Genomic DNA, 57,671 nt, shown 5'->3' with positions numbered 1-57,671 from the left:
CTGGCAGATAGCTCACCCTCGGCGGTAGTCGCCGGTTTCATCGCCATGCTCACCGGCTACACCAGTTCGCTGGTGCTGATGTTCCAGGCCGGCCAGGCGGCGGGCCTGACCAGCGCGCAGATCTCGTCGTGGATCTGGGCGCTGTCGATCGGCATGGCGGTGTGCAGCATCGGCCTGTCGCTGCGCTACCGCACGCCGATCACGGTGGCCTGGTCGACCCCCGGCGCGGCGCTGCTGATCACCAGCCTCGGTGGCGTGAGCTACGGCGAGGCCATCGGCGCCTACATCACCTGCGCCGTGCTGGTGCTGATCTGCGGGCTCACCGGCAGCTTCGAACGGCTGGTCAAGCGCATTCCTGCGTCGCTGGCCTCCGCCCTGCTGGCGGGCATCCTGTTCAAGATCGGCAGCGAGATCTTCGTCGCCGCCCAACACCGTACCGTGCTGGTGCTGGGGATGTTCTTCAGTTACCTGCTGGTCAAGCGCCTGTCGCCGCGCTACTGCGTGCTGGCCGCGCTGCTGGTGGGCACCGCGCTGTCCGGCGCGCTGGGCCTGCTGGACTTCAGCGGCTTCCAGCTCGAGGTAGCAACTCCGGTGTGGACTACGCCCAGCTTCTCGCTGGCGGCGACCATCAGCATCGGCATCCCGTTGTTCGTGGTGGCGATGACCTCGCAGAACATGCCGGGGGTCGCCGTGCTGCGCGCCGACGGCTACCAGGTGCCGGCCTCGCCGCTGATCTCGGCCACCGGCTTCGCGTCGCTGCTGCTGGCGCCGTTCGGTTCGCACGGGGTCAACCTGGCGGCCATCAGCGCGGCCATCTGCACCGGGCCGCACGCCCATGAGGACCCGCGCAAGCGCTACACCGCTGCGGTGTGGTGCGGGATCTTCTACGGTATCGCCGGTACCTTCGGCGCCACCTTGGCGGCGCTGTTCGGCGCCCTGCCCAAGGAGCTGGTGCTGTCGATCGCCGCGCTGGCGCTGTTCGGGTCGATCATGAATGGCCTGAGCGTGGCCATGGGCGAGGCTCGCGAGCGTGAAGCGGCACTGATCACCTTCATGGTGACGGCATCGGGGTTCACCCTGTTCTCGATCGGGTCGGCGTTCTGGGGGATTGTGGCGGGGGTGCTGACCTTGCTCATCCTCAGCCCGCGCAAGGGCTGACAACGCTATCGCGGGGCAAGCCCGCTCCCACGCGCCAAACACAGCATGCGTGGGAGCGGGCTTGCCCCGCGATGGGGTCGCCACAGGCAATCAAAGGCGGAAATGCCCCACCATCCCCTTCAGGTCATCCCCCAGCCGCGCCAGCTCGACGCTTGATCGGGCATTGTCCTCCATCGCCAGCGCGGCCTGATCGGCACTGCCACGGATCTGCGTGACACTGCGGCTGATCTCCTCGGCCACCGAGCTTTGCTGCTCGGCCGCCGCGGCGATCTGCTGGTTCATCTGCTGGATCAACGACACCGCCGCGGCAATGCTGCCCAGCGCACTTTCGGTCTGCAGCGCATCGGCCACCGCCAGGCGCACCAGCTCGGTACTGCCACGGATCTGCGTCACCGACTGCTGGGCATTGCCACGCAGGCTGGCCACCAGGCGCTCGATCTCTTCAGTGGACTGACGGGTACGCCGCGCCAGGGCGCGCACTTCATCGGCCACCACGGCGAAACCACGCCCCTGCTCACCGGCGCGAGCGGCCTCGATGGCGGCATTGAGCGCCAGCAGGTTGGTCTGCTCGGCGACACTCTTGATCACCTCCAGTACGTCGCCGATGGTATGGATCTCGGCACTCAGGCTGTCGATCCCGCAGCTGGCGGTCTCGGCGGCGGCGGCGAGCTGCTCGATGCGCTGCATGCTCTGGCGCACCACCTGCTGGCCGGACTCGACCTTGTCGTCGGCGGCCTGGGCCGCTTCGGCCGCCTGCTCGGCGTTGCGCGCCACATCATGCACGGTGGCGGTCATCTGCTGCATGGCGGTGGCCACCTGCTCGGTCTCGTCCTTCTGGCTGCCGACTTCGCGGTTGGTCTGCTCGGTCACGGCAGACAACGCCTGGGCGCTGCCGGCCAACTGCTCGATGCCCTGCTGCAGGCCGCTGACCACACCGGACAAGCCCTCGGCCATCTGCTGCATGGCCTGCAACAACTGCCCGACCTCGTCCCTGCGCGGCGCCTCGGCCTCGATGGCCAGCTCACCGGCGGCGATGCGCCGGGCACGGATGATCACCCGCTTGAGCGGCGCGACCACCGCACGGGTGATCAGCCAGGCCGCCAGCACCCCGACCAGCAGCGCCAGCGCGGTAGCGGCGGCGATGGCCACGGCATTGCGCGCAAGCTCAGCCTGCATCGCCTGTTCCTGCGCGCTGTAGGCCTGGTCGACCCGCGCCGTGACCTGCTCGGCGCGGGCCTGCAACTGGGCCTTGATGCCTTGTTCCTGAGCCAGCAGGTCGGTGTATTCATTGAGCTTGTCGGAGAAGCTGGCGATATGCCCGGCCACCTCGCCCAACACGCTCTGGTAACCGGCATCGCTCACCGCGCCCTTGAGCTGCTCGACCAGGCTGGCCGCCTCCACCGTCTGGGCAATGCGCCCCTGGCCCACCTCGCCGCCCTTGCGGCTCTGCTCCAGGCGCACCCGAGCCTCATCCATGGCCTGCAGCATCAACCGTGACACCTGCGCCACCTGGCCGGCCTGTTCGAGAAACTCGCCGCCCTGCTGGCCTTGCGACTGCTTGAGGGTGTAGGTGCCGTCATCGGCCAGGCCGGCCTGCAGCACATCGAGGTTGTTGGCCACGCTGGACACCGACCAGCTGGCCATGTCCAGCGCCAGTTCCTTGCCCTGTACCGCCTGGACGAAATGGTCGAACGCCTGGCCGTAGGCGCCGAGCTCACCTTCGGTCGAGGCCAGCCCTGGCAGGCCACGGGCGCGCTCGAGCAGGCCCTGCAGGCCAGCGCGCAGCGTATCGGCCTCGGTGATATCGGAGCGCAGGGCGAACGCCTGTTCGTGCTGGCGCAGGCGCAGCAGGTCGGTATTGAACTGGGCCATCTGGCGCAAGCCGTCGAAGCGCTGGCCTACGCTGAACAGCGCGTATACGCCGATGGCCGCCACCAGCAGCGTCAGCAGCAGCACCAACGCGAAGCCCAGGCCGAGCTTGCGGGCCATGCCCAGGTTGGCCAGAACACCGTGCTTGGTCACCGCCATCACCGATTCCCCTCTGCCTTGTCGGGCTTTTCCCAGAGGCAAGAGTGACAATCGCGGTGGCCCCCTCACAAGAGCCTGGCGTCAGAATGGTGTCATTTAGCTATGAGCGTGTCGCTTTCAGGCCGCTGGAGGTCGCCCCGCGTGTCGGAGGAACGCCTGAGCGCGGACGTCCTGCCCGTAGGCGACATTGATGCGTAACCAGGCACAAGCCCGCCCCTGGGGGTCGAAGGCGCTGCCGGGCGTGAGCAGCACCGCATGCTCCAGGGCAAGGCGCTCCAGCTCGGTGAAGTCGCGCCCGGGCGAGCGGGCCCAGACGAACATGCCGCCACAGGGTTCGCACAACACCTCCCAGCCCCACGCCTCCAGCTGCCCGAGGAGCCTGGCCATGTGCTGCCCCAGGCGCACGCGCAGGCGCTGGATGCTCTTGCGGTAGCTGCCGTTGGCAAGCATCTGGCCGATCACCTGCTCGGCGAAGCGGCAGGTGCCGATGCCGCTGACCATCTTCAACTCGGCCAGGCGGGCGATCAGCGCAGGTTCCGCGACCACGTAGCCCACCCGCAGCGAACTGCTGAGGGTTTTCGAGAAGCTGCCCAGGTAGATCACCCGCTGCTCGCTGTCGAGGGTGGCCAGGCGGGTGGCCGGGCCTTCCTGGAAGTCGGCGTAGAGGTCGTCCTCGATGATCCGCAGGTCATGCTCGCGGGCCAGCTCCAGCAGGCGATAGGCGACCTTGGGGGTCAGGCTGGTGCCGGTGGGGTTCTGGTACAGGCTGTTGGTGAACAGGCAGCGTGGCCGGTGCTCGACCAGCAGCCGCTCGAGTTCGGCAACGTCCGGCCCCGTGGGCGTGCGTGGCACTTCGAGCATCCGCACGCCGTGCTGGCGCAGCAGGTTGAACAGGTTGTAGTAGCCGGGGCGCTCCACCAGCACCGTGTCGCCCGGCACCAGCAGGGTGCGTACCAGCAGGTCGAGGGCATGGCTGATGCCCTGGGTGGTGAGGATGCGCTCGGGTTCGGCGCTGATGTCGAGCCGCGCCAGGCCCTTGTGCAGTTGCAGGCGCAGGCTGGCCAAGCCCAGCGGCGGGCAGTAGTCGAACAGCGCCTCGGGCTCGCCGCGGCTGACCTGGCGCACGGCCTGCGCCAGCTCCGCCTCGGCGCGCCAGGCCACCGGCAGCCAGCCGCAGCCGAGCTTGAGCAGCGCCTCATGGCCTTCGCCGAACAAGCGCCAGCTGCCATCGATGGCCTCACCCCAGGCGCTGCCGGCATCCACCTGCAGCCCCGGCTTGCGTTCGGCAACGAAAAACCCGGCACCGTGCCGCGCCACCAGCCAGCCGCTGGCCACCAGGCGGTCGTAGGCCTCGATCACGCAGGACGCGCTCACCGCCTGGGCCTTGGCCAGGGTGCGGATCGACGGCAGGCGGGCGCCGGGGCGCAGGCGTTGCTGTTCGATCCAGGCTTGCAACTGTTCGGTCAGTTGCTGGACCAGGGGCGTTGGCTGCAGGCGATCCAGATTCAGGTGCATGGTAAGTGTTCGCTGATTTCAGGCGAACAGTTAATCACAAATGCCTGGGGAGTGTGCCTTGTTGGGCAACCCCATAGTCTCGATGCTGCCGACAGACACTTCCCCCTTTGACGGATGCCCCCATGCCCTCCCGCTATGCCCTGGCCTTCGCGTTGTGCCTGATCACCCTTGCGGTGAACCTGCAGGCACCGCTGTACATCACCTACGCCGAACTCGCCGGCCGTGGCGCCGCGGCCACCGCCGTGGCCTTTTCCGGCTATGTGCTCGGCGTGCTGCCGGTGCTGCTGGCCCTTGGCGGGCTGGCCGACCGGGTCGGGCGACGCCCGCTGATCATCGCCGCCCTGGCCCTGTCGATGCTCGCCACGCTGATCATGCTGCTGTTCCCAAGCCTGGAGGCTCTGGGGGTCGCGCGCATGCTGCTGGGGCTGGGTACCGGGCTGGCATCGGCCACGGCCACCGCGTACATGGGTGAACTGATGGCGGGCAGCGACAGCGGCCGCGCCGCCGGTTGGGTCACGGCCAGCACCTCGCTGGGCTTCGGCCTGGGCGCGGCGCTGACCAGCCTGTGCCTGCTGCGCGGGCCCACCCTGGCACCGGCAAGCTTTCATCTGCAACTGTTGCTCGCGGGCATCGCCATGCTGTTGGTGTGGCGCCTGCCCGAGCCACGCCCGGCGCAGCACAGCAGCATGCTGCGGCTGCCCTGCTACCCCGCCGGCAGCCTGGCCTACGGCCTGGCGATCCTGCTCGCGTGGGCCTGTGTCGGCCTGGTGATCGCCTTGCTGCCGGGGATCCTGCGTCAACATGGCCTGAGTGCCTGGTCGGGGTTCTCGACCTTTTGCGTGATCAGTTGCGGGCTGTTGTTCCAGCCCATGGCCCGCCGCCTGCCAAGCGCCCAGGCCACACTGCTCGGGCTGCTGATTCTGCCCTGCAGCTATGGGTTGCTGGCCTGGGGCGCCGACAGCGGTCAGTTGGCCGGCGTGCTGCTGGGCGCGATTGCCGCCAGCAGTGCCTGCTACGGATTTATCTACTTGGGTGGCTTGGCCGCGGTAAACCAGCTCGCCGGCAGCGAGATGACCCGGGCCAGTGCCGGGTTCTTCCTGCTGGCGTACCTGGGGTTCAGCATGCCGGTGATTTTTACCGGCTTGCTCAGCGACAGGCTGGGGTCGCGCCTGGCGCTGAGCGTATTCGGCACGGTGTTGCTGCTGGGATGTGCGGCGGTGGCGTGGCGGTTGTGGATAACCTTGCCGGCCCGTTCGCGGGTAAACCCGCTCCCACAGGAATCGCGCAGCTGTTTGAATGGCGAGCAAGATAATTGATCCCACCCGCCCAGCGCTGGCCGGACAATCAGATCGCCAGTGCACCGCCATCGACGGTCAGGCTGTGCCCGGTGGTGAACGCGGCGCCATCGCTGCACAGGTACAGCACCGCGCTGGCGATCTCCTCGACCTTGCCGATGCGCCCAACGGGATGCATCGCCGCGGCGAACTCGGCCTTGCGCGGGTCGGCCTCATAGGCGCGGCGGAACATGTCGGTGTCGATCACCGCCGGGCACACCGCGTTCACCCGGATGCCCTTCTTCGCATACTCGATCGCCGCCGACTTGGTCAGGCCGATCACCGCATGCTTGGACGCGGCATAGATGCTCATCTTCGGCGCCGCCGACAGGCCCGCCACCGAGGCGGTATTGACGATCGCGCCACCGCCCTGGGCCAGCAGCAGCGGCAACTGGTACTTCATGCACAGCCACACGCCCTTGACGTTGACGCCCATGATGGCGTCGAACTCGGCCTCGCTGCCCTCGGCCAGGCGGCCCTTCTCGATTTCGATACCGGCATTGTTGAAGGCGTAGTCCAGCCGGCCATAAGCCTGCACGGTCTTCTCGTGCAACTGGCGCACATCGCTGTCGCGGGTCACGTCGCAGGCAACGAACAGGGCCTCGCCACCCGCCTCGCGGATCAGCGCCACGGTGGCTTCACCGCCGGCCGCGTCGAGGTCGGCCACCACCACTTTCAGCCCTTGGCCGGCGAACGCCTGGGCCGTTGCCCGGCCGATACCCGCTGCGCCACCGGTGACCAGGGCTACCTGGCCGGAGAACGTCATGCTCATCACTGGCTCCTGCATGGAAAATTGAGTCGAGGCTGAGTCTAGTCAGCCCTCCTGCCGACTGGGCAGCATCATCAGGGGCACGGTTGGACTACTATCGTTTGCGGTGATTTTGCGTGACGCAGTACATAATCGCAGCCGATCATCAGCCCTCTTTTACCCTGTTCAGGAGAATCCGCCATGCCCCAGACCAACCGCCGTTTCCTGCTGGCAAAGCGTCCGGTCGGCGCCGTGCGCCGCGACGACTTTACCTTCGAGCAGGTGCCGGCTGACGAACCCGGCGCGGGCCAGATCCAGGTGAAGAACCTGTACTTGTCCCTCGACCCGGCCATGCGCGGCTGGATGAATGAAGGCAAGTCGTATATCCCGCCAGTCGGCCTGGGCCAGGTGATGCGTGCCCTCGGCGTGGGCGAAGTGGTTGCCTCGCAGCACCCGGACTACAAGCCCGGTGACCACGTCAGCGGCGCCTTGGGCGTGCAGGACTACTTCACCGGCGAACCCCAGGGCCTGCACAAGATCGACCCGCGGCTGGCCCCCCTGCCCCGTTACCTCTCTGCCCTGGGCATGACCGGCATGACCGCCTACTTCGCCCTGCTCGACGTCGGCCAACCCAAGGACGGCGACACCGTGGTGATCTCCGGTGCGGCAGGCGCGGTGGGCAGCATTGCCGGGCAGATCGCCAAGCTCAAAGGCTGCCGCGTGGTCGGCATCGCCGGCGGCGCGCAGAAATGCCAGTACCTGCTGGACGAGCTGGGCTTCGACGGCGTCATCGACTACAAGGCCGAGGACGTGCTGGCGGGCCTGAAGCGTGAATGCCCCAAGGGCGTGGACGTCTACTTCGACAACGTCGGCGGCGATATTCTCGACGCGGTGCTGTCGCGCCTGAACTTCAAGGCACGGGTGGTGATCTGCGGCGCCATCAGCCAGTACAACAACAAGGAAGCGGTCAAAGGCCCGGCCAACTACCTGGCGCTGCTGGTCAACCGTGCGCGCATGGAAGGCTTCGTGGTAATGGACTACGTCAAGGAGTACGGCAAGGCCGCACAGGAGATGGCCGGCTGGCTGGCCAGCGGCAAGGTGAAAAGCAAGGAGGATGTGGTCGAGGGGCTGGAAACCTTCCCAGAGACGCTGCTCAAGCTGTTCAGCGGGGAGAACTTCGGCAAGCTGGTATTGAAGGTCTGAAACCCCGGGGCTGCAAGGCAGCCCCGGCAGGCTCGAATCAGCCGCGGATTTCGGCGACCACAGCGGCCAGCGCCTGCGCCGGATCCGCCGCCTGGCTGATCGGGCGACCGATCACCAGGTAGTCGGAACCTGCATCCAGCGCCTGGCGCGGGGTCAGGATCCGGCGCTGATCGTCCTGGGCACTGCCCGCCGGGCGGATACCCGGGGTGACCAGTTGCAGCGACGGGTGCGCGGCCTTCAGCGCCGGTGCCTCCAGCGCGGAGCACACCAGGCCGTCCATCCCGGCCTTCTCGGCCAGTGCCGCCAGGCGCAATACCTGCTCTTGCGGTTCGATATCCAGGCCAATGCCTGCCAGGTCCTCACGCTCCATGCTGGTCAGCACGGTCACGCCGATCAGCAGTGGCTGCGGGCCGCTGCGCTTGGCCAGTTCCTCACGGCAGGCCGACATCATGCGCAGGCCACCGGAGCAGTGTACGTTGACCATCCACACGCCCATTTCGGCTGCAGCCTTGACCGCCATCGCCGTGGTGTTGGGGATGTCGTGGAACTTGAGGTCGAGGAACACTTCGAAACCCTTGCTGCACAGGGTCTCGACAATCCCCGAAGCGCTGCTGGTGAACAGTTCCTTGCCGACCTTGACCCGGCACAGCGCCGGATCGAGCTGGTCAGCCAGCTTCAGGGCGGCGTCACGGGTAGGGAAATCCAGGGCGACGATCAGGGGCGTCTGGCAGGCGGACATGGGCGAGGTCTCTTGGCAAGTCGTAAACGGCGCGCATTGTAAACGAAGTGGCATGGCCTTTGGAGGCCGCGGGTCATGAGAATTGGCCTGGCAGTGGGCCACTCCTATAATTGAACCATCGCACACGGCAATGGTTCGAATGCCATGCAGGTGCTGTCATCTTCAGTTTGCAGGAGAACACCGATGCCTTGGTATGCCTGGTTGATACTCATCGTTGCCCTTGGCTCGATCGTTGGCGGGCTGATGATGCTGCGGGATACGGCGAAAAAACTGCCGTTGACCGAGGAGCAGTTGAAGAAAGTTCACGAGCGCAACGCCGAGGCGGATGCCAAGGATGCGCAAGACCGCTGAACAAGCATTGCCGTCATGAAGAGCCGACCTGCCGGGTGCCGATCGGCTCCAGCCAGCTTTACTCGACCATCAGCTTGTCACGATTGCGCTCCAGCAACGCTTTGCCTATGCCCTTTATCTCGAGCAGTTCATCCACGGAGGTGAACGGCCCGTTGGCCTCACGGTAGGCGACGATGGCCTGAGCCTTGGCCTGACCGATGCCGTTCAGCGCTTTTTGCAGGGTTTGCGCATCGGCCGTGTTCAGATCTACCCGGCTGTTTGCCTGCTCGGCCGACATCACTGCCGGCACCGGCTCGGCAGGCATGCTGTTGGGGGCAGCGCTGAGCGAAAAGGACAGGCAAGTGAAAAGCGGGAGCAGCAGATACGACAGGACAGTGTTACGCATGGGAAGTCACTCCTTGAGGCAGATTGAAAGGCAACGTTTCCTTGGTTGCCCTGCTACGGTAGATGGCCGTGCCGCCCACGGCAAACCGCTCAAGGTGCGAGTATTTTTCGAGATAATTCAAAGCGTTGAAGCAAAGAAAAGCCCGGCATCAAGCCGGGCTTTTTCTTAAGGTTCCAGCCGACGCTGCTGGTAGATCCAGTCGACGATCTCGCCGTCGGGTGCATAACCGCTCACCGTTTCCCGTAGCAGTTGGCGCACTTGGGCATAGTCATCGACGCTCACTGCGGCCAGCAGTTGGTCAAGACGCCCCTTGAGCACCTCCCAGGCCAGATGATCTTCATTGGCGCTCATGATCATCGGGTGCTCGGTGGCTTCCACGTTGTCACCGATCAGCAACTCCTCGTAGAGTTTTTCACCCGGTCGCAACCCGGTGAACTCGATGGCGATGTCGCCGGTGGGGTTGCGCTCGTTGCGCACGCTCAGCCCGGACAGGTGCACCATCTTCTCGGCCAGTTCGGCAATCCTTACAGGCTCGCCCATGTCCAGCACGAACACGTCGCCGCCCTGCCCCATCGAGCCTGCCTGGATCACCAACTGCGCAGCCTCGGGGATGGTCATGAAGTAGCGGGTGATCTTCGGGTGCGTCACCGTAAGCGGGCCACCGGCCTTGATCTGCTGGCGGAACAGCGGAATGACCGAGCCGGACGAACCCAGCACATTGCCGAAGCGCACCATGGTGAAGCGCGTGGCATTGATACGCGAGATCTTGTGCCCATCGCCCCAGAGTACTGCCGAGCTCTCTCGGCTCAAGCCCTGCAAGATCATCTCGGCCAGGCGCTTGCTGCTGCCCATCACATTGGTCGGGCGCACCGCCTTGTCGGTAGAGATGAGCACGAAGTTGGAAACACCCGCCTGCAACGCCGACTGCGCCGCATGCAAGGTACCTATCACATTGTTCAGCACGCCTTCGGCAATGTTGTGTTCGACCATCGGCACATGCTTGTAGGCCGCCGCGTGATACACGGTCTCGACATGCCAGGTCTGCATGATGTGCAACAGCTTGCCCTGGTCACGCACCGAGCCGAGGATCGGCAGCAGGCGCACGCGCAGCGACTCGCGCCGGCAACGCTGTTCCAGCTCGGCAAGGATGCTGTAGAGGTTGAACTCGCTGTGTTCGAACAGCAGCAAGGTCGTGGGGCCCAGCTCCAGGATTTGTCGACACAGCTCCGAACCGATCGAGCCGCCCGCCCCCGTCACCATGACCACCTTGCCGGTAATGCAGCGCTGCAGCAGCCCTTCCTGCGGCGGTACGGCATCACGCCCCAGCAAGTCGGCAATGTCGACTTCCTGAATGTCATCGACCTTGACCCGACCACTGGCCAAGTCCATCAGCCCCGGCACACTGCGCACGTGCAGGGGGAAATCTTCCAGGTAAGTGAGGATCTCCCGGCGCCGCGCGCGGCTCGCCGAAGGGATGGCCATGAGCACTTCCTGAGCGCCGGTCACTTCGATCATGCGCTGGATGTTGCGAGACTTGTACACATGCAGGCCGGAGATCACGCGCTCGGCGATGTCCGGGTCGTCATCGATGAAGGCCACCGGGCGCATCGTGCGGCCCATGCGCAACGCCGCTACGAGCTGATTGCCCGCGGCACCGGCACCGTAGACGGCCACGCGCGGCAGGCCATCATCACGATTGGCGAAGGGCACGTGCTGCACCGTGCTGAACCAGTCGGCGAGGAAGTACTGGCGCATCAACAGGCGCAGGCCACCCAGCATGATCAGGCTCAACCACCAGTAGTTGAACACGATCGAACGCGGCACCAGCGTGGCGTGGTTGCTGTACCAGTAGACCACCAGCGCCAACGCCAGCGCAGAAAGACCGACAGCCTTGAAGATGACCATCAGCGCATCGTTGCCGAAGTAACGCAGCACCGCCCGGTACATGCCGAAGCGGATGAAGATCGGTATGGCGATCAACGGCGCGGCCAAGAACAGCCAGGTATGGTCGGCCATCGCACCGCTGGCTTCTTCGAAGCCCAGGCGCACGATGAACGACATCCACAGCGCAAGCCACACCAACAGCAGGTCTACCGCAACCTGCAAGGCACGCTTGTACCGACGTGGCAGGCCCAGCAGGCCTGCTCTCAAGTTATCCATCATCAGAGTTGGTCCCGCCTCCGCTTCCCGCGGATGTGAGGTCAGTAATACGGTCTTGCCCCGCTATCGGCCCAGGCCGACAGCGGGGTATCGTGCCGCCACCCGTGCTGCACGGGCGGCGTGCAGTGAAGCACTTACCGACTGGCTTGTTGCACAACGTCCTGCAGGGTACTGCAGGTCTTATTCATCTCGTCTTCGGTCAATGTCGGATGAACCAGGAACATCAGGCTGGTTTCACCGAGCTCCCTGGCAACCGGCAAGCCCGGCTCCGGGCGCCAGCCCGTACCGTCGAAGGCTTTTTCCAGGTAGACCTCGGAGCAGGAGCCGGAAAACGCCGGAACGCCTCGCGCCACGATCTCGCCCAGGATGCGATCGCGGTCCCAGCCTTCCTTCAGGGCCGATGGTTCGACGAACACATAGCACTTGTAGGCGGCATGGAGGATACCCTCCGGCATTGCCGGCACACGCAGCGCAGGCAAGCGGGCGGCCACGTCCCAGAGCTGCTGGGCATTGGCCAGGCGCCGGGCGTGCCAGTCGGCCATGCGCCGCAACTGGATACGGCCGATCACCGCCTGCACTTCGAGCATCCGCCAGTTGGTCCCGAAACCCTCATGCAACCAGCGGAAGCCCGGGGCATGCTGACGCTCGTAAACCGCTTCCCAACTTTTGCCGTGGTCCTTGAACGACCACATCCGCGACCACAGTTCGCGGTCATTGGTGGTGACCATGCCGCCTTCACCACCGGTGGTCATGATCTTGTCCTGGCAGAACGACCAGGCGCCCACATGACCAATCGAACCCACCGGCCGGCCTTTGTAGCGGGCACCATGGGCCTGGGCGCAGTCCTCGATCACCTTGAGGCCATGCTTGGCAGCCAGCGCCATGATCGGGTCCATGTCGCAGGGCCAGCCCGCCAGGTGCACACAAATCACTGCCTTGGTTCGCGGCGTCAGCACCGCCTCGATTGTCGCTGCGGTAATGTTCTGCGAGTCCCGGTCCACTTCGGCGAACACCGGGACCGCACCGGCATTGACGATCGAGGAGACCGAGGCCAGGAAGGTGCGCGGGGTCACTACCACTTCATCTCCGGCACCGATGTCCAGCGCCTTGAGCGCTACATCTAGTGCAACCGTACCGTTAGCGAGGGCAACGGCATGATCGGTGCCGGCCCATGCGGCAAATTCCTTTTCGAACTCGCGGCATTCCTGCCCGGTCCAGTAGTTGACCTTGTTGGAGAGGATGACCGCGCGCACGGCGTCGGCTTCTTCTTCGCTAAAGGAAGGCCATGGGGAGAAAGGAGTATTCAACACAATAGAGGCTCTTCAGTATTTGGTCGAAATGGAGGGGCAGCATGCCAATGCCACCGGATCGAATCTTGTTGTCTTCAGCCAGGCTGAAAAGGCAGAAGGCCCATGATACGTCGACAAGCAGCAGTCTTTGACCTACAGGCAGCAAGGCAAGAACGGCGAGCTAAGGCTAAGTGGCCTTCTTTTGGGGAACTGCCTGCGCAGGCACACCAACGACGGTCAACCGGTCCTGGATATCAGCCACCACTGCCGCGCCCGCGCCGACAGTCACCTGGGATCCGATCCGGACAAGTTGGCGAACACTAGCACCGATGCCCACCCAGCTCAAATTCCCAACCTTGACGCCACCGGCCAGGCGAGCCCCCGGGCTGATGTGCACCGCCGTACCCAACTCACAGTCATGGTCAACACTGCAGCCGGTATTGAGAATGGCACCCAGCCCTATTCGGGCATCGGCGTTGACGACGGCACCGGCGAACACCACCGAACCGCGCTCGATCAGGGCGTGGCGACTGACCGTGGCGGCCGGGTGCACCAGGCTGCACAGGCGGGCGCCGGCGTCTTCGAGCTCGCGCAGCTTGTTGTAACGGACAGGGTTATTGCCAATGGCCACCGCCACACCGTCGTACTCATGCAGGCGTTCGCGCAGCGCCGCTGTGTCACCGACCACCTGCCAGGCACCATTGGCCTTGAGCCCGGGCCAGGCATCATCGAAGAAGTCGATGGTCTGCCAACCACAGCATTCGGCCGTATCGGCCACGACCTTGCCATGACCACTGGCGCCGAGGATCGCCAGCTTGCTCACGATCGGTTCCCGGTAAACTTGGACATGGTGGCTTCGCCCGCAGCGCTGATGCCGTCGCGCACCACCACCTTCTTCAAGGTAAGGAAGATGATCTTGAAATCGAGCCAGATCGAGCGATTGTCCACGTACCAGACATCCAGCTTGAACTTGTCCTCCCAGCTCAGGGCGTTACGGCCATTGACCTGGGCCCAACCGCTGACCCCCGGGCGAACCTCGTGGCGACGGTACTGCTCGGGGCTGTAAAGCGGCAGGTACTCCATCAGCAACGGGCGCGGCCCGACCAGGCTCATGTCGCCCTTGAGCACATTCCACAGTTCAGGCAGTTCGTCCAGGCTGCTGGCGCGCAAAAAGCTGCCGAAGGCAGTCATGCGCTGCGAGTCCGGCAAGGGGTTGCCATCGGCATCGAAGGCATCGCGCATGGTGCGGAACTTCACCATCTTGAAGGGCTTGCCCCCAAGCCCAGGGCGCACCTGGGAAAAGATCACCGGTGAGCCGAGCTTGCGCCGAATGCACCAGGCGACGATCACGATCACCGGTGACAGCACGATCAAGCCAAACAACGACAATACGAAATCAACCAGCCGCTTCACTTGGCGTCACCTTGAAACAGTATCTGCAGATAGTCGTTGGCCAACTTGGTATAGCTACGGTTCTGCAGCAGCCATTCGCGCCCTCGCGCGCCCATCGCCGAACGCTCCTGCTCGCTCTTGGCCTTCATTTCGAGCACGGCGCCGACCACCGCATCGACATTGTTGGCAGGCACGAACACGCCGCAGCCCGACTCGTCGATCATCGACGGATAGCCGTTGTACGACGCCACCACCGGCTTGGCCGCCAGCATGTAGTCGATGACCTTGTTCAACGACTGGCCGTAATCCCACACCTTGGAATCGTGGACCGAGAAGTACAGCAGGTCGCCTTTGGCCAGCACCGACTGCACCATGTTGCGCGGCACCTTGGGCGCGAATACCAGGTTGGGCAGGCTTCCATACTGCTGCTGGTAGCTTTGCTTCAACGCACCGTCGCCAACGATGACGAACTCGACATCGGCATGCTCGCGCATGGCTTGCGCTGCGGCGAAGAACACGTCCAAGGCATTGGTGATGCCGATGGTGCCGGCATGCACCACCTTAAACTTGTCACTTGAGAGGTAGCTCTCGGCATACTCCGGCGGCAGTTCGGCGACATCGCTCAGGTGTTCCTGGCTCACGCCCATCGGCACGCAGAATACCGGCCGGTCGCGGCCAAGCTCATTGCGCACATGGGCGGCGAGGTTGGGCATGGTACCGACGATGGCATCGGACTTTCGGTAAGCGAGCCGCTCCAGCCACGACAACCCCCTGACGAACAGGTTGCCGTTGCTGAAACCACCCTCTTCGACGATGGTCAGTGGCCAGATATCGCGCACCTCGAATACCAGGCGGCACTTGTACTTGAGCTTGAGCAGCAGGCCGTTGACGATGGTCAGCAACGACAGGCTGGAAATGATCACCACATCAGGGCGTTCCAGCTCGCGCTTGTTCAGCCAGAACAGGTTCCACTCGAAGTGGAACCAGCTGAGGATCCTGCGCGCGGACTTGGCCACCGAATACTTCATGGTTTTCAGCCAGACAAGCTTGACCCCGTCGGTAACCTCTACCGTAACCCGGTCGTGCAGCACCGGAAGGTCCACCAGGTTGTTGGAATCCGAGCTGACGACGACGACCTGATAACCGGCCCGCCTCATCTCATCCACCAGGAACCAGCCCCGTCCTCCGGGGCTGGTGGCGGTCTTGGGTGAAAAGTACTTGGTGACGTACCAGATCGTCTTGTTCATCGCGTCGGCCAGCCCGTCAGTCTTTGTACAGACGCGGGATGGCGTTGACGATCTTGATCACTTCGGTGAAGTCCATGCCCAGCGCGTCGAGGTACCAACGGATGTTCTGGTAACGCGGACGGTTCTCTTCACGCACCAGCTCCAGCGCGCGCTCACGGGTGATCTCGCCTTCGCGCACCTGGTTGCTGCGGAAGGTATCGTGCTCGGAGAAGCCGGCAACGAGGTAATAGATGTAGTTGTACAGGCCTGCGGTACCGTCACCGATCCGCCAGGTGGTGCTGGTGTCGACTGCCACTTCCCAACCGTAGTCGTTGATCAGCGTGTCATCGATGGCCTTCTCGTCCCAGCGCCAGTAATCGAAGATGTGGTAGTAGTCTTTCTTCTCGGTGAAGCTGCGGTAGTACTCGCCCGACAGGGTGTCCCACAGCGAGCTGTTGAAATAGCCTGGGCTTTTCAACATGGCCTTGAAGCGCAGGCTCTGGTACTCCATCTGCTTGCGCCAGCCGTGCATATACACACGCTTCTCTTCGAATGCCGGTGGCACGCCGAGGAAGCCGGCCTTGAAGTGGGTGACTTCCAGCGGGTTTACGCCCCACAGGTTCAGGCTCACGCCGGTCTGCTGCTTGACCGTCTCGATATGGCGGAAGAAGTGCTTGTCGCCCGCCGTCAGGATGCTGATCATCCCCAGGTGCGGCGCCTTCAGCCAGGCCTTGAGGTTGACGGCGATGTTCCTGCGCTTCTGGGCGATGTCATCGGCGACGATGATGTTTTCCACACCCAACTCGGCGCTCATGCGGCTGATGTTGCGCCGACCGAGGTCGGTCACCATGCCCCAGTCGTAGGTGTAGGTGACCGGGTTCATCTTCAGTTCTTTGACGATCAGGTGCAGCCCGTAGCAGCTGTCACGCCCACCGGAGAACGGCACGATGCAGTCGGTGACGCCGGCACGGCGGTAGCCTTCCACCAGGTTGAACAGCTCTTCCTTGGGCTTGGGCACATTGCGCGGGCTGTAGTTGTGGCAATAGTTGCACACGCCGTCTGCGTCGAAGTCGATGAACGGCATGGTTTCCGGAAGAATGCAGCGGGTGCAGCGACGCAGGTTCGGCTGCGGGTAGAGCAGCTGCTTTTCTTCGGAGGTGATGAACTGGAACGGCGGAATCAGGTTGTGAACGCGCTGGTTGTTGTCGGCAACGCTGATGTCGGTGGCCGCCGGCAGGTCCAGAATGATCGCTTCCTGCCTGACTTGCTTGATATCGGTGCAACCGATCTGGCTGAGCGGGAACATCTCCGAGGAGAAGCTGACGCCATCCTTGGCGGTGCCGACGTACAGGCTGCCATTGTTGGAGAACAGCAACGCCTTGCCCAGGCGCGGAATGACGATGGCGCAGGCAATCACGCCGACGCACAGGCCGAGTACCTTTTGCGCCAGGCCGTCGAGGTTGTCACCCGACTCTTCCAGGTGCTGCTCGGTGATGGCCGCGATCACTTCGCTGTCGATCTCGAGGGCACGGGCCGGTTTGAGGTGATTCCAGACTTCGGCATCGTTGACGATGATCCCGTTGTGGATCACGCAGACGCCGCCGCGCACGACCGGCTGGTTGTCGGAAAGCCCGTTGGTGATCAGGCGGCTGTGGCCAAAGACGAACGCCGAATCGAAAGGTTTGACCTCCGAGATCAGCTTCTTGATGTCGTAGTCCGCGCGTTTGACCTGGTAGCCCGAACGATCCGCATAGATCAGGCCACTGGAGTCACGCCCACGCTGCCTGGCATGCAGGGCCAGCGTCATCAAGCTTTCTTTGTTAACTTTTTCCCTGGCGATGAAGCCAAAAATTCCACACATATCACAGCCCGTATCAATTGGTTATCCCGCTGCCGACACAGCGGGTTGTAGTCTGGGCGTAACAGCCAGCCCGATAATAGGGCCACTGCATACCGCCAATTCCTTTGCCTCACGGCGCCAGCCCTTCCCCAAACCGGCACAGATCCGCCAGGGCATCGCTCGCAAATTGCGTGCCCAACAGGAATCTCAGTGTTTAGTCGCCGACAGGCCTTGCTGGTAAAGCGCCACCAACTTCTGCTCCTGCGCCTGCCAACTCAACGGCGTCAGGTTGGCGAACTGGAACGTCGAAGGCGAGCGTTCCAACCTCAGAATGGCGTCACGGATGTCATCGGCGTGCAGTTTACAGCATTCGCCCACGCCGTACTGCGTAAGCAGAGCGCGAATATCAGGAAAATCGGACGCAAGCACCGGCACACCGGCGAAGCAATACTCGAACAGTTTGTTCGGCAAGCAGTAGTAGTCGCTGAGCGAAACATCCTGCACCAGGCACAGCCCGAAGTCTGCGGACTGGGCGATGGGCACCACCTGCGAATGCGGCACGGCGTCGTGTACATGGATGTTTGGATGCTCTGCGGCCAGGCGTTTGAGATCCTGACTCAACTCGCCATAGCCAAGAAACACCACGTGCGAGGAAACCTGCGGGTCCTTGAAGGCCTCGGTGAGCAGGTCGATACCCCGGCCGTGGCCAAGGATACCGACATAGATGAACACCTTGCTCTCGGCTGGGATGGCGAACTTTTTGCGCAGATAGTCCTCATCCTGATGCTGCCCTTCATGGAACAGTGGGGAGTTGAGGATGACCGTGGACGGCTTCGGCCCGATGTTCTCCTGATACCACCGCTCGATCGACGGGCTGACCACAATAAGCGCATCGACGAAGCGCCACAGAAGCTTTTCCACCCGCAGCGTCAACGCACCCTGAAGCCGGGTCAGGCCGTTGCGGTCGGACTCCAGCTCATGGGCGTCGTAGACCAGCTTCGCGCCGGTCAGCCACTTGACGATGCAACCCAGTGGCAGCACCAGGGTGTCGTGGCAGTGGATGACATCCGGGCGCTCGCGAACGGCGCGCGGCAGCATCCTGCCGACCAGTTCGAACAGGGTCACGACATGCCGCAAGGTGCGGGGCAGGAAGGTCAGCTTGCGCGAGCGCAGGTTAAGTGCCGTGATATTGGCTTTGAATGAAACCGCAGTCTTCTGCGCGCCTTCATCCAGCACGACACCGATGCCGCTGGCGGTATAGCCAGCCGCTACCAACGCGCCCATTTCCTTGAGGATTCGAGAATCGAATTCGATGTCCGTATGCGTCAAATGCAGAGTTTTCATGCGTTATCAGGTATCAACGTTCTAGCTTATGGGTCTGTTTTAGGATCGGCACATCACGGGGTGCCGGCGATACGCCTGGGCACGCAGCTTAACGCCACGAACATGCAGGCCAGGCATATCGGCAAGGAGAAAACGGTATCGCCGGAGATCAGTGAGTAAGGCAGCGCAATCAAGAACAATGCGATTGGCACTGACTGCCGCTGGCGTAAAACAAGCCAGAATGGCCAAATATAAAATGCAAGGGCGACGAGCGCGAAAACAACGCCCCCGATGATCCACTCTGAGATCACCGGCATATGCGGATAGTGGAACATGTCACAAGGCGAAAACGCACACGAGAATACCTGATGGTAGCCCCAGCCTTGTGGCAGCCAACTCACCATGGAGAGGCCGAGGCTCCAGAACTTGATGCGCGAACCGGTGCCCCCTGTACCATCCCCCATGGTGCTCAACATCACCCCAGGTGTCGAGCGATTTATCGACACCCCATTCAGGCTGACCGCGTCGCCGATGGACAATACCGTGTAGGGCAAGTCCCCATGCTGGAATCTTGCAAACGAGACAGGGTCTGACACGGCATAGATAAGCAGGGCAGAAAAAATGGCGACAATCACTGATTTGACGACCGCCGAGCGCCCTTGAACCATTACCCAAATAATCGGCAAGAACACCATGAGCACAATGAATCGGCGAGAGCTCGATAGTGCGCCTGCCGCAATCAGGAAGGGTAAAGCCCACCACAAACGCATCTTGATGCAACCCAGGGCCGCCGCCAACCAAAACAACCCCAGGTTATTGTAATTGATGCATAGCGCTGAACCGGCCGGGTAGGAGGCACAGCTCTCAAGCATGAAACCAAGCAGATAGCCTCGGTGGAGCAAGGCCGCTTTCACCAAGCCGATCAACGCGCTCACCAACGCCAGAGGAATCAGTGCCGAGAAAAACCCAGAGAGCGTGTCTTCATCAGCCAGCACGTAGATAAATAGCAGAAATGAGGCGATTAGCAGGTCCTTGACAACCTGGCCAGCAAACATCGTGTGGCTGAATACCAGGGCAACTGCGTGAAGCATCAGCAGCAACACCATTGGCAAAATCGCCAGCGGGGGTTTCTTGACCTTTTCACCGCGAATGAGCGACAGCACGATCAACAAAAACAGTGGCACCGTCAAAAGGGCGGCCCATCGCCAGGAAAAAAACTCGGCGTAAAAGGGGGCAGCCATCGCGACCCCACCCAGAAAGCCTTTCCCTAGGAGCATGTTCCGCTGAGAGAACGCACTGAATTTGTTGATCGCACTGGTCATTTAGCGATTTACCTGTTTGGCATGACTGGACGCGCCCATCACCAAGGCCCAGGGGCTATTGGATATTTCCCAAGGTGCTGTAGCTCTGTAGTAACGCTGCAAAACCGGAATCTGAATTTGCGGTGCTTTTCCTACCGCCAGTAACGAGCGAGCGGCAAATGGGAAAACGTCGCCAAACTTGACGGTTTCCACGGCACTGTTCACTAGCTTTTCTTTATTCAACCCTGGAATAAAGTCGATGGCCGACATGACCGACATGAAGTCGATTGAACGGAAAGAGATCCATGCCAGACCGTGGTCCCCAGGATAGGACGGTGTATGGCACGAGCGATTGTCAGCCTCGGTCCAGCCGTCATAAGCGTGGCCGTACCAATAATTCCATTTGTCCACCGGTGGAAAGCCTCCGTCCACCCCCAGTCGCTCCATGAAGAACGTAATGATGTCCCGTTGATCACGCAGCTCTGGAGAATCGACAGGCTGACCCTTGACCCGCGCCGAGTTGAACAATCCATATGCCCACTCGTTCTGGTGGTTAAAGGGGACTGGCAAACCATCAAAGTAGAAGGCACTGCACTTCGGCCAGCGCAGGTGCGCGGTACCCGGCTTCATCCACTGCGGTTCCTCGCCCTCATGCGCCAACTGATCGATATGCCCTTCGAGGTTGGAAACCATGTGACGCAGTTTTTCGGCGTTACGCAGCCGTGGTGCATTCGGCAGCTCTTCCGCGTAGCGGTCGAATAGCAGCAGCAGGCGACTGGTCTGCACGGCAAAAAGCGCAGCAGATCGATCATGAGTAAAGCCCTTGGTCTTGAACCCATCCGGCCTGTCAAGCAAGTCATCCAGCGCAGTCACTTCGATCACGACCCGACGCAGAAGATCACCGGCTACGTCGCCGAAGATGGCCTTGGCCTGCTCATGAGTATCGGTGAGCAACAGCAGGTCCATTAGGCCATTCAGGTAATAAATCTGCGACCACGGTATGCGCCCTTCAGTATTGTCCACACCAAATTCAAGCACGCCGCTTTGTTGACCATTGCGCAAATCCTGCAGGAACACCTGGGCAATTTCGCTCGCCGTGTTGGCGCGGCTGACAGCCACCTTCCCTTCTGCCTGACGATACTCCAACCGCCAAGGAACACCTGCCGACATGTCAACCGGATCAAGCACCTGAGTGTTCAACATACCTGATAGGTAAGGGCTACTCATCCCGATGCGGGCACGACACAGCACTGCCGGCCCCGTCGGGGTGAACAGTGCTTCAATGACCGTTTCGCAGTCATTCAAACGCTGGCCTTCAACTTTGCCGTCACGGATCTTTGCGTACAAAGCACCGGCGATCAGGTCAAACCCGTGCTGCGCATCACCTGAGAAAAATACCGGTGGTTCCATCTCATAGGTTGATCCGGCCGGTGGATAGAAGCTTGGCAACTCAACCCGCAATCCGTCAGGTTCACCCGCCCGCGCAACGTCCATCAAATAGTTCTTGCGCTGTTTGTTGTCGTACACCACCCAATACAATTTGCCTGCCCCTGAGGCGGACGCACGAAATATTGGATAGTCCACGCCATCCAGCACGATCTCCTGCTGCCCGAGCAGCCGGCCATCGCGCGCATAGGTCAAGCTGAACAGGTGGCCGTTAAAGATCTTCCTGAACGCAACGTGATAGTTACCGTCGATCATTTTGACATCGACTGGCACCCCCTGAAATGGAAAGGCTATCTCCACACCTGGGCCAATAAGCTTTGAATGGTACGTTGCGTCGATATACAGATCACCGACCCGATTTTCCCCACCCAATGATGTAAATGGGAAAATGCCGTAACCGTCGACCGCGGCGGGTTTCAAGCGAACAGCACTGCGCTGATGGTAGTTGCCAACCTGCCAGGGCGAAACATCGCTCAGCGCCAACTCGGGGCGAACAGCTGCAGCGTGCTGTTTTTTTGCCTTGATATGATGCCCAATCATCACCACCGACACAGTGGCGATGAGAGCCAACGATACCGCAAGGACCTTATTGCGCATTTTCACTGAACCCACACGCCTTCAACGCTCGGTACAGGTAGGACTCATACTCAGCCACCTGCCTGTTCCCTGCGGTCCCACGTGGATACTTCAGGTATCCGCCCTCAGGTCCTTCGTAGCGCTCAACCTCACCCAGGAAGTAATTGCCCGCGGCAGGGTCCTTGAATCGGCACATCAACTGCGAGGCGATACTCAAATCGTACAAGCGTGCTGCCGTGGTGATTTCTGGGCGGAATGCCGGCCACCCGCGGACTTTCCCATCCTTGCCAAAGAAGTCCATCAGGTGCTGGAAAACTTTCTGGCGATCGAAACTCGCTGACAGCCGCCCCTGGCTATCCATGTAGGTCAAGATACCTTCGATGATGTACCCCGCATGCGGGAGGTCATTCGGGTTGTCTTCCTGAATGGAATAGTTCCAATACCATGAACCGCTTCCCTCGGCGATCTTCTTGTTTCGAACCAGCGCCAACATGGTGGCGTCAGCAGCCGACTGCAGTGCTTCTTTCAGTTCACCATTCGGGGTGATTTCTGCAAAGCGCTGCATCTGTCCAGCCAAGTAAACGGCAGAATTGAAGGTATCGTATTTTCGGTCATTAACCAGTAGGGAATACGGCAACAGCCCTGCCGGTGTACGCATTTCCACTGGCAGGTAAGGCTTCAGCGCCTGCTCGACCAAGGCCAAAATCTCTGCCTTCTTTTTGTCGTCTACGTACTGCGCCCAGCCAAGCAAGGCGTCTACGGCAATCGCAGTCGAGATGGCGTATTCGGTATTTTCCGGGTTGACGGAGCCGTCTCCGTAGGCATCCCAGGCAATTGGAACCCCCCATCCCATAATGCCATCGGCATTGGCGTCCGCATTCTCGATGAGCCAGTTGCCCGCTTTGACACCGAGCGCGTTCACCTCCTTGAGATGCCCCGCCCTCGCCTCTTCGATAGCCCCCAACAGAATCAGTGCATAACTTTTTGGCACATCGGCGGGCTCGTCCGAGGGGTAATCCGCCAGGCCACGGCCGGGATGATCATGATCGATACTGAGCATCACTTTGCGCAGGATCTGATCCCCATCCACGGGCCTGGCCTCTGGCGCAGTGTCGTTACAACCTGCCAGGCCCAAGAACAGAAAGAAGAAGGTACGTTTGATCATAGATAGTTGACTTCTTTAACTTAATCCATCAGGGCGAACGGTGCTGACAGAAGTCAGGTCAGTCGCCTTCGTATTAGCGCCGTGCGATAGCCCCGCCTCGGGCCGCACGGTACTGAAAATAAGAATGAATCAGGTACAGGCAGGAAAAAGCGGACACATGGGCAATGATTGCTACCTGGTAATCCACGCCCAAGTGATCGCAGAGATAAAAAACCAAGCCTGCCGCACATAACCGCGCGAACTGCCAGATTGAATCCAAGTGCAACCAACCCGGCAGTAATACGGTACTGCTCAATGGCGAAGACAGCGTCTGGAAAAACACCAGAACAGACAGCAGCGATGCAATTTCACCCGCTGCGCGCCAGGCATCACCAAATACAAATGCGAACAACCAGGGGCCGAACAGCAGCACCGGCAGCATGGGTAGGAAGGCAAACAGCACCAGGCGCTTGAAGGAGCCAAGGAAGATGTCCAGGCACTCACCCTTGCTGGCATAGTGACCCGCCGCTCGCTGGCGATAAACATCCCCAATAGCGTTGGCAACCAGGCTCAATGGGGCCGCCATGACCCGTTGCGCTAACGAATAGAAACCAGCAACGCCTGCACCGAAAAATACGGTGAGCAACAGCAACGGCATCTCGGTAGCCCCTACACTCATTGCCTGGCCTGGCACCATGAATTTGGGGTACCCAATATGCCTGCGCGCAACACACTTCATGCGCTTTATGCTGATTCGCCGAAACAGGTTGCGCTCATCACGCGGCAGCGATTTGGCGAGGTAAAGGGTCGATAACAACTGCCCGAGCAGTTGCCCCAGGATCAAACCCAAAAGCCCAATCCTGGACACCCCTGCCGCCAATTGCATGGCACTGCTGGCGCCGCTCTGCACAACCCGGCTGATCGCCATGCTCTTATAGCGCGAGCGACGATTGGCCCAGAAGTTCAGGGCGTAATAGCAACCGAGAATCAAGGTGGCAAAGGGAACCAGATAGAGCCAAGACTGAACTTCGGGGTGCCCGAGCAACTTGACGATAGGCCCATCCCAGGCCAGAACCACACCCAGCAGGATCAGGCTAACCGCCATACTCGAAACAATGGTCACCGCGACAAGATTGATGGCCTCGCTATCATGCCTGGGAACGACAATGGCCAGCTCGTACTTGCCCGTGACAAGTACCGCCAGAATTGCGCAAATCGAGCCATACAAGGCGAACACGCCGAATTCCTGCGGCGTGAAAAGCCGCGTCAGAATCGGTGACAACGCAATCGGCAACAATTGCGCTAGGCCGGTCCCTGTCATCAGCGTCATCACGCTTTTGGCGAAATTGCTTTGGGGCAGAAACCGGCTGAACATCCCGCGAAGGGCGCGCATGATCATCGTGCCAGAGTTGCCACGATTTTTTCCTGATCAGCAATAGCCATATAGGGATGCATAGGCAAACTCATGACGCGCTGGGCAATCGCATCACCAACCGGCAGGTGTGCCTGAGGATCAGCCACAGCCGGTTGTTTGTTCAGGGGAATCGGGTAGTGCACGGCAGTTGGAATGCCGGCAGCCTTCAAGATTTCCTGGACCGCATCACGCGCATTGACCTGAACAGTGTATTGCGCCCAGGCGCTGGTATTTCCCGGCGCCACGAAAGGCGCAGCGATCCCGGCCGCTTCAAGCAACTGCTGATACTGTTGAGCCACCTGCTGGCGCTGCTCAAGCTCTCGCTCGAAGATCTCCAACTTGGGTAACAGGATAGCGGCCTGCAACGTATCCAATCGGCTATTCACCCCAACGCGGATGTGATGGTAGCGGCGATCTTGCCCATGGCGAGCAACCTGCCGCATCACCTTCGCCAGTTCGTCATCATTGGTGAAGATGGCACCACCGTCGCCATAGCAACCCAAAGGCTTACTCGGGAAGAAGCTGGTGCAGGAGATAGTGGTCAGGTTACAGGACCGCTTGCCATTGTAGGTCGCACCAAAGCTCTGCGCCGCATCTTCGATAACCGCGATCCCATGCTTGGCGGCGATTGCATTGATGGCATCGAAATCAGCGCACTGACCATACAGCGAAACCGGGATGATCGCTTTGGTGCGCGGGGTAATCGCAGCCTCGAGCAGCTGCGGATCGAGGTTGTAGGTGCGCGGATCGACGTCCACGTACACCGGCTTGGCACCCAGCAGCGCTACGGTTTCGGCCGTGGCGATGTAGGTGAAGCCCGGCGTGATGACCTCGTCGCCAGGCCCGATGCCCAAGGCCATTTGTGCAATCTGCAAGGCATCGGTGCCATTGGCAACGCTGATGCAGTATTTCGCCCCAACGAATGCGGCGAGCTTTTCTTCCAGCTCGGCCACTTCAGGGCCGAGGATGTACTGGCCGTGTTCCAGCACGCGCGCGATGCCTGCATCGATCTTGTCGCGAAGCAGCGCTTGCTGGGTTTTCAGGTCGATGAACTCAATCATTGCACGCTTCCTTGCTCAAGATGCCGGCTTGCAGAACATAGCGGGCGCCCGTGTGAATACACAGCGCGCTGCCCTCGCCCACCAGGGGCAGTTCCAGCTGCTCGCCGAATTCGCTCATCCAGCCGATCTGGCGAGCAGGTACGCCGACCATCAGAGCGTAGGCCGGCACATTCTTGTTGATCACCGCGCCAGCTCCCACGAAGGCGAACTCGCCGATGGTGACACCACAGACGATGGTGCAGTTCGCACCCAGGGTGGCGCCCTTCTTCACCCGCGTATCGCGGTACTGATCCTTGCGCTCGACCAGCGAACGAGGATTGTAGACATTGGTGAAGACCATGCTTGGGCCGCAGAACACGCCCTCTTCCAAAGTGACGTTATCGTAGACCGACACGTTGTTCTGGACCTTGCAGTTGTCACCGATCACGACCTTGTTGCCGACGAACACGTTCTGCCCGAGCGAAACGCCCGCACCGATGCGGGCGCCGCCACAGACGTGAACGAAGTGCCAGATACGCGAGCCGTCGCCGACCTGCGCACCGTCATCGACGATGGCACTGGGGTGCTGGAAGTAACTCATGATCAACCCAACAGTCGTGCGAGGAACGGGTGGCCTTCGTCATTCTGGGCAGTGACCGGCGCCAGGCTGCGAATGGTCTCGACCGTTTCGACGCAGTGACGGGCATCTTCGATGCCATAGCCCTTGCCATCGAGAATGGCCTGGTAGCTCACGGTATGCAGGTCGGTGAAGCCCTCGGAGAACTCGATTTCCGCGCCATCGCAGGTGATGGAACGGTAAGTCGGCTTCTTGCCCTTGACCGAGTCTGGCAGGTCGTTGGCATCAATGGAGAGGAACCAGCGCACGCGCGCGTTCTCGTATTCCAGATAGCCAGCTGCCTTGGACTCATTGACGAAGTGCACGACGTTGCGCTGCAGCTTGCCGAAGATGAAATGCAACATGTCGTAGAAGTGCACACCAATGTTGGTGGCCACCCCAAACGACTTGCGAGGGTCACCTTTCCAGCTCTCCATGTACCATTTGCCGCGGCTGGTGATATAGGTGAGCTCGACATCATGCTTGTGCGCTTGCGGGTTACCCTGGACCTTTTGCTTGAGGTCGATGATGGCGCTGTGATGGCGCAGCTGCAGGATATTCCACAAGCGACTGCCGGTTTCGCGCTCGGTCAGGGCCAGCTCATCGAGCATTGCGGCGCTGGGCACCAGGGGTTTTTCGCAGATCACATCGCAACCCAGACGCAGGCCGGCGTTGATGTGCGGGTGGTGCAGGTAGTTGGGCGAGCAGACCGAGACATAGTCCAGTGCCTGCGCCGGATCGCGCTTCAAGCGCCAGGCGTGGTCGTAGAAGCGCTCGAACTCGGTGAAGAACTCGCTTTGCGGCGAGAGGCTGTCGATGATGCCGACCGAATCGTTGATGTCGTAGGCACTGATCAGTTCGTTACCGGTATCTTTGATGGCGCGCATGTGGCGCGGGGCGATATAGCCGGCAGCGCCAATAAGGGCAAAACGTTTCATGGCAGATCTCGAGAAGACGGTTGATGCAGAGCGGCGCCACCGAGCAGTCGTCGGTGACGCCAATCAGATTAGGCCTTGATGATATTGGCCGCCGGGGTGCGGTACTTGCCACGGCTGTCGATGAGCAAGCGGGACTTGGACTCGATCAGGGCATAGTCGAACTTGTCGTGATCGGTTGCCAGCACCACCGCATCGAACGATGCCAGGTTCTCGGCCGTCAGCGGCTCGCTGGAAAGGTCGAAGTGGTGCTCGCGCATTTCCGGGAAGGTCGGTACATGCGGGTCGCTGTAGGCCACCACGGCGCCGCGCTCTTCCAGCAGCTCCATGATTTCGACCGAGGGCGACTCGCGCATATCGTCGACGTTCTTCTTGTAGGCGATGCCCAGTACCAGCACGCGGCTGCCCTTGAGCGCCTTGCCCTGGTCGTTGAGGCCGCTCACCAGCTTGCCGACCACGTATTCCGGCATGGCCTGGTTGATTTCACCCGACAGCTCGATGAAGCGGGTGTGCAGGCCATATTCACGGGCCTTCCAGGTCAGGTAGAACGGGTCGATCGGGATGCAGTGGCCACCCAGGCCCGGGCCAGGGTAATAGGCAGTGAAGCCGAACGGTTTGGTGGCGGCGGCATCGACCACCTCGAAGATATCGATACCCATGCGGTCGGCGACGATCTTCATTTCATTGACCAGGCCAATGTTGACGGCGCGGTGAATGTTCTCCAGCAGCTTGGTGAGCTCAGCCGCCTTGGTCGAACTGACCTGCACGACCTGGTCGATAGCCTGCTCGTACAGGGCAACGCCCACGCTCAAGCAGTTCGGAGTATGCCCGCCGATGACCTTGGGAATGGTGCGGGTCTCGAAGTTGGGGTTGCCCGGATCTTCGCGCTCAGGGGAGTAGACCAGGAAGATGTCCTCGCCCACTTTCAGACCGCCCTCTTGTACCCGCGGCAGCAACTCTTCTTCGGTCGTCCCTGGGTAGGTCGTGCTCTCCAGGGATACCACTTGCCCGGCACGCAGGTAGGGCTTGATCGCATTGGTGGTATCGATCACGAAGCTCATGTCCGGCTCGCGATATTTGTTCAGCGGGGTCGGTACACAGAGGATCAGTGCATCGCACTCACTGACGCGGCGAAAATCGGCAGTTGCCTCAAAACCGGTGGTGCGCGCATGGGCAACACTGCTTTGAGAAATATGTTCAATATAACTTTGGCCGGCATTGAGCATATCAACTTTAACGGTATCGATATCGATACCCAATACACGAAAACCGATGGCGTTATAACGCAACATCAACGGAAGGCCAACATACCCCAGACCCACAATACCGATGATGGCTTCCTTGCTTTTGAATCTGTTAATACTGGTTTGGGTCTGATCAAACATGCATGGCTCCGATAATACAGCTTGTACTTTTGCTGCTCAGGCCCAGGCATCAGCCCGGACACAGTTCCTGTTAACCCGCGGATAATAAAGGATCGAAGCCCGGTAGCATAGCCCTGGCCACCCCTACCCGAGGAATGGACCGACCAGCAGCAGAGCCCTGGAGGCAAGCGGCACCGCCACTCGGCGAAGTCAGCAAGCATCAAAAACGAATGAGATTCAGTAACAACAACGCTCTCGACGCGGATACCTAATTCTCAAATCACCCGTACCCCACAAATGGAAACACTAACAGAATTAAGTAGCACCCTAAGTATAAAGCTCGACATGGAAGGGCAACTCCAACCCAAGACTCACTCCCTTCGCAAGATCAACAGCCAATACATCAGCGCTAGCCAGAGCAAGGTACTGCAACACTTCCGGCAACCGGAACCCAAGTCTGCGCTATTCAGCAATAGTGATATCCAGCTCATGACCCAACTGCTGGTACTTGCGTCTCATGACCTGCGCAAGCGCCTGCTTTGCAGCCTTCTCACCATGCACCAGCACCACCCTGCGGCAGGGCTCTTTCTGCCCCATGGCAAAGCGCACCAACCCCGCCTGGTCTGCATGCCCCGAGTAACCACCCAGCGTCATCACCTTGGCCCGAATCTCATACATCCGCCCATCCAGATCGATCTGGACAAACCCTCCAGCCCCCTCGCTTGCCTGAATCACGGCTCCCGGCGTGCCCTTGGCCTGATACCCCACGAACATCACCTCATGTCGCGGATCAGCCAACATGGCCTTGAGATAACCGACAATCCGCCCACCCGAGCACATGCCATTGCCCGCGATCACGATGGCCGGGCGGCCGGTGCTTTTGAGGTAGTTGACGACCTGTTGATGCCGGGCATGGGTGTCGACCGTAACGAGCTGGCGAAACCCCAGTGGATCACGCCCCTGAACCAAGCGCTCCCTGGCCTCGGAACGCCAGAATTGATGCAATTCTCTGTACACACGGGTAACCCGCTGAGCCTGCGGAGAGTCGAGAATCACAGGCAGATGGGCCCAGTCAGGGAAGTCACCAGCGACCTCGCCGGCCGGCTTGTTCAACAGATTCTTATGATGGAGTAAATCCTCCAGCTCATAGAGCAACTCCTGAGTCCTGCCAAGACTGAAAGCAGGGATCAGGATCGTACCTTGATCAATCAAGGCACGGTCAATAGCCGCTTCCAGCTGCTGACGCCGCCCACTGCGGTCCGGATGCAGGCGATCGCCATAGGTACTTTCCAGCACCAGTACATCGGCGCGCTCGGGCGGCAGCAACGGGCGCAACAATGGATTGCCGCAGGCCCCCAGATCACCCGAGAAGACGACTCGAGTACTGCTGCCATCCAGCTCCACCTCGCATTCGATATACGCCGAGCCAAGCAGATGCCCCGCCCGCTGAAGCCGGATACTGCAACACAGAGCCGGACGCTCGATGACCACCTGCCAGCGCTCGAACGGCACCGGGACAATATGCTGCTGCAGAAATGCCACGTACCGAGCCACCTGCCCAGGCTCATTGCTGACCCCAAGCCTGTACGCGTCCTCCAGGACGATCGGTAACAATCTCGCCGACGGCTCACTGCAATAGATGGGGCCACGAAAGCCTGCCGCAAAAAGGGCGGGTATGCGACCGACGTGATCAAGATGAACGTGGGTAACGATCAAGGCCTGGATGCCGGAGACATCGAAGCCGAGCGTGGCGGCACGCACCCCAGGTGCGACCTCCAACCCTTGCTCCAGCCCACAATCAATCAGCAGGCTGGTGACAGGATCGAGATGAAGCCGATGACAGGAGCCGGTTACCCCGCGGGTACCGCCATGATGGGAGATCGAGGGAAAGGGCATTCTGCTGAGTCCTTCGGCAGCCTTGGAAGAAGTGCCCCATTAATCCACTCCTTCAACACGCCATAAAGAACACGAACACGACGCCTGCTGTGAGATAAGTCTCAGCTATCGGAAAGCATTTCCCTTCGTACAGATGCACGGATCTTTCGCTTGCCGCGCATCAGACCGTAAGCCCCGAGCAGCGGCCCCACCGCCAGCCCGAGCACCAGGGCAGCCAGCACCAGCACCGCAACCGGCATCGCCGGCGCCGACCAGCCGAATAACACCAGGGCCACCGACTGCTGGTTCTCCAGCACGAAGAACACGACCACCGCCGCCAGCAGCAGCACGAACAGCACCACCAAGGCGCGCTTAAGGTTACGCATCAGAGGGTTCCTTGCATTCAGATAGGTTCGTGCTCGTCTTCATTGACGCGATCCCGCAGCTCTTTGCCCGGTTTGAAGTGCGGCACGAATTTGCCTTCGAGGCTGACCGACTGGCCGGTCTTGGGATTGCGGCCTACCCGCGGAGCGCGGTAGTGCAAAGAGAAGCTGCCAAAGCCGCGAATCTCGATGCGATCCCCGGTCGCCAGGCACTGCGACATCTGCTCAAGCATGGTCTTGATGGCCAACTCGACGTCCTTGGACGAGAGCAGCCCCTGATGGGTGACAATACGTTCGATCAGCTCCGACTTCGTCATATTTTTCCCTTCGTTATCAAGCAGCTAGATCATTGCTTAATCAGTTTGTAGCACGCCCCGGCACATTTGAACAGGGTAGTTCTTGACTAAAAGAAAAAATTCAAGATAAGGCTACAAACCGACTGAACGGCGATTACCGATAACCCAGGGCGGGTGCAGCTGAATTGCAGGCATGAAAAAGGGCGACCGAAGTCGCCCTTTTTCTTACCGATCAAACAGAACTCAGTTCTGCTTGGCCATTGCTTCGCGCAGCAGCGCAGCCATGGTGGTATCGGCAGCCGCTTCCGGAGCGTTTTTCAGGCTCTGGATGGCTTCGCGCTCTTCAGCGTCGTCCTTCGATTTGATGGACAGGCTGATGACGCGGGACTTGCGGTCGACGCTGATGATCTTGGCTTCGATCTCTTCGCCTTCCTTCAGCACGTTACGAGCGTCTTCAACGCGGTCACGGCTGATTTCGGAAGCCTTCAGAGTAGCTTCGATGTCGTCGGCCAGGGTCACGATAGCGCCCTTGGCGTCAACTTCCTTGACGATACCTTTGACGATAGCGCCCTTGTCGTTGATCGAAACGAAGTTGGAGAACGGATCGTCTTCCAGCTGCTTGATGCCCAGGGAGATGCGCTCGCGCTCTGGGTCAACCGACAGGATGACGGTTTCCAGCTCGTCGCCCTTCTTGAAGCGACGCACGGCTTCTTCGCCAGCTTCGTTCCAGGAGATGTCGGACAGGTGAACCAGACCGTCGATGCCGCCGTCCAGGCCGATGAAGATACCGAAGTCGGTGATCGACTTGATGGTACCGGTGATCTTGTCACCCTTGTTGAACTGGCCGGAGAAGTCTTCCCATGGGTTGGACTTGCACTGCTTGATGCCCAGGGAGATACGACGACGCTCTTCGTCGATGTCCAGAACCATGACTTCCACTTCGTCGCCAACCTGAACGACTTTCGACGGGTGGATGTTCTTGTTGGTCCAGTCCATTTCGGAAACGTGTACCAGACCTTCAACGCCTTCTTCCAGCTCAGCGAAGCAGCCGTAGTCGGTCAGGTTGGTAACGCGAGCGGTGACGCGAGTGCTCTCTGGGTAACGGGCTTTGATAGCAACCCATGGGTCTTCACCCAGTTGCTTCAGACCCAGCGAAACGCGGTTGCGCTCGCGATCGTACTTCAGGACCTTGACGTCGATCTCGTCACCAACGTTGACGATCTCGGACGGGTGCTTGATACGCTTCCAGGCCATGTCGGTGATGTGCAGCAGACCATCGACGCCGCCCAGGTCAACGAACGCACCGTAGTCGGTGAGGTTCTTGACGATACCTTTGACCTGCTGGCCTTCCTGCAGCGATTCCAGCAGAGCTTCGCGCTCGGCGCTGTTTTCGGCTTCCAGGACGCTGCGACGGGAAACGACAACGTTGTTGCGCTTCTGGTCCAGCTTGATGACCTTGAATTCCAGCTCTTTGCCTTCGAGGTGGGTGGTGTCGCGCACTGGGCGGACATCAACCAGGGAGCCCGGCAGGAACGCACGGATGCCGTTAACGTCGACAGTGAAGCCGCCTTTAACCTTACCGTTGATAACGCCCTTGACCACTTCTTCAGCAGCGAAAGCAGCTTCCAGAACAATCCAGCACTCGGCGCGCTTGGCTTTTTCACGGGACAGCTTGGTTTCGCCGAAGCCGTCTTCGACCGCGTCCAGCGCAACGTGAACTTCGTCACCGACCTTGATGGTCAGTTCGCCAGCTTCGTTGTAGAACTGCTCGAGCGGGATGACACCCTCGGACTTCAGGCCAGCGTGTACGGTAACCCAGTCGCCGTCGATGTCGACAACGATACCGGTGATGATGGCACCCGGCTGAAGATTGAGGGTTTTCAGGCTTTCTTCAAAGAGTTCTGCAAAGCTTTCGCTCATTTTAATTCCTGTAGATTCGGGCGAAAAAGACGCCCATAGCCACATTCCAGACAATGTGGGTTTCGTTAAGTTAAGAAGTGCTGACAGGACGTTGACTGGTGCCCCTGCCCGCTCTCCTCTCCATCAGACCAAGTCGCGCAGGGCGAGCTCGCTTCTGATGCGTTGCAGCACCTGCTCGATGGACAACTCCGTGGAATCCAGCTGGATCGCATCGGCCGCCGGCTTGAGCGGGGCCACTGCGCGCTGGGTGTCGCGCTCATCACGCGCACGGATCTCATCTAGCAGACTCGACAGACTAACATCTTCGCCCTTGCCCTTCAACTGCAGGTAACGGCGACGGGCACGTTCCTCGGCACTGGCGGTGAGGAACACCTTCAACGGCGCGTCCGGGAACACCACCGTACCCATGTCACGGCCATCGGCGATCAGCCCGGGCGCTTCGCGAAAAGCCCGCTGGCGCTGCAGCAGCGCCTCACGCACGGCCGGCAGCGAGGCGACCATCGAGGCGCCAGCACCGACGGTTTCGGTGCGAATGACGTTGCTGACATCCTCACCCTCGAGAATGATCTGCTGCAGCTTGCCAGGCTCGGCGGCGATGAACTGCACGTCCAGATGAGCCGCCAGAGCTTTGAGCAGCTCTTCGTTGGTCAGGTCGACGCCATGGTTGCTGGCATTGAACGCCAGCAGGCGATACAACGCGCCGGAGTCGAGCAGACGCCAGCCCAGCTCACGGGCCAGCAGCCCTGCGACCGTACCCTTGCCCGAGCCGCTTGGCCCGTCGATGGTGATGACCGGCGCTTGCGAATTCACGACTTGCCCTCTTCTGCGACGCGAATACCGACTTCCTTGCACAGTGCCAGGAAGTTGGGGAACGACGTGGCGACGTTGGCGCAGTCATGGATGACGATCGGTGCAGTGGCACGCAGCGATGCGACGCTGAAAGCCATGGCGATACGGTGGTCACCGTGACCGTGCACTTCACCGCCGCCGATCTGGCCGCCATCGATGATGATGCCGTCAGGGGTAGGCTCGCACTTCACGCCCAGCGTGATCAGGCCGTCGGCCATCACCTGGATGCGATCCGACTCCTTGACCCGCAGCTCTTCGGCACCGCGCAGCACGGTACGCCCTTCGGCGCAGGCGGCAGCGACGAACAGCACCGGGAACTCGTCGATGGCCAGCGGCACCAGTTCTTCAGGGATGTCGATACCTTTGAGCCTGGCGCCACGCACACGCAGGTCGGCCACCGGCTCGCCGCCGACTTCACGCTGGTTCTCCAGGGTGATGTCGCCGCCCATCAGGCGCAGGATGTCGATCACGCCGGTACGGGTTGGGTTGATGCCGACATGCTCCAGGACCAGCTCGGAACCTTCGGCGATCGAAGCGGCCACCAGGAAGAACGCTGCGGAAGAGATGTCCGCCGGCACTTCGATACGGGTCGCGGTGAGCTTGCCGCCGGACTGCAGCGAGGCGACCGGGCCATTCGACGCAACCGAGTAGCCGAAGCCACGCAACATGCGTTCGGTGTGGTCACGGGTCGGGGCCGGCTCGGTGACGGTGGTGGTGCCTTCGGCGTACAGGCCCGCCAGCAACAGGCAGGACTTAACCTGGGCACTGGCCATCGGCAGCGTGTAGGTCAGGGCTTTGAGCTTGGCGCCGCCACGGATGGTCAGCGGCGGACGCCCTTCCGGGCCGGTCTCGACCACGGCGCCCATTTCGCGCAGCGGGTTTGCCACGCGGTTCATCGGGCGCTTGGACAGCGAGGCGTCGCCGGTCATGGTCACATCGAACGGCTGGCCGGCCAGCAGGCCCGAGAGCAGGCGCATCGAGGTGCCGGAGTTACCGACATAGAGCGGGCCAGGCGGCGGCTTCAGGCCGTGCAGCCCGACACCGTGAATGGTCACGCGGCCGTGTTGCGGGCCCTCGATGACCACACCCATGTCACGGAACGCCTGCAGGGTGGCAAGCGCATCTTCACCTTCGAGGAAGCCTTCGACTTCGGTGGTGCCTTCGGCCAGGGAGCCGAGCATGATCGAACGGTGGGAAATCGATTTGTCGCCCGGTACGCGAATCCGTCCGGATACGCGGCCACCAGGTTGGGCCAGGAAAATCAGGTCGTTGGCGTTCATAGCGTCCACATAGGCCCGGCGGGCAAGGATTTTACTGAAATGCTCGCGGGCAACCCGGGCGCGGGTGAACACACCCAGCAGTTGGTGCCCGTCTCCAGCATCGACCGCGTCGCGCAAGGCGTCGAGATCGCTGCGAAATGTATCGAGGGTACGCAGCACCGCTTCCCGGTTGGCGAGGAAGATGTCGTGCCACATGATCGGGTCGCTGCCGGCGATTCTCGTGAAATCGCGGAAGCCCCCCGCAGCGTACCGGAAGATGTCCAGGTTTTCATTGCGCTTGGCCAGCGAGTCGACCAGGCCGAATGCCAGCAGGTGCGGCAGGTGACTGGTGGCAGCCAGCACTTCGTCGTGGCGCTCCACCGGCATGTGCTCGACATCGGCGTCCAGCGCGCGCCACAGCCGATCAACCAGGGCCAGGGCAGCAGGATCGGTTTCAGCCAGTGGCGTGAGGATGACCTTGTGCCGGCGGAACAGCGCGGCATTGGAAGCCTCCACCCCGCTCTGCTCGGAACCGGCAATCGGGTGCCCCGGGACAAAGCGCGACAGGCCTGCGGCAAAGGCCTCACGAGCGGCGCGCACCACATTGCCCTTGGCGCTGCCGACATCGGTGATGACCGCATCGCCAAGGTCGAGCTGCGCCAAGCGCGCCAGAACCTTCTCCATGGCCAGGATCGGCACGGCCAGCTGGATCACGTCGGCACCGACACAGGCCGCAGCCAGGTCCGCCTCACAGCGATCGACCACACCCAGCACCACTGCCTGCTTGCGCGATTCGGCATCCAGATCGACGCCGACCACTTCACGGCACAGGCCGCTTTCGCGCAGGCCTTTGGCGAAAGAGCCACCGATCAGGCCGAGGCCGACGACGACCAGGCGACCGATAAGCGGGGTGGATTTATTTGTTACGGCATCTACCACGAGTGCGAACCCTGTTCAGAAATCAAGACAGTCTGTGAGGCCCATCGCGGGGCAAGCCCGCTCCCACTCCTGAAACGTGGGAGCGGCGGTGCGCCGATGCGACTTGCCCCGCGATGGGCGCTCAAGCAACCCTCAGAGCACCGCCTTCGGATAAGAGCCCAACACCTTCAGCGCCACAGCCTCCTGGCTGATCTGCTCGAGCACCGCCTTGATCAGCGGATCGCGGTGATGGCCGACGAAGTCGATGAAGAACACGTAGGTCCACTTGCCACTGCGCGACGGGCGGGTCTCGATGCGCGTCAGATCGATGCCGTTCTCATGGAAGGGCACCAGCAGCTCGTGCAGCGCGCCCGGCTTGTTGCTCATGGAAACGATGATCGACGTCTTGTCGTCGCCGGTCGGCGGCACTTCCTGGTTACCGATCATAAGGAAGCGCGTGGAGTTGTCCGGGCGGTCCTCGATTTTCTCGGCCAGGCGGGTCAGACCATACAGGTTCGCCGCCATGTCGCCGGCGATCGCTGCCGAGTTCCACTCACCCTTGACCCGCTTGGCCGCCTCGGCGTTGCTCGAAACCGCCACGCGCTCGACATTCGGGTAATGCGCGTCCAGCCACTTGCGGCACTGGGCCAGCGACTGGGCGTGGGAGTAGATGCGGGTGATGCTGTCGGTCTTGGTGTTCTCGCCCACCAGCAGGTGATGGTGGATGCGCAGCTCGACCTCACCGCAGATCACCATGTCGTGCTCGAGGAAGCTGTCCAGGGTATGGCTGACCGCACCCTCGGTGGAGTTCTCCACTGGCACCACGCCGAAGTTGACGGCACCGGCCGCCACTTCGCGGAACACTTCGTCGATGGCCGCCATCGGGCGACTGATCACGGCATGGCCGAAGTGCTTCATGGCCGCGGCCTGGGTGAAGGTCCCCTCGGGGCCGAGGTAGGCAATCTTCAACGGCTCTTCAAGCGCCAGGCACGACGACATGATCTCGCGGAACAACCGCGCCATCTCTTCGTTGCCCAGCGGGCCCTTGTTGCGCTCCATCACGCGCTTGAGCACGGCAGCTTCGCGCTCGGGGCGATAGAACACCGGCTTCTCGCCTTCGGCCAGCGAGGCGGTCTTGACCCGCGCCACTTCTTCGGCGCAACGCGCGCGGTCGCTGATCAGCTCGAGGATCTTCTCGTCGAGGCTGTCGATGCGTACGCGCAGGGCCTTGAGTTCCTGTTCGGACATCAGCCGTGCTCCTTCTCGAATTCAGCCATGTAACCCACCAGCGCCTCGACCGCTTCCAGGCCCAGGGCGTTGTAGATCGAGGCGCGCATGCCGCCAACCGAGCGGTGGCCCTTGAGGTTCAGCAAGCCACGGGCGTCGGCGCCGGCCAGGAAGGCCTTGTCCAGACGCTCGTCGGCCAAGCGGAACGGCACGTTCATCCACGAACGGGCATTGGCGCTGATCGGGTTGGTGTAGAACTCGCTGGCGTCGATGAAACCGTAAAGACGGTCCTTCTTCGCCCGGTTGCGCTGCTCCATGGCTTCGACGCCACCCTGCTCCTTGAGCCACTCGAACACCAGGCCCGAGAGGTACCAGGAGTAGGTGGCCGGGGTGTTGTACATCGAGCCGTTGTCGGCCGAGACCTTGTAGTCGAGCATGGTCGGGCAACTGCTGCGGGCACGCCCCAACAGGTCTTCACGCACGATCACCACCACCAGGCCGCTCGGGCCGATGTTCTTCTGCGCGCCGGCATAGATCAGGCCGAACTGCGACACATCGATCGGGCGCGAGAGGATGTCGGAGGACATGTCGACCACCAGCGGCACGTCACCGGCCTCGGGCACCCAGTCGAACTGCAGGCCACCGATAGTCTCGTTGGAGGCGTAGTGCAGGTAGGCGGCGTTCTTGCTCAGCTGCCACTCGTTCTGGCCCGGGATGGCCAGGTAGTCGTAAGGCTTGGCGCTGGCGGCGACATTGACGTTACCGAAACGACGCGCTTCCTCGATGGCCTTTTTCGACCAGATACCGGTCTCGACATAGTCCGCAGTGCCGTTTTCCGGCAGCAGGTTCAGCGGGATCTCGGCGAACTGTTGGCTGGCGCCACCCTGCAGGAACAGCACCTTGTAGTTGGAGGGGACGGACAGCAGGTCACGCAGGTCCTGCTCGGCCTTCTCGGCGATGGCCACGTAGTCGTCGCTGCGATGGCTCATTTCCATCACCGACAAACCCTTGCCGCGCCAGTCCAGCATTTCTGCCTGGGCACGCTGCAGGACGGCATCAGGAAGCGCGGCAGGGCCTGCGCAGAAGTTAAAGGCTCGTTTGCTCACATCCACTCTCGCTCTGCCAAATAGTACAAATCTGCAATCTTCGGTACTGCACGGAACGCTGCAGGAGCGGGCTCACCCGCGAACCCCGGCATGGCCGGGGCTTGCACCGCGACGGCGCCTTCGCGGGTAAACCCGCCCCCACTGGGCATTGCACCGCCCTTCAGGACGTTGCCTGCTGTAATCAGTCAAACGGGGCGACCTTGGTCGCCCCGTTCGGGTTGTTGCACTTGCTTACTCTTGCGGCGCCTCTTCAGCGCCGGCGCTGTCCTCGTCGGCGGCATCCACCGCGTCGAGCGGTGCGCCCTCCTCGCCCGCCTCGATTACATCATCGAGTTCGTCCTCGGACGGCTCCTGGATACGCTCCAGGCCCACCAGCGTCTCGTCGGCAGCCAGCTTGATCAGCGTCACACCCTGGGTGTTACGGCTCAGGCTGGACACCTCGCCAACCCGCGTGCGCACCAGCGTGCCCTGGTCGGAGATCAGCATGATCTCTTCGCCTTCCTGCACCTGGATAGCGCCGACCAGCAGGCCGTTGCGCCCCTTGGTACCCATGGCGATCACGCCCTGACCACCACGGCCGCGCCGCGGGAACTTGGACAGCGGGGTACGCTTGCCGAAGCCACGCTCGGAGGCGGTGAGGATCTGCGCGCCGGACTCCGGGATCAGCATCGAAATGATCTGCTGCCCTTTGCCCAGCTTCATGCCACGCACGCCACGGGCGGTACGGCCCATTTCACGCACGACGCTTTCGGCGAAACGGATCACCTTGCCGGCGTCGGAGAACATCATGACTTCCTTGGCGCCGTCGGTGATGGCCGCGGCGATCAGGGTGTCACCCTCTTTGAGCTTCAGGGCGATCAGGCCATTGGAACGCGGACGGGCGAACTGCACCAGCGGGGTCTTCTTGACGGTACCGGAGGCGGTGGCCATGAAGATGTAGGCGCCTGTCGCTTCGGCAACCCACTCTGGCGTGTCGCCGTCTTCCTCGTCGATCTCCTCGACTTCCACCAGTTCGCCTTCGATCACGCTGTCGTCGCTGTCCTCCAGCTCTTCCTCAGGGTCTGCGTGCTGCTGCAGCGCCTCCAGGTCGATTTGCAGCATGGCGGTGATGCGCTCACCTTCTTCCAGCGGCAGCAGGTTGACCAGCGGACGACCGCGAGCGGCGCGGGAAGCCTCTGGGATTTCGTAGGTTTTCTTCCAGTACACCTTGCCCTTGCTGGAGAACAGCAACAGGGTGGCATGGCTGTTGGCGACCAGCAGGTGTTCGACGTAGTCCTCGTCCTTGACGCCGGTAGCCGACTTGCCCTTGCCACCACGGCGCTGGGCCTGGTACGCGGACAGCGGCTGGGTCTTGGCATAACCACCGTGGGAGATGGTCACCACGCGCTCTTCTTCCGGGATCATGTCGCCGTAGTTGAGGTCGTGGCTGGCATTGAGGATCTCGGTGCGGCGGGCATCGCCGTATTCGGCGCGAATCGCTTCGAGCTCTTCGCGGATCACTTCCATCAGGCGCTCGGCGCTGCTGAGGATGCGGATCAGCTCGCCGATCTGCTCGAGAATCTCCTGGTACTCGGCCAGCAGTTTCTCGTGCTCCAGGCCCGTCAGGCGGTGCAGGCGCAGGTCGAGAATGGCCTGGGCCTGTTCCGGCGACAGGTAGTACTTGCCTTCGCGCAGGCCGTATTGCTCCGGCAGGTCTTCCGGGCGGCACGACTCGGCACCGGCGCGTTCGACCATCACCTGCACGGCGCTGGATTCCCAGGCCATGGCAACCAGCGCTTCCTTGGCCTCGGAAGGCGTCGGCGAAGCCTTGATCAGGGCGATGACCGGGTCGATGTTGGACAGCGCGACGGCCTGGCCTTCAAGGATGTGGCCACGCTCGCGGGCCTTGCGCAGCTCGAACACGGTACGGCGGGTCACCACTTCGCGGCGGTGACGGACGAACGCTTCGAGCAGGTCCTTGAGGTTGAGCAGGCGCGGGCGACCGTCGATCAGGGCAACGATGTTGATGCCGAACACGCTCTGCAGCTGGGTCTGCTGGTAGAGGTTGTTGAGCACCACTTCCGGCACCTCGCCGCGGCGCAGCTCGATGACGATGCGCATGCCGTCCTTGTCGGACTCGTCGCGCAGCTCGGTGATGCCTTCGATCTTCTTCTCTTTCACCAGCTCGGCGATCTTTTCGATCAGACGCGCCTTGTTCAGCTGGTAAGGGAGCTCGGTGATGACGATCTGCTGGCGACCACCGACCTTGTCGATGTCTTCGATCTCGGAGCGGGCGCGCATATAAATGCGGCCACGGCCGGTGCGATAGGCCTCGATGATGCCCTGGCGACCGTTGATCTGGCCGGCCGTCGGGAAGTCCGGCCCCGGGATGAACTGCATCAGCTCATCGACCGTGATATCGGAGTTGTCGATCAGGGCCAGGCAGCCATCGATCACTTCGCCCAGGTTGTGCGGCGGAATGTTGGTGGCCATGCCCACGGCGATACCGCTGGAGCCGTTGACCAGCAAGTTGGGGATACGGGTCGGCATGACCGCCGGGATCTGCTCGGTGCCGTCGTAGTTGGGCACCCAGTCGACGGTCTCTTTGTGCAGGTCGGCCAGCAGCTCGTGGGCCAGCTTGGACATGCGCACTTCGGTGTATCGCATGGCCGCGGCGTTGTCGCCGTCCACCGAACCGAAGTTGCCCTGGCCATCGACCAGCAGGTAGCGCAGCGAGAACGGCTGCGCCATACGCACGATGGTGTCGTACACGGCCGTATCGCCGTGGGGGTGGTACTTACCGATCACGTCACCGACCACACGGGCGGATTTCTTGTACGGCTTGTTCCAGTCGTTGCCCAGTTCGCTCATCGCATACAGAACGCGACGATGCACGGGCTTCAAGCCGTCACGCGCATCGGGCAGCGCTCGCCCGACAATCACGCTCATCGCGTAGTCGAGGTAAGACTGTCTCAGTTCGTCTTCGATATTGACCGGGAGGATTTCTTTGGCCAGTTCGCCCATGAGAAGCCTGATTCCTTTTTCTGGTGAAACTTCGCCTGATCCCTCGAAGGACGAACGAAGCTCGCCGCCGCAGCGCATAGGGGTGCGACGACATACGACAAATCAATGAGTTGTGCCATGGATCTGCGCAATGAAGACCGCCTCAACGAGCGGCCTTGGAAACTGCCGGATGTTACCACAAAGGCTGGGCGCATGGGAGATATGGCAGGATGCCGCCGTACCCTGCAAAAGCCCCATCCGTTTGGACAGGGCGAAGCCGCTGAAAACCCCTCAATGCAGGCGTTTGCGACACATCAGCTGGGCGATTTTCGCGGTATCCGGGCGCTCGACGACGCCTCTTTCGGTAACGATCACATCGATCAGGTCGGCCGGCGTGACATCCACCACCGGGTTGTAGGCCTCGACATCGGCCGTCACCTGGATGCCTTCCACCTCCAGCAGTTCTTCTTCACCGCGCACTTCCAGCGGGATGTCTTCACCCGTGGCCAGGTTCAGGTCGATGCTGGTGCTCGGCGCCACCACCATGAAGCGCAAGCCATGGTGCATGGCCGTGACTGCCATCTGATAGGTGCCGATCTTCGCCGCCACGTCGCCATTGGCGGCGATACAGTCGGCACCGACCACCACCCAAGTAATGCCCTTGACCTTCATCAGGTGCCCGGCGGCAGAATCGGCGACCACGGTCACCGGCACGCCATCGGCGGCCAGCTCCCAGGCCGTCAGGCGCGAGCCCTGCAACCACGGGCGCGACTCACAGGCGTAAACCCGCTCGACCATGCCTTCCAGCGCCGCGGCCCGGATCACCCCCAGCGCGGTACCGAAACCACCGCTGGCCAGCGCCCCGGCATTGCCATGGGTCAGCAGCACCTGCTCGCTGCCCTGGTGCTTGCGGATCTGCTCGACACCGAACTGGGCCATGGTCAGGTTGGCTTCCCGATCGCTTTCATGAATAGCGACCGCCTCGGCCTCCAACGCCGCCAGCACGTCCTCTTCAGGGCGAAGGCGCTGCAGGCGTTCGCGCATTCGGTTGAGCGCCCAGAACAGGTTGGCCGGCGTGGGGCGCGCCTCGCCCAGCATCATGAAGTCTTCTTCCAGGGCCTCTTCCCAGCCGTCGCCTTCGGCCAGCCGCTGACGCAACGCCAGCACCAGCCCGTAGGCGGCGCAGATGCCGATCGCCGAAGCACCGCGCACGGCCATGTCGCCGATCGCCTCGACCACCGCCGCAACGTCGGTGCAGGTCAGCCAATGCTGCTCGAGCGGCAGCAGGCGCTGGTCGAGCAGGTGCAACGCGCCGTCGCGCCACTGGATGCCCGTCACCGTCTCCGCCGCCAAAAGTTGCTCGCGCATCGCCTCTCCCCGTCGCCCTGGCATCAAAAGCCGGCGATTATAGCGACCCTCAGCCCCGGACGCTCGGGTATACTGCGCGTTTCGCCGAACCGACCCAGGTATATGCCGCGCATGCCCACCGCCACTCCCCCTCTCGACCTGCTGCTCGTACCGCAATGGCTGGTGCCCGTGGAGCCGGCGGGGGTGGTGCTGACGGGGCACGCGCTGGGCATTCGCGACGGCCTGATCGCCTGGCTCGGCCCGCGCGAGCGGGCACCCCGGGCGAACGCAGTGCGCGAGCTGCCCGACTGCCTGCTCAGCCCTGGGCTGGTCAACGCCCATGGCCATGCCGCCATGAGCCTGTTCCGCGGGCTGGCCGACGACCTGCCGTTGATGACCTGGCTCCAGGAGCACATCTGGCCGGCGGAGGGGCGCTGGGTCGACGAAGCATTCGTGCGCGACGGCACCGACCTGGCCATCGCCGAGCAGCTCAAGGGCGGCATCACCTGCTTCGCCGACATGTATTTCTTCCCCCGCGAAGCCTGTGACCGCGTGCACCGCAGTGGCATCCGCGCACAGATCGCCGTGCCGCTGCTGGACTTCCCGATCCCTGGCGCACGCACCCCGGAAGAAGGCCTGCAACTGGCCATCGAACTGTTCGGCGACCTGCGTCACCACCCGCGCATCAGCATCGCCCTCGGCCCGCACGCGCCCTACACGGTCAGTGACCAGAACCTGGAAAAGATCCGCATCATCGCCGATCAGCTCGACGCGCCGCTGCACATGCACATCCACGAGACCGCCAGCGAAGTCGAGCAGGCGCTCAACGACACCGGCGAGCGCCCGCTGGCGCGCCTTGCTCGCCTGGGCCTGCTCGGCCCCAACCTGCAGGCGGTGCACATGACCCAGGTCAGCGACGAGGACTTGGCGCTGCTGGTAGAAAGCAACACCAGCGTGGTCCACTGCCCGGAATCCAACCTCAAGCTGGCCAGCGGCTTCTGCCCGGTGGAGCGCCTGTGGCAGGCCGGCGTGAACGTGGCCGTCGGTACCGATGGCGCGGCCAGCAACAACGACCTGGACCTGCTCGGCGAAACCCGCACCGCCGCCCTGCTGGCCAAGGCCGTCGCCGGCAGCACCACCGCCCTGGATGCCCACCGGGCACTGCGCATGGCCACGCTCAATGGCGCCCGGGCGCTGGGCCTTGAGGACGTGACCGGCTCACTGGAGCCGGGCAAGGCCGCCGACCTGGTCGTGTTCGACCTGTCCGGCCTGGCCCAGCAACCCGTGCACGACCCGGTTTCGCAACTGATCTACGCCACCGGCCGCGACTGCGTCAAGGACGTCTGGGTCGCCGGCCACCCCCTGGTGCAGGACCGCCGCCTGACGCGGATGGACGAGCAGGCCCTGGCCGCCACGGCCCGCGCCTGGGGAGCCCGCATCGGCGGGCACAACGAATGACTGGCCGGCAGCCACGGCTGCCGCCCCGTGACACTCTTTATCGAAGTTTCAGAGGACTGTTCAGATGAGCAACGTCGACCACGCCGAAATCGCCAAGTTCGAAGCCCTGGCCCACCGCTGGTGGGACCGCGAAAGCGAGTTCAAGCCCCTGCACGACATCAACCCGTTGCGCGTCAACTGGATCGACGAGCGGGTCAGCCTGGCCGGCAAGAAAGTGCTCGACGTCGGCTGCGGCGGCGGCATCCTCAGTGAAGCGATGGCCCAGCGCGGCGCCACCGTCACCGGCATCGACATGGGCGAGGCACCACTGGCGGTGGCCCAGTTGCACCAGCTGGAGTCCGGCGTCGAAGTCGAATACCGGCAGATCACCGCCGAGGCCCTGGCCGAGGAAATGCCCCAGCAGTTCGACGTGGTCACCTGCCTTGAAATGCTCGAGCACGTGCCTGACCCGTCCTCGGTGATCCGCGCCTGCTACCGCATGGTCAAGCCCGGCGGCCAGGTGTTCTTCTCGACCATCAACCGCAACCCCAAGGCCTACCTGCTGGCCATCGTCGGCGCCGAGTACATCCTCAAGATGCTGCCGCGCGGCACCCACGACTTCAAGAAGTTCATCCGCCCCTCCGAACTGGGCGCCTGGAGCCGCGCTGCCGGCCTGGAAGTGAAGGACATCATCGGCCTCACCTACAACCCGCTGACCAAGCACTACAAGCTGAACAACGACGTCGACGTCAACTACATGATCCAGACCCTGCGCGAGGAATGAGCATGCGCCTGCGAGCAGTACTCTTCGACATGGATGGCACCCTGCTGGACACCGCGCCGGACTTCATCGCCATCTGCCAGGCGATGCTCGCCGAGCGCGGCCTGCCGGCCATCGACGACGCGCGCATCCGCGACGAGATTTCCGGCGGCGCCCGCGCCATGGTTGCCGCGACCTTCGCCATGGACCCGGACGCCGACGGCTTCGAGGCCCTGCGCCAGGAGTTCCTCGAGCGCTACCAGCGCGACTGCGCGGTGCACAGCAAGCTGTTCGACGGCATGGCCGAGCTTTTGGCCGACATCGAGCGCGGCAACCTGCTGTGGGGCGTGGTCACCAACAAGCCGGTGCGTTTCGCCGAGCCGATCATGCAGCGCCTGGGCCTGGCCGAGCGCTCGGCGCTGCTGATCTGCCCCGAGCACGTGAAGCGCAGCAAGCCCGACCCGGAGCCGATGATCCTCGCCTGCAAGACACTGAACCTGGACCCGGCCAGCGTGCTGTTCGTCGGCGACGACCTGCGCGATATCGAGTCCGGCCGCGATGCCGGCACCCGCACCGCCGCCGTGCGCTATGGCTATATTCATCCACAGGACAACCCCAACAACTGGGGCGCCGACGTGGTGGTGGACCACCCGCTTGAGCTGCGCAAGGTGATCGACAGCGCGCTGTGCGGCTGCTGATGGATCAACAGTAATAGGGTCCCGTGGGAGCGGGCTTGCCCCGCGATAGCGCCCGGTCAAGCAATGCGCCTGGCCGCACCGGCGCCATCGCGGGGCAAACCCACCCCACGCGCATGTCGCCCTCAACTACAGGGAACTGGAAATGTTCGACTACACCGCCCGCCCCGACCTGCTCAAAGGCCGGATCATCCTGGTCACCGGCGCCGGCCGCGGCATCGGCGCCGCCGCCGCCAAGGCCTATGCCGCCCTGGGCGCCACGGTCCTACTGCTGGGCAAGACCGAGGCCAACCTCAACGAGGTCTACGACCAGATCGAAGCCGCCGGTCATCCGCAGCCAGCGGTCATCCCGTTCAACCTCGAAACCGCCCTGCCGCACCAGTACGACGAACTGGCGGTGATGATCGAGGAACAGTTCGGCCGCCTCGACGGCCTGCTCAACAACGCCTCGATCATCGGCCCGCGCACGCCGATGGAGCAGCTGTCGGGCGACAACTTCATGCGGGTGATGCACATCAACGTCAACGCCACCTTCATGCTCACCAGTACCCTGCTGCCGCTGCTCAAGCTGTCGGACGACGCCTCGGTGGTGTTCACCTCCAGCAGCGTCGGGCGCAAGGGCCGGGCCTACTGGGGCGCCTATGGCGTGTCGAAGTTCGCCACCGAAGGGCTGATGCAGACCCTGGCCGACGAGCTGGAAGGCGTGGCGCCGGTACGCGCCAACAGCATAAACCCGGGCGCCACGCGCACGGCGATGCGGGCACAGGCTTACCCGAGCGAGAACCCGCAGAACAATCCGCTGCCCGAAGAGATCATGCCGGTGTATCTGTACCTGATGGGGCCGGATAGCAAGGAAGTGAACGGCCAGGCGCTGAACGCACAGTAAGGAAATCGCGGGGCAAGCCCGCTCCCACGCTTTGCTCTCCCCCCAAGGGCTGGATTGTTGTCCAACTTCCTGGAGGCAGCCCAAAGCGTGGGAGCGGGCTTGCCCCGCGATGCTTTCAGCCCGCCGCCAAGGCCGGCCGCAGCCGCCCTTGCTGGCGCCCTTCCAGCTGCATGCAACGCTCCAGGAACAGGAACATGCAGTCGTAGCTCTTGCAGATCGCCCGCCGCAGTTCGGTGCGCAGCCCCAGCGTCGGATTCTCACCCGCCAGCGTGCAGATGATCTCCAGCGCTTCCCACGGGTGCGCATCGTCGTACTGGGCGTGCATCTTCAGCCACTTCATCGCGCGTTTGCGGGTTTCGTCGGGGAAACCCTGGGCGTAAGTGTCATTCGCGCAGACCACCGCCGACCACTCGCCCGTGGCACCTTCGATGGCGTAGTTGGTGGCGGCCATGGCGATGGCCAGTGACTCGGTGGCGCAGACCCGCCAGCACCAGTCGTTGAGGCCGTTGAGCTCTGGCGGCACTTCCTGCGCCTGCAACTCGTGCAGGTGAATACCGTGGGCCTGGCACCAGTGCACCCAGTAGTCGGCATGGTTGAGTTCGACGCGGATATTGCGCATCAGCCAGCGCCGCGCCATGTCTTCACCGGCGTGGCGCCCGTAGCGGGTCTTGGTGAGGTTGTGGGCCATGTACAGCGAGAACTGCTCGACCACCGGCCAACCGCCGATCAGGTACTGGCGCACGGTCGCCGGGCGCAGCTGACCATCGCGCAGGCGCTGGTAGAACTCGTGCTCGACCACCCTGCGCTTGCTTTCGCGGCAATCCTCGATCAGTTGCTGGGCCCAATCCGGGTAACTAGCCGGATCCATCAAGGGTCCGATCCTTATGAATGAATCAATCACTGTCAGCTCCTTGATTCCCTGTGATTCCCGGGCTGTGGTCAGCGAAAGGTCCCCGGCGCCCGGTGTAACAGGGGTCTCGCGGCAATCCGTTGGCGCTGCAGGCTGTCGCAGGTGAATACCTGCGGCCGCTCGATGAGATAACCCTGGGCGTAATCCACGCCGATTTCCTGCAATGCCTGTTCGATCAACGGCGTCTCGACGAACTCGGCGATGGTGCGCTTACCCATCACATGACCGATGTGATTGATCACCTCAACCATAGCCCGATTGATCGGGTCGTCGAGCATGTCTTTGACAAAACTTCCGTCGATCTTCAGGAAGTCTACCGGCAAATGTTTCAAATAGGCGAATGACGACATCCCGGCGCAGAAGTCATCGAGGGAGAACTTGCAGCCCAGCCCTTTCAATTCATTAATGAATCGAATCGCGCTCCCAAGATTGGCAATTGCGCTGGTCTCGGTTATTTCGAAACAGATGAGCCGTGGCGGAATATCGAACTCGCCGAACAGCCGTTGCAGGTATTCAAGGAAGTTGTCGTCACCGATGCTCGCCCCCGACAGGTTGATCGCGCACAGGGCCAACGGCCCTTCGCGCCCCTCGTCCAGGCATTGGCGGATCACCTGGAACACACTGCGCACCACCCAGCGATCGAGGGCCGTCATCAACCCGTAACGCTCGGCCGCCGGGATGAAGCTGCTGGGCAGGATGGTGCGGCCACTTTCATCGTGCAGACGCAACAGGATCTCGATATGGCCGGGGCCTTCCTGCCCTTGCAGGGGGGCGATTTCCTGGGCGTACAGGCAGAAGCGGTTCTCTTCCAGCGCCACATGCAGGCGCTGGATCCAGGCCATCTCGCCAAAGCGCATGGACAGCTCGCTGTCGTCGGCGTGATACACCTGGACCCGGTTGCGCCCTTTCTCCTTGGCCATGTAGCAGGCCATGTCGGCAGCCCGCAGCGACGCCTCCAGGGTGCTCGGTGCCTGGGCGATATGCACCAGGCCAATACTCACGGTGGTGACGAATGGCCGACCCTTCCACACAAAATGCAGGCTCTGCACCACCTGGCGCAACTGCTCGGCAATGCGCTCGGCCTGCTCCGGCGGGCAGTTCTCCAGCAGCACGCCGAATTCGTCGCCCCCCAGGCGCGCCAGGGTGTCACCCTCGCGCAGGCCCGACTGAAGCACCGCGCAGATATGCCGCAGCAACTCGTCGCCGGCGGCATGGCCAGAGGTGTCGTTGACCAGCTTGAACTGGTCGAGGTCGAGGAACATCAACGAATGGCGCCCCGCCTGGCGCATCAGGGTGTTGAGCGCCTGCTCCAGGCGATATTCGAATTCGCGGCGGTTGGCCAGCCCGGTGAGGGCGTCATGGGTCGCCTGCCATGACAGGTTGGCGATGTATTGACGCTCCTGGGTCATGTCGTGGAGCACCACGACGATGCCGCTGACCTGGCCGTCGGTGAGTATCGGCGAACCCACCAGGTTGATGGACACCGTGCTGCCATCCAGGCGCTGGATCAACCGGGCATGTTCGTCGGTGCCCTTGAGGCTGCCGCTGAGCACCTGCTCGACCAGGGTCCGGCTGTCCTTCTCGGCGTTCTCGTCGAGCAGGCTGAACAACGCCGCCAGTGGCAGGCCCTCGGCCTGGGCGGCCTGCCAGTGAGTCAGTTGCTCGGCAGCAGGGTTCATGAAGGTGATACAGCCATCGACGTCGGTGGTGATCACCGCATCGCCGATCGACTCGAGGGTGACCTGCGCCCGCTCCCACTCTTCCTGCAAGGCACTGGCGAACGCCTGGCGCTGGGCCAGCAGCTTGCTTGAGCGCAGCCAGGCCATGGCGATGAGGAACAGTGCAGTGACCAGGTTGGTGAGCATCAGCACTTTGAGCAGCGCCCGCGAGCCCTCGCCCAGGGCATCGCTGAAGGCTTTGGCCGCCGGGGTCACGCCATCGTTGATGGCGACGATGCGGGCCTTCCATTGCGCCACCTGGCCGGCGTCGACGGCACCGCCGACAAAGCCCTCGCGCATCTCGCCGGCCAGCACGTCGAGTTGGCGCAAGTAATCGTCGCCGATATCCCAGTAGTCGATGGCGGTCTGCATGTAGCTGATGTCGCGAAAATTGCGGTAGAACCAGATGATCCGAGCGACATCGTCCGGGTGGTTGCCGCCCTGCAGGATGCCCTTGCGCGCGGCCTCGATGTCGGGCTCCGGCCGGTCGAGCGCCAGGCGCAGGTTGTGGTCGCCCTGGGGCACCAGAATGGCCTGACGATAGCGCTGGTAGGTCAGCGGATGCCGGTCGTCGGCGTAAAGGCTCAGGTAGTAGATGGCGTCTTTCTGCGCCTTGGACCACAGGCTTTCCCCCGCCACGTAGGCACGCACCGAGGACAACGCATAGAGGCTGAGGCTGCCCAGCAGCACCTGGAAAACCACAACGGCAACGAAAGGCCAGATGATGCCCAGCAGCCTTGGCGCTTCGAGAGTCCGATTTCCCTTCATGTAGTCCCTGTCACGGCGGCAGATAAGGCACGAATCGACCTAGACACAGCACAGCGTAGGCCATTTGCCATAGCTGCGGCGTGCTTTTTGAAGGCGGGAATTCATGCCCTTGCTCAGGCAAAGACCGTGGGAGCGGGCTTGCCCCGCGATTACCGTGGCGCTTGTATCGCGGGGCAAGCCCGCTCCCACGCAGCCCGCACAGCCGGGGCATTATTCACAGGCGTGAAAAGCCTCACACAGAACGGCTTCAGGTCTGCTGCAGATGCCCGTACAGCTTGGCGTACAAGCCACCTTCGGCGATCAGTTGCTGGTGATCGCCATCCTCGGCTACATGCCCGCCATCGAACACCAGCACCCGGTCGGCCTGTTTCACCGCCGACAGCCGGTGGGCGATGATCAACGTGGTGCGCCCGCTGAGGAAACGCGCCAAAGCCTGGTGCAGGTTGTACTCGGTGGCGGCATCCAGCGCCGAGGTGGCCTCGTCGAGAATCACCACCTTGGGCTCGGCCAGCACCATGCGCGCAATCGCCAGGCGCTGGCGCTGGCCACCGGACAGGCGTACCCCGGAGCGGCCGACCACGCTGTCCAGGCCCTGGGGGAGTGCCGCGATGGTGGCATCCAGCTGGGCGATACGCAGCGCATGCCAGCAAGCGTCGTCGCTGCAGTCGCGGCCCATGGTCAGGTTGGCGCGCACGCTGTCGTTGAACAGCGACGGATGCTGCAGCACCACCGCGACGTGCTCGCGCAGGGTCTCCAGGCCGATTTCCTGAAGGCTCGCACCACCAAAGCGGATGGTCCCGGCCTGGGCGCTGTACAGCCCCAGCAACAGTTGCACCAGGGTGCTCTTGCCACCCCCACTGGCGCCGACGATCGCCACCTTCTCACCCGGGGCGATGGACAGGTTCAACTGGTCCAGCACCGGCTCTTCGGCATAGGCAAAACGCAGGTCACGCACCTCGATCCCCACCGTCTCACGCCCGGCGAACGGGTCGCTGGCCGCCGGGTACTGCGGCTCGTCGGCGCGCGCCAGCAGCTCGTTGAGCCGGCTCAAGGCGCCGCCTGCTGCGTAGTAGGCGTACTGCAGGTTGAGCAATTGCTCCACCGGGCCGATCATGAACCACAGGTAGCTGAACACCGCCAGCATCTGGCCGATGGACAGGTCGGAGAACAGCACGGTGAGCATGGCGGCGGCACGGAAGATATCGATGCCGAACTGGAACAACAGCCCGCTGGCGCGGCCGCTGGCATCGCTTTTCCACTGCGAAGCGACGGCGTAGTCGCGCACCTCGCGGGCCCGCAGGCCAAGGCGGCCGAGGAAATAGCCCTGGCGGTTGCCGGCGCGGATCTCCTGGATCGCATCGAGGGTTTCGGTCAATGCCTGGGTGAAGCGTGCAGTGCTGTCGTTCTCGAGCTTTTTCAGGTGCTTGACGCGTTTGCCCAACTGCACGGTGAAATAGATCACCAGCGGGTTGAACAGCAGGATCAGCAGCGCCAGTTGCCAGTGCATCCAGATCAGGATCGCCGCCGTGCCGGTGAGTGTCAGCACCGCCACCAGGAAACGGCTGAGGGTTTCGCCGACGAACTTGTCGAGGGTATCCAGGTCGGTGACCAGGTGCGTGGTCACCGTGCCGCTGCCCAGGCTTTCATACTCCTGCAGCGAGATGCGCTTGAGCCGCTCGATCAGGCGGATGCGCAAGCGGTAGACAATATCCTTGGCCAGGCCCGCGAACAGCTTGGCCTGGACCACGTTGAAGGCCAGCGCTGCCAGGCGCAGGGTCAGCGTGGCGCAGAGCATCAGGCCGATATAACCGGCGGCCACCTGCCAGCCGCTGGGCAGCAGGTGGTTCATCCATTTGAGCGCGGCATCGCCATGCCCCAGCAACACTTCGTCCACCAGCAGCGGCAGCAGCAAGGGGATCGGCACACTGCACAGGGCGGCGAACACGGCCACCAGGTTGGCGCTCCACAGGGCTTTCTTGTGGTGAAGAGCCAGGCGGCGGATTTCCGCCCAGCTCAAGCGATCGGGCACAGCGGGGGGCTTCCCGGGAACAGGGTCTGGCGACCCAGGCAGGTCAAGCACAAACGGCCTGCTGCAGCCAGCGGCCGAGCAAGGGTTGCAGGCTCTGCAGCGGCTGATAGCCGTTGGTCAGCAGGGCCAGCTGGCCGTTACGCTCGGCCAGCAGCGTGGGGAAGCCGGCGATGCCCAGGTCCTGCACCCAGGCGAAATCGGCCGTGGTGGCGGTGCGGGTGTCGTGGCTGGCGAAGCGCAGGGAGAACGCCTCCCGATCGAACCCGGCCTGTTCGGCCAGCTCGACCAGTTGCGGGGCACGGGTGACATCCACGCCCTGCTCGTAGAACGACGCCTGGATCAGCTTGAGCAGGCTCCAGGCACGTTGCTCGTCCAGCTCACGCGCCGCAACCAGGGCGCGGCAGGCGGGCTCGGTGTCGTAGACGAAACCGTCAGGCATCGCGCCGTCAAAACGGAACGGTTGCCCGGTGGCGTCATGCACCGCCTGCCAATGCTCGAGGATGTACTTGCGGGTCGAGGCGTCCAGGGCGCTGCCGCCGGTACGCAAGCCGCCCGGTACCAGGCGGGTGCTGACACCGGCCTCGCGCGCCTGGGCGATCAGCGCTTCGGCCACCGGGGCGAAACCCCAGCACCAGGAGCACATCGGGTCCATCACATAGAGCAGGCGTGCGGACATGCATCAGGCCTCGGCTTTGTAGTTGAAACCGATCGGGTGCGGCTGGTTGCGCGCCTTGGCCAGCTCGATCTGCTTCTGGCGGTCGATGGCGCTGCGCCGGGTCTTCTCGCTCAGGTTGTCCCAGCAATGCGGGCAGCTCACGCCTGGCGAATAGTGCTCGGACTCACGATCCTTCGCATCGACCGGGTGGCGGCAAGCGTGGCACTGGTCGTACTCGCCTTCGCTCAGGTCGTGACGTACGGTGACCCGGTTGTCGAAGACGAAGCAGTCGCCGTCCCACAGGCTTTCTTCCTGAGGTACTTCCTCGAAGTATTTCAGGATGCCACCCTTCAGATGATAGACCGCTTCATAGCCCTCACCGAGCATGTAGCTCGAGGCTTTTTCGCAACGGATGCCACCGGTGCAGAACATGGCGACCTTCTTGTGCTTGCTGGGGTCGAAGTTGGCCTTGATGTATTCGGGGAACTCGCGGAAGGTCTCGGTCTTCGGGTCGATGGCGCCCTTGAAGGTACCGATGGCCACTTCGTAGTCGTTGCGGGTGTCGATCAGCAGCACTTCAGGGTCGCTGATCAGGGCGTTCCAGTCTTTCGGCTCGACGTAGGTGCCCACTGCCTTGTTCGGGTCCACGCCCGGCACGCCGAGGGTGACGATCTCTTTCTTGAGTTTGACCTTGGTGCGGTAGAACGGCTGTTCGTCGCAGTACGACTCTTTATGGTCGACGTCCACCAGGCGCGGGTCGTTGCGCAGCCAGGCCAGCAGCCCGTCGATGCCTTCACGGGTGGCCGACACGGTGCCGTTGATACCTTCATGGGCCAGCAGCAGGGTGCCTTTGACGCCGTTCTCAAGCATGGCATTGAGCAGCGGCTCGCGCAGCTCGAGGTAGTCTTCCAGGGTGACGAACTTGTACAGCGCCGCCACGACGATCGGTTGGGTCATTGCGTTGAATCTCCAGGTGGTTGCCCTCGTAAGGGGCGGACCGGAATGACAAAAACGACTGTACCGACGCCATCGCGGGGCAAGCCCGCTCCCACGGGCTATAGCGTGGGAGCGGGCTTGCCCCGCGATGGCGTCGGTACGGTATATACAGGGGGCGGCAGTCTACCAGAATCCCAGGGAGGATTCAGTGCCCGCCGCCCGCACACACCGGCGAAGCCGGCGCACTGCCCACCTGCGCCCACTCGTCGGGGGTGTAGGTGTGAATGGCCAGGGCGTGAATTTCGCCCATCAGCTCGCCCATGGTGGCGTAGACCTTCTGGTGACGCTTGACGCTGTTCAGCCCGGCGAACTGCTCGCTGACCAGCACCGCCTTGTAGTGCGTCTCCTGGCCACGGCTGTGCATGTGGCTTTCGTTGAGCACTTCAAGGTGCGCGGTGCCCAGCGGCGCCAGTTGCTGTTCGATGCGTTGCTGCATGCTCATCGCGATGGGCTCACTTCTTGGCCGGGGCCTTGCCGGCGTTCGGGTCGAGTTCCTTGGTCATGTCGTCGAGCAGCTTGTTGACCACCGGTACCGCAGGCTCGAGGCTCTGCTGGGTGAGCTGGGCCGACTGCTGGGTGACCTTGGGCATTTCGCGCAGGACTTTCTTGCCCAGCGGCGACTCGTAGAACTTGACCAGGTCGTTCAGCTCGCCTTCGGTGAAGGTGGCGGTGTACAGGTCGACCATCTTCGGCTTGAGCTTCTTCCAGCCGATGGCGTTGTCCAGGGCGGCGTTGGCCTTGGCCTGGTAGCTGTCGAGTACGGTTTTCTTGGAGGCCGGCGCCTTGGTCTGCTCGAAGCGCTGGGCGAACATCTGCTGGACCTGCATGTACACCGGGGTGCCCAGCTTGTCGGCGTTGGCCAGGGTCAGGAACTTCTCGGCGGCGGCATTGTGGCTGGGGGTGGCAGCGAGTACCTGGCCGCTGGCACAGACCAGGGCTACGGCGGCACAGAGGACACGGAGACGGGTCATTGCATTTCCTTCAAGAAAGGGAGGCGGGTACCTCAGAGTAGAGCATTCTGCGCTGTGATGGCGAAGTGCTCAAGGGCTACGACGAGCGTGGGAACCGCTTGGTCGAATCAGGGCCTAAACTGCGAATTCGGACTACAAAGGAGTGAGCGCAGCATGAGCCGTATCGAGACAGACAGCCTGGGCCCGGTGGAAGTTCCGGAGCACGCCTACTGGGGCGCGCAGACCCAGCGCTCGCTGATCAACTTCGCCATAGGCAAGGAACGCATGCCCCTCGCGGTGCTGCACGCCCTGGCGCTGGTCAAGAAAGCCGCGGCGCGGGTCAACGATCGCAACGGCGACCTGCCCGCCGACATCGCCCGGCTGATCGAGCAGGCCGCCGACGAAGTGCTCGACGGCGAACACGACGATCAGTTCCCGCTGGTGGTCTGGCAGACCGGCAGCGGCACCCAGAGCAACATGAACGTCAACGAGGTGATCGCCGGGCGCGCCAACGAGCTGGCCGGCAAAGGCCGTGGCGGCAAGGTGCCGGTCCACCCCAACGATCACGTCAACCGTTCGCAAAGCTCCAACGACTGCTTCCCCACCGCCATGCACATTGCCGCCGCCCAGGCCGTGCACCACAAACTGCTGCCGGCCATCGCCGAACTGTCATCCGGGCTGGCCGAGCTGTCGGCGCGCCACCAGAAGCTGGTCAAGACCGGCCGCACGCACATGATGGACGCCACGCCGATCACCTTCGGCCAGGAAGTCTCGGCCTTCGTCGCCCAGCTCGACTATGCCCAGCGCGCCATCCGCGCCACCCTGCCGGCGGTCTGCGAGCTGGCCCAGGGCGGTACGGCGGTGGGCACCGGGCTCAACGCCCCGCATGGGTTTGCCGAGGCCATCGCCGCCGAGCTTGCGGCCCTCTCCGGCCTGCCCTTCATCACCGCACCGAACAAGTTCGCCGCCCTCGCCGGCCACGAGCCGCTGACCAGCCTGGCCGGCGCGCTGAAAACCCTCGCGGTGGCGCTGATGAAGATCGCCAACGACCTGCGCCTGCTCGGCTCCGGCCCGCGTGCGGGGCTGGCCGAAGTACGCCTGCCGGCCAACGAGCCCGGCAGCTCGATCATGCCCGGCAAGGTCAACCCGACCCAATGCGAGGCGCTGTCGATGCTGGCCTGCCAGGTGCTGGGCAACGACGCGGCCATCGGCTTTGCCGCAAGCCAAGGGCACCTGCAGTTGAACGTTTTCAAGCCGGTGATCATCCACAACCTGCTGCAGTCGATCGAGCTGCTGGCCGATGGCTGCCGTAACTTCCAGCAGCACTGCGTGGCCGGCATCGAGCCCGATGCCGGGCAGATGGCCGAGCACCTGGAGCGCGGGCTGATGCTGGTGACGGCGCTCAACCCGCACATCGGTTATGACAAGGCCGCGGAAATCGCCAAGAAGGCCTACAGCGAAGGCAAGACCCTGCGCGAGGCGGCACTGGAGCTGAAGTACCTGACCAACGAACAGTTCGACCAGTGGGTAAGGCCGGAGAACATGCTGGCGCCAGGCGGCAAGGGCTGAAACCTATCGCGGGGCAAGTCGCAGCGGCGCACCGCCGCTCCCACGCTGGGCTTGCCAAAAAGTTGGAAAGCAATACAACTCTTGGGGGAGGTCCAACGTGGGAGCGGCGGTGCGCCGCTGCGACTTGCCCCGCGATGGGCTTTCAGCCGAGCTGCGCCCGCCGCGCCTTCCACCCCGCCACCAACGATGGCCCCAACGCCACCAGCGCCGACCCCAGCACCACCGTCACCGCCCCGAGATACCCCAGCGCATTGATATCCTCGGCATGCACGTAGTCCGGCCAGAGCCAGGCCGCGATCGCCACCGCAGTGAACGTGACCAAAGGCGTCAACGCCAAGGTCGCGCTCACCCGCGAGGCCTCCCAGTGCGCCAGGGCCTCGGCGAAGGCGCCATAGGCCACCAGCGTGTTGAGGCAGCAGGCCAGCAGCAACCAGCCCTGCACCGGGCTCAATTGCAGGGCCTCCAACGGGTGCACCCAGGGCGTCAGCAGCAGGGCGCAGCCCAGGTACATCACCATCATCACCTGCTGCGACCCCCACACCGTCAGCAATTGCTTCTGGCTCAGGGCGTAGAACACCCAGATGCTGGTGGCCAACAGGATGGTCAACACCCCGGTGGTGTAGGCACCCAGCGAGGTCAGCAATTCTTCCAGGCGCTGGTTGAAGAACAGCCCGAAGCCCGCCAGCAGCACCACCAGGCCAATGCCCTGCCCCAGGCTGAAGCGCTCCTTGAACACGAACACACTGGCCACCAGCAACAACACCGGCCCCAGTTGCACCACCAGTTGCGCGGTCCCGGGGCTGAGCAGCTTGAGGCCGATCAGGTACAGCACATAGTTGCCCAGCAACCCGCCGATGGCGACCAGCATCAGCAGTTTGCCCTTGCCGCCCAGCCGGCCGAACGAAGGCAGGCGTCGACGGGCCGCCAGCCAGGCGAACAGCAGCCCACCGGACACCGCAAGGCGGTACCAGGTGACGGTCACCGGGTCCATCACTTGCAGTACCTGCTTGAGCTTGATTGGCAAGATGCCCCATAGCAGCGCGGTCAACAGGGCGAGCAGCAGGCCGAAGACCCAACGGCCGGAAGTGATGTGCATGGTGTCCTCGATCAGGCCCGTGGTGGGGGAAACTGGATTCTAAGGGGTTGCAGCGTCGGGCCGAGGACGGGTTGCGGGAAAAGAATTCATCAGGTCATTCCGGTGGGTCATGGCTGAAAACTATCGCGGGGCAAGCCCGCTCCCACGGAGTGGATTGCCCCCAGGGCTGGATGGTGTCCGACTTGTTGGAAGCAGCCCGTCCGTGGGAGCGGGCTTGCCCCGCGATGCCTCACCTACTTCTTGTGCCGGGCAAACGCCGCTTCCAGCGCCTCGTTGATGGTGCGCAACACTTTCACCCGTGCCCAGCGCTTGTCGTTGGCCTCCACCAGGGTCCAGGGCGCGATCTCGGTGCTGGTGCGGTCGACCATGTCGCCCACCGCTTCGCTGTAGAGGTCCCACTTGTCGCGGTTGCGCCAGTCTTCCTCGGTGATCTTGTAGCGTTTGAACGGGATCTGCTCGCGCTCCTCGAAACGCTCAAGCTGGGTCTGCTGGTCGATGGACAACCAGAACTTG

General features: G+C 62.5%; 48 protein-coding genes and 1 pseudogene (2 of these 49 only partly in view). 9 read left to right on the top strand and 40 right to left on the bottom strand.

From position 1 onward, the window contains the following. Positions 1-1,158, top strand: the 3' portion of a protein-coding gene (locus DM373_RS05135) for a benzoate/H(+) symporter BenE family transporter (RefSeq protein WP_110992550.1). It extends 33 nt beyond the left edge of the window; only the last 1,158 of its 1,191 coding nucleotides appear in the window; the start codon falls outside the window, past its left edge; it ends in the stop codon at positions 1,156-1,158. Between the two features lie 90 nt (positions 1,159-1,248). On the opposite strand, the gene DM373_RS29585 is transcribed toward DM373_RS05135, so the two are convergent. The 3 genes and pseudogenes from DM373_RS29585 to DM373_RS05125 all read right to left on the bottom strand — a co-directional run bounded on the left by DM373_RS29585 (position 1,249) and on the right by DM373_RS05125 (position 4,701). Further along, the gene (locus tag DM373_RS29585; protein ID WP_390967781.1) at positions 1,249-1,953 is read right to left on the bottom strand and encodes a methyl-accepting chemotaxis protein; all 705 of its coding nucleotides are present in this window, start codon (positions 1,951-1,953) and stop codon (positions 1,249-1,251) included. A gap of 201 nt (positions 1,954-2,154) precedes the next feature. After that, a pseudogene (locus tag DM373_RS29580) lies at positions 2,155-2,334 on the bottom strand (hypothetical protein); the annotation flags it as partial. 969 nt (positions 2,335-3,303) lie between these two features. Then, the gene (locus DM373_RS05125; protein ID WP_110992548.1) at positions 3,304-4,701 is read right to left on the bottom strand and encodes an aminotransferase-like domain-containing protein; all 1,398 of its coding nucleotides are present in this window, start codon (positions 4,699-4,701) and stop codon (positions 3,304-3,306) included. Positions 4,702-4,823: 122 nt separating this feature from the next. Here DM373_RS05125 and DM373_RS05120 point away from each other — a divergent pair, with 122 nt between their 5' ends. Continuing rightward, positions 4,824-6,017 (top strand): MFS transporter, encoded by a 1,194-nt coding sequence (locus DM373_RS05120; protein WP_110992547.1) that lies wholly within the window; start codon positions 4,824-4,826, stop codon positions 6,015-6,017. 28 nt (positions 6,018-6,045) lie between these two features. On the opposite strand, the gene DM373_RS05115 is transcribed toward DM373_RS05120, so the two are convergent. After that, positions 6,046-6,807 (bottom strand): SDR family oxidoreductase, encoded by a 762-nt coding sequence (locus DM373_RS05115; protein ID WP_110992546.1) that lies wholly within the window; start codon positions 6,805-6,807, stop codon positions 6,046-6,048. A gap of 177 nt (positions 6,808-6,984) precedes the next feature. On the opposite strand from DM373_RS05115, the gene DM373_RS05110 reads away from it, so the two are divergent. Then, positions 6,985-7,986, top strand: a complete 1,002-nt coding sequence (locus DM373_RS05110) for an NADP-dependent oxidoreductase (RefSeq protein ID WP_110992545.1) — start codon at positions 6,985-6,987, stop codon at positions 7,984-7,986. Positions 7,987-8,023: 37 nt separating this feature from the next. Here DM373_RS05110 and pyrF read toward each other — a convergent pair whose 3' ends face one another. Beyond that, positions 8,024-8,725, bottom strand: coding sequence for an orotidine-5'-phosphate decarboxylase (pyrF, locus tag DM373_RS05105; protein ID WP_110992544.1), 702 nt, complete (start codon positions 8,723-8,725; stop codon positions 8,024-8,026). Between the two features lie 183 nt (positions 8,726-8,908). Between pyrF and DM373_RS05100 the strand changes: the two genes are divergently transcribed. Then, positions 8,909-9,076, top strand: a complete 168-nt coding sequence (locus DM373_RS05100) for a DUF2897 family protein (RefSeq protein ID WP_110992543.1) — start codon at positions 8,909-8,911, stop codon at positions 9,074-9,076. Between the two features lie 58 nt (positions 9,077-9,134). On the opposite strand, the gene DM373_RS05095 is transcribed toward DM373_RS05100, so the two are convergent. The 26 genes from DM373_RS05095 to mtnA form a co-directional block, all read right to left on the bottom strand. After that, on the bottom strand, positions 9,135-9,461 hold the full coding sequence (locus DM373_RS05095) for a ComEA family DNA-binding protein (RefSeq protein WP_110992542.1): 327 nt from the start codon (positions 9,459-9,461) through the stop codon (positions 9,135-9,137). Positions 9,462-9,626: 165 nt separating this feature from the next. Then, on the bottom strand, positions 9,627-11,624 hold the full coding sequence (locus DM373_RS05090; RefSeq protein WP_167409800.1) for a polysaccharide biosynthesis protein: 1,998 nt from the start codon (positions 11,622-11,624) through the stop codon (positions 9,627-9,629). 131 nt (positions 11,625-11,755) lie between these two features. Next, on the bottom strand, positions 11,756-12,931 hold the full coding sequence (locus DM373_RS05085) for a DegT/DnrJ/EryC1/StrS family aminotransferase (RefSeq protein ID WP_110992541.1): 1,176 nt from the start codon (positions 12,929-12,931) through the stop codon (positions 11,756-11,758). A gap of 166 nt (positions 12,932-13,097) precedes the next feature. Further along, on the bottom strand, positions 13,098-13,733 hold the full coding sequence (locus tag DM373_RS05080; RefSeq protein ID WP_110992540.1) for an acetyltransferase: 636 nt from the start codon (positions 13,731-13,733) through the stop codon (positions 13,098-13,100). After that, entirely contained in the window at positions 13,730-14,323 is a 594-nt protein-coding gene (locus DM373_RS05075; protein WP_110992539.1) for a sugar transferase, read from the bottom strand. Before DM373_RS05075 ends, DM373_RS05080 begins: the two co-directional genes overlap by 4 nt. Next, on the bottom strand, positions 14,320-15,549 hold the full coding sequence (locus DM373_RS05070) for a glycosyltransferase family 4 protein (RefSeq protein ID WP_110992538.1): 1,230 nt from the start codon (positions 15,547-15,549) through the stop codon (positions 14,320-14,322). The genes DM373_RS05075 and DM373_RS05070 overlap by 4 nt, the downstream gene beginning before the upstream one ends. Positions 15,550-15,565: 16 nt before the next feature. Further along, the gene (locus DM373_RS05065) at positions 15,566-17,335 is read right to left on the bottom strand and encodes a hypothetical protein (protein ID WP_208642778.1); all 1,770 of its coding nucleotides are present in this window, start codon (positions 17,333-17,335) and stop codon (positions 15,566-15,568) included. 240 nt (positions 17,336-17,575) lie between these two features. Continuing rightward, entirely contained in the window at positions 17,576-18,712 is a 1,137-nt protein-coding gene (locus DM373_RS05060; RefSeq protein ID WP_110992536.1) for a glycosyltransferase, read from the bottom strand. Positions 18,713-18,765: 53 nt separating this feature from the next. Next, positions 18,766-20,013, bottom strand: a complete 1,248-nt coding sequence (locus DM373_RS05055; protein WP_110992535.1) for a hypothetical protein — start codon at positions 20,011-20,013, stop codon at positions 18,766-18,768. Next, positions 20,014-22,041 (bottom strand): hypothetical protein, encoded by a 2,028-nt coding sequence (locus tag DM373_RS05050; protein ID WP_157966809.1) that lies wholly within the window; start codon positions 22,039-22,041, stop codon positions 20,014-20,016. Then, the gene (locus tag DM373_RS05045) at positions 22,025-23,179 is read right to left on the bottom strand and encodes a hypothetical protein (RefSeq protein ID WP_110992533.1); all 1,155 of its coding nucleotides are present in this window, start codon (positions 23,177-23,179) and stop codon (positions 22,025-22,027) included. The genes DM373_RS05050 and DM373_RS05045 overlap by 17 nt, the downstream gene beginning before the upstream one ends. Positions 23,180-23,252: 73 nt before the next feature. Beyond that, the gene (locus DM373_RS05040; RefSeq protein WP_157966808.1) at positions 23,253-24,551 is read right to left on the bottom strand and encodes a lipopolysaccharide biosynthesis protein; all 1,299 of its coding nucleotides are present in this window, start codon (positions 24,549-24,551) and stop codon (positions 23,253-23,255) included. Positions 24,552-24,553: 2 nt separating this feature from the next. After that, the gene (locus tag DM373_RS05035) at positions 24,554-25,633 is read right to left on the bottom strand and encodes a DegT/DnrJ/EryC1/StrS family aminotransferase (RefSeq protein WP_110992531.1); all 1,080 of its coding nucleotides are present in this window, start codon (positions 25,631-25,633) and stop codon (positions 24,554-24,556) included. Next, a complete protein-coding gene (gene wbpD, locus DM373_RS05030) occupies positions 25,626-26,213 on the bottom strand; it encodes a UDP-2-acetamido-3-amino-2,3-dideoxy-D-glucuronate N-acetyltransferase (protein ID WP_110992530.1) in 588 nt (195 codons plus the stop codon). Before wbpD ends, DM373_RS05035 begins: the two co-directional genes overlap by 8 nt. Positions 26,214-26,215: 2 nt before the next feature. Continuing rightward, complete coding sequence (locus DM373_RS05025) at positions 26,216-27,166, bottom strand: Gfo/Idh/MocA family protein (RefSeq protein ID WP_110992529.1); 951 nt, start codon at positions 27,164-27,166, stop codon at positions 26,216-26,218. Between the two features lie 68 nt (positions 27,167-27,234). Further along, entirely contained in the window at positions 27,235-28,548 is a 1,314-nt protein-coding gene (gene wbpA / locus DM373_RS05020; RefSeq protein WP_110992528.1) for a UDP-N-acetyl-D-glucosamine 6-dehydrogenase, read from the bottom strand. A 441-nt stretch (positions 28,549-28,989) separates the two neighbouring features. Next, positions 28,990-30,423, bottom strand: a complete 1,434-nt coding sequence (locus DM373_RS05015; protein WP_110992527.1) for an MBL fold metallo-hydrolase RNA specificity domain-containing protein — start codon at positions 30,421-30,423, stop codon at positions 28,990-28,992. A 101-nt stretch (positions 30,424-30,524) separates the two neighbouring features. Further along, on the bottom strand, positions 30,525-30,788 hold the full coding sequence (locus DM373_RS05010) for a lipopolysaccharide assembly protein LapA domain-containing protein (protein WP_110992526.1): 264 nt from the start codon (positions 30,786-30,788) through the stop codon (positions 30,525-30,527). Between the two features lie 17 nt (positions 30,789-30,805). Further along, on the bottom strand, positions 30,806-31,102 hold the full coding sequence (gene ihfB / locus DM373_RS05005; RefSeq protein ID WP_110992525.1) for an integration host factor subunit beta: 297 nt from the start codon (positions 31,100-31,102) through the stop codon (positions 30,806-30,808). A 222-nt stretch (positions 31,103-31,324) separates the two neighbouring features. Further along, the gene (rpsA, locus tag DM373_RS05000) at positions 31,325-33,001 is read right to left on the bottom strand and encodes a 30S ribosomal protein S1 (RefSeq protein ID WP_110992524.1); all 1,677 of its coding nucleotides are present in this window, start codon (positions 32,999-33,001) and stop codon (positions 31,325-31,327) included. A 123-nt stretch (positions 33,002-33,124) separates the two neighbouring features. Then, a complete protein-coding gene (cmk, locus tag DM373_RS04995; protein WP_110992523.1) occupies positions 33,125-33,811 on the bottom strand; it encodes a (d)CMP kinase in 687 nt (228 codons plus the stop codon). Continuing rightward, complete coding sequence (locus DM373_RS04990; protein WP_110992522.1) at positions 33,808-36,048, bottom strand: bifunctional prephenate dehydrogenase/3-phosphoshikimate 1-carboxyvinyltransferase; 2,241 nt, start codon at positions 36,046-36,048, stop codon at positions 33,808-33,810. The genes cmk and DM373_RS04990 overlap by 4 nt, the downstream gene beginning before the upstream one ends. A 132-nt stretch (positions 36,049-36,180) precedes the next feature. Continuing rightward, positions 36,181-37,275 carry a prephenate dehydratase gene (gene pheA, locus DM373_RS04985; RefSeq protein WP_110992521.1) on the bottom strand — a complete coding sequence of 365 codons (1,095 nt, stop codon included), beginning with the start codon at positions 37,273-37,275 and terminating at the stop codon, positions 36,181-36,183. Then, on the bottom strand, positions 37,275-38,360 hold the full coding sequence (serC, locus tag DM373_RS04980) for a 3-phosphoserine/phosphohydroxythreonine transaminase (RefSeq protein WP_110992520.1): 1,086 nt from the start codon (positions 38,358-38,360) through the stop codon (positions 37,275-37,277). The genes pheA and serC overlap by 1 nt, the downstream gene beginning before the upstream one ends. 231 nt (positions 38,361-38,591) lie before the next feature. Beyond that, a complete protein-coding gene (gyrA, locus tag DM373_RS04975; protein WP_110992519.1) occupies positions 38,592-41,363 on the bottom strand; it encodes a DNA gyrase subunit A in 2,772 nt (923 codons plus the stop codon). A gap of 270 nt (positions 41,364-41,633) precedes the next feature. Then, positions 41,634-42,710, bottom strand: coding sequence for an S-methyl-5-thioribose-1-phosphate isomerase (gene mtnA / locus DM373_RS04970; RefSeq protein ID WP_110992518.1), 1,077 nt, complete (start codon positions 42,708-42,710; stop codon positions 41,634-41,636). A gap of 111 nt (positions 42,711-42,821) precedes the next feature. On the opposite strand from mtnA, the gene DM373_RS04965 reads away from it, so the two are divergent. The 4 genes from DM373_RS04965 to DM373_RS04950 all read left to right on the top strand — a co-directional run bounded on the left by DM373_RS04965 (position 42,822) and on the right by DM373_RS04950 (position 46,467). Beyond that, positions 42,822-44,147, top strand: coding sequence for a TRZ/ATZ family hydrolase (locus DM373_RS04965; protein WP_110992517.1), 1,326 nt, complete (start codon positions 42,822-42,824; stop codon positions 44,145-44,147). Positions 44,148-44,211: 64 nt separating this feature from the next. Next, positions 44,212-44,910 (top strand): bifunctional 2-polyprenyl-6-hydroxyphenol methylase/3-demethylubiquinol 3-O-methyltransferase UbiG, encoded by a 699-nt coding sequence (gene ubiG / locus DM373_RS04960; protein ID WP_110992516.1) that lies wholly within the window; start codon positions 44,212-44,214, stop codon positions 44,908-44,910. Between the two features lie 2 nt (positions 44,911-44,912). Beyond that, positions 44,913-45,584, top strand: a complete 672-nt coding sequence (mupP, locus tag DM373_RS04955) for an N-acetylmuramic acid 6-phosphate phosphatase MupP (RefSeq protein WP_110992515.1) — start codon at positions 44,913-44,915, stop codon at positions 45,582-45,584. A gap of 142 nt (positions 45,585-45,726) precedes the next feature. Next, positions 45,727-46,467, top strand: a complete 741-nt coding sequence (locus DM373_RS04950) for a YciK family oxidoreductase (RefSeq protein WP_110992514.1) — start codon at positions 45,727-45,729, stop codon at positions 46,465-46,467. Between the two features lie 115 nt (positions 46,468-46,582). Here the strand turns inward: DM373_RS04950 and DM373_RS04945 are convergent, their stop codons facing one another. From DM373_RS04945 to DM373_RS04915, 7 genes are all read right to left on the bottom strand, one after another. Continuing rightward, positions 46,583-47,368: an iron-containing redox enzyme family protein gene (locus tag DM373_RS04945; RefSeq protein WP_110992513.1), complete on the bottom strand. Its 786-nt coding sequence runs from the start codon at positions 47,366-47,368 to the stop codon at positions 46,583-46,585. Between the two features lie 38 nt (positions 47,369-47,406). Further along, positions 47,407-49,863: an EAL domain-containing protein gene (locus DM373_RS04940; protein WP_110992512.1), complete on the bottom strand. Its 2,457-nt coding sequence runs from the start codon at positions 49,861-49,863 to the stop codon at positions 47,407-47,409. Positions 49,864-50,110: 247 nt separating this feature from the next. Beyond that, entirely contained in the window at positions 50,111-51,943 is a 1,833-nt protein-coding gene (locus DM373_RS04935; protein WP_110992511.1) for an ABC transporter ATP-binding protein, read from the bottom strand. After that, the gene (locus DM373_RS04930) at positions 51,936-52,568 is read right to left on the bottom strand and encodes a DsbA family protein (protein ID WP_110992510.1); all 633 of its coding nucleotides are present in this window, start codon (positions 52,566-52,568) and stop codon (positions 51,936-51,938) included. The genes DM373_RS04935 and DM373_RS04930 overlap by 8 nt, the downstream gene beginning before the upstream one ends. A 3-nt stretch (positions 52,569-52,571) precedes the next feature. Beyond that, positions 52,572-53,504: an oxygen-dependent tRNA uridine(34) hydroxylase TrhO gene (gene trhO / locus DM373_RS04925; RefSeq protein ID WP_110992509.1), complete on the bottom strand. Its 933-nt coding sequence runs from the start codon at positions 53,502-53,504 to the stop codon at positions 52,572-52,574. A gap of 184 nt (positions 53,505-53,688) precedes the next feature. Then, entirely contained in the window at positions 53,689-53,985 is a 297-nt protein-coding gene (locus tag DM373_RS04920) for a BolA family protein (protein WP_110992508.1), read from the bottom strand. Between the two features lie 10 nt (positions 53,986-53,995). Beyond that, positions 53,996-54,514 carry a DUF2059 domain-containing protein gene (locus tag DM373_RS04915; protein ID WP_110992507.1) on the bottom strand — a complete coding sequence of 173 codons (519 nt, stop codon included), beginning with the start codon at positions 54,512-54,514 and terminating at the stop codon, positions 53,996-53,998. A gap of 153 nt (positions 54,515-54,667) precedes the next feature. Here DM373_RS04915 and DM373_RS04910 point away from each other — a divergent pair, with 153 nt between their 5' ends. Then, on the top strand, positions 54,668-56,062 hold the full coding sequence (locus DM373_RS04910) for a class II fumarate hydratase (RefSeq protein ID WP_110992506.1): 1,395 nt from the start codon (positions 54,668-54,670) through the stop codon (positions 56,060-56,062). Between the two features lie 142 nt (positions 56,063-56,204). Here the strand turns inward: DM373_RS04910 and DM373_RS04905 are convergent, their stop codons facing one another. Together DM373_RS04905 and pap are read right to left on the bottom strand one after the other, a co-directional pair. Then, positions 56,205-57,158: a DMT family transporter gene (locus DM373_RS04905; protein ID WP_110992505.1), complete on the bottom strand. Its 954-nt coding sequence runs from the start codon at positions 57,156-57,158 to the stop codon at positions 56,205-56,207. A 233-nt stretch (positions 57,159-57,391) separates the two neighbouring features. Next, positions 57,392-57,671, bottom strand: the end of a protein-coding gene (gene pap, locus DM373_RS04900; protein ID WP_110992504.1) for a polyphosphate:AMP phosphotransferase. 1,214 nt of this gene lie beyond the right edge of the window; 280 of the gene's 1,494 nt are visible here — the last part of the coding sequence; its start codon lies off the right edge, out of view — the gene reads right to left on this strand; it ends in the stop codon at positions 57,392-57,394.

It is taken from the genome of Pseudomonas sichuanensis, from assembly GCF_003231305.1.
Taxonomy (GTDB): Bacteria; Pseudomonadota; Gammaproteobacteria; order Pseudomonadales; family Pseudomonadaceae; genus Aquipseudomonas; species Aquipseudomonas sichuanensis.
Note: the sequence above shows the minus strand (reverse complement) of the source record. Positions and strands in the feature narration are given on the sequence as shown.

Excerpts from the sequence above, each read along its gene's own strand:
- DM373_RS29585 (WP_390967781.1), bottom strand. The coding sequence starts at position 1,953 with ATGACCGCCACCGTGCATGATGTGGCGCGCAACGCCGAGCAGGCGGCC.
- DM373_RS05125 (WP_110992548.1), bottom strand. The coding sequence starts at position 4,701 with ATGCACCTGAATCTGGATCGCCTGCAGCCAACGCCCCTGGTCCAGCAA.
- DM373_RS05120 (WP_110992547.1), top strand. The coding sequence starts at position 4,824 with ATGCCCTCCCGCTATGCCCTGGCCTTCGCGTTGTGCCTGATCACCCTT.
- DM373_RS05115 (WP_110992546.1), bottom strand. The coding sequence starts at position 6,807 with ATGAGCATGACGTTCTCCGGCCAGGTAGCCCTGGTCACCGGTGGCGCA.
- DM373_RS05110 (WP_110992545.1), top strand. The coding sequence starts at position 6,985 with ATGCCCCAGACCAACCGCCGTTTCCTGCTGGCAAAGCGTCCGGTCGGC.
- pyrF (WP_110992544.1), bottom strand. The coding sequence starts at position 8,725 with ATGTCCGCCTGCCAGACGCCCCTGATCGTCGCCCTGGATTTCCCTACC.
- DM373_RS05100 (WP_110992543.1), top strand. The coding sequence starts at position 8,909 with ATGCCTTGGTATGCCTGGTTGATACTCATCGTTGCCCTTGGCTCGATC.
- DM373_RS05095 (WP_110992542.1), bottom strand. The coding sequence starts at position 9,461 with ATGCGTAACACTGTCCTGTCGTATCTGCTGCTCCCGCTTTTCACTTGC.
- DM373_RS05090 (WP_167409800.1), bottom strand. The coding sequence starts at position 11,624 with ATGATGGATAACTTGAGAGCAGGCCTGCTGGGCCTGCCACGTCGGTAC.
- DM373_RS05070 (WP_110992538.1), bottom strand. The coding sequence starts at position 15,549 with ATGAACAAGACGATCTGGTACGTCACCAAGTACTTTTCACCCAAGACC.
- DM373_RS05065 (WP_208642778.1), bottom strand. The coding sequence starts at position 17,335 with ATGACGCTGGCCCTGCATGCCAGGCAGCGTGGGCGTGACTCCAGTGGC.
- DM373_RS05060 (WP_110992536.1), bottom strand. The coding sequence starts at position 18,712 with ATGAAAACTCTGCATTTGACGCATACGGACATCGAATTCGATTCTCGA.
- DM373_RS05055 (WP_110992535.1), bottom strand. The coding sequence starts at position 20,013 with ATGACCAGTGCGATCAACAAATTCAGTGCGTTCTCTCAGCGGAACATG.
- DM373_RS05045 (WP_110992533.1), bottom strand. The coding sequence starts at position 23,179 with ATGATCAAACGTACCTTCTTCTTTCTGTTCTTGGGCCTGGCAGGTTGT.
- DM373_RS05040 (WP_157966808.1), bottom strand. The coding sequence starts at position 24,551 with ATGCGCGCCCTTCGCGGGATGTTCAGCCGGTTTCTGCCCCAAAGCAAT.
- DM373_RS05035 (WP_110992531.1), bottom strand. The coding sequence starts at position 25,633 with ATGATTGAGTTCATCGACCTGAAAACCCAGCAAGCGCTGCTTCGCGAC.
- wbpD (WP_110992530.1), bottom strand. The coding sequence starts at position 26,213 with ATGAGTTACTTCCAGCACCCCAGTGCCATCGTCGATGACGGTGCGCAG.
- DM373_RS05025 (WP_110992529.1), bottom strand. The coding sequence starts at position 27,166 with ATGAAACGTTTTGCCCTTATTGGCGCTGCCGGCTATATCGCCCCGCGC.
- wbpA (WP_110992528.1), bottom strand. The coding sequence starts at position 28,548 with ATGTTTGATCAGACCCAAACCAGTATTAACAGATTCAAAAGCAAGGAA.
- DM373_RS05015 (WP_110992527.1), bottom strand. The coding sequence starts at position 30,423 with ATGCCCTTTCCCTCGATCTCCCATCATGGCGGTACCCGCGGGGTAACC.
- DM373_RS05010 (WP_110992526.1), bottom strand. The coding sequence starts at position 30,788 with ATGCGTAACCTTAAGCGCGCCTTGGTGGTGCTGTTCGTGCTGCTGCTG.
- ihfB (WP_110992525.1), bottom strand. The coding sequence starts at position 31,102 with ATGACGAAGTCGGAGCTGATCGAACGTATTGTCACCCATCAGGGGCTG.
- rpsA (WP_110992524.1), bottom strand. The coding sequence starts at position 33,001 with ATGAGCGAAAGCTTTGCAGAACTCTTTGAAGAAAGCCTGAAAACCCTC.
- pheA (WP_110992521.1), bottom strand. The coding sequence starts at position 37,275 with ATGTCCGAACAGGAACTCAAGGCCCTGCGCGTACGCATCGACAGCCTC.
- gyrA (WP_110992519.1), bottom strand. The coding sequence starts at position 41,363 with ATGGGCGAACTGGCCAAAGAAATCCTCCCGGTCAATATCGAAGACGAA.
- mtnA (WP_110992518.1), bottom strand. The coding sequence starts at position 42,710 with ATGCGCGAGCAACTTTTGGCGGCGGAGACGGTGACGGGCATCCAGTGG.
- DM373_RS04965 (WP_110992517.1), top strand. The coding sequence starts at position 42,822 with ATGCCCACCGCCACTCCCCCTCTCGACCTGCTGCTCGTACCGCAATGG.
- ubiG (WP_110992516.1), top strand. The coding sequence starts at position 44,212 with ATGAGCAACGTCGACCACGCCGAAATCGCCAAGTTCGAAGCCCTGGCC.
- mupP (WP_110992515.1), top strand. The coding sequence starts at position 44,913 with ATGCGCCTGCGAGCAGTACTCTTCGACATGGATGGCACCCTGCTGGAC.
- DM373_RS04950 (WP_110992514.1), top strand. The coding sequence starts at position 45,727 with ATGTTCGACTACACCGCCCGCCCCGACCTGCTCAAAGGCCGGATCATC.
- DM373_RS04940 (WP_110992512.1), bottom strand. The coding sequence starts at position 49,863 with ATGAAGGGAAATCGGACTCTCGAAGCGCCAAGGCTGCTGGGCATCATC.
- DM373_RS04930 (WP_110992510.1), bottom strand. The coding sequence starts at position 52,568 with ATGTCCGCACGCCTGCTCTATGTGATGGACCCGATGTGCTCCTGGTGC.
- trhO (WP_110992509.1), bottom strand. The coding sequence starts at position 53,504 with ATGACCCAACCGATCGTCGTGGCGGCGCTGTACAAGTTCGTCACCCTG.
- DM373_RS04920 (WP_110992508.1), bottom strand. The coding sequence starts at position 53,985 with ATGAGCATGCAGCAACGCATCGAACAGCAACTGGCGCCGCTGGGCACC.
- DM373_RS04915 (WP_110992507.1), bottom strand. The coding sequence starts at position 54,514 with ATGACCCGTCTCCGTGTCCTCTGTGCCGCCGTAGCCCTGGTCTGTGCC.
- DM373_RS04910 (WP_110992506.1), top strand. The coding sequence starts at position 54,668 with ATGAGCCGTATCGAGACAGACAGCCTGGGCCCGGTGGAAGTTCCGGAG.
- DM373_RS04905 (WP_110992505.1), bottom strand. The coding sequence starts at position 57,158 with ATGCACATCACTTCCGGCCGTTGGGTCTTCGGCCTGCTGCTCGCCCTG.